The 57,225-nt window shown below is 61.9% G+C and carries 53 protein-coding genes (1 of these 53 only partly in view); 30 read left to right on the top strand and 23 right to left on the bottom strand.

Translation table 11 applies throughout. The annotated features are described in order from the left end of the window. Both hpnD and hpnE read left to right on the top strand, forming a co-directional pair. Positions 1-245, top strand: the end of a protein-coding gene (gene hpnD / locus HJ583_RS16980) for a presqualene diphosphate synthase HpnD (protein WP_170023036.1). 589 nt of this gene lie to the left of the window's left edge; the window shows 245 of its 834 coding nt (coding positions 590-834); the start codon falls outside the window, past its left edge; its stop codon occupies positions 243-245. Between the two features lies 1 nt (position 246). After that, complete coding sequence (gene hpnE / locus HJ583_RS16975) at positions 247-1,548, top strand: hydroxysqualene dehydroxylase HpnE (protein ID WP_170023035.1); 1,302 nt, start codon at positions 247-249, stop codon at positions 1,546-1,548. A 76-nt stretch (positions 1,549-1,624) separates the two neighbouring features. Here the strand turns inward: hpnE and HJ583_RS16970 are convergent, their stop codons facing one another. Continuing rightward, a complete protein-coding gene (locus HJ583_RS16970) occupies positions 1,625-2,131 on the bottom strand; it encodes a phasin family protein (protein WP_101943535.1) in 507 nt (168 codons plus the stop codon). Between the two features lie 165 nt (positions 2,132-2,296). Here HJ583_RS16970 and clpB point away from each other — a divergent pair, with 165 nt between their 5' ends. Then, positions 2,297-4,879, top strand: coding sequence for an ATP-dependent chaperone ClpB (gene clpB, locus HJ583_RS16965; protein ID WP_170023034.1), 2,583 nt, complete (start codon positions 2,297-2,299; stop codon positions 4,877-4,879). A 35-nt stretch (positions 4,880-4,914) separates the two neighbouring features. Here the strand turns inward: clpB and HJ583_RS16960 are convergent, their stop codons facing one another. From HJ583_RS16960 to gspG, 9 genes are read right to left on the bottom strand one after another with little or no spacing between them, the layout of a single operon-like run. Continuing rightward, the gene (locus HJ583_RS16960) at positions 4,915-5,310 is read right to left on the bottom strand and encodes a type II secretion system protein (protein WP_328824936.1); all 396 of its coding nucleotides are present in this window, start codon (positions 5,308-5,310) and stop codon (positions 4,915-4,917) included. Next, positions 5,303-7,429, bottom strand: coding sequence for a secretin N-terminal domain-containing protein (locus HJ583_RS16955; protein ID WP_170023032.1), 2,127 nt, complete (start codon positions 7,427-7,429; stop codon positions 5,303-5,305). Before HJ583_RS16955 ends, HJ583_RS16960 begins: the two co-directional genes overlap by 8 nt. A gap of 4 nt (positions 7,430-7,433) precedes the next feature. Beyond that, positions 7,434-7,970, bottom strand: a complete 537-nt coding sequence (locus HJ583_RS16950) for a hypothetical protein (RefSeq protein WP_170023031.1) — start codon at positions 7,968-7,970, stop codon at positions 7,434-7,436. Further along, positions 7,967-8,542 (bottom strand): type 4a pilus biogenesis protein PilO, encoded by a 576-nt coding sequence (pilO, locus tag HJ583_RS16945; protein ID WP_170023030.1) that lies wholly within the window; start codon positions 8,540-8,542, stop codon positions 7,967-7,969. The genes HJ583_RS16950 and pilO overlap by 4 nt, the downstream gene beginning before the upstream one ends. Continuing rightward, positions 8,539-9,114 carry a hypothetical protein gene (locus HJ583_RS16940; protein ID WP_170023029.1) on the bottom strand — a complete coding sequence of 192 codons (576 nt, stop codon included), beginning with the start codon at positions 9,112-9,114 and terminating at the stop codon, positions 8,539-8,541. Before HJ583_RS16940 ends, pilO begins: the two co-directional genes overlap by 4 nt. Then, positions 9,111-9,881 (bottom strand): hypothetical protein, encoded by a 771-nt coding sequence (locus HJ583_RS16935; RefSeq protein WP_170023028.1) that lies wholly within the window; start codon positions 9,879-9,881, stop codon positions 9,111-9,113. The genes HJ583_RS16940 and HJ583_RS16935 overlap by 4 nt, the downstream gene beginning before the upstream one ends. A gap of 31 nt (positions 9,882-9,912) precedes the next feature. Then, positions 9,913-11,580, bottom strand: coding sequence for a GspE/PulE family protein (locus HJ583_RS16930; protein WP_216821778.1), 1,668 nt, complete (start codon positions 11,578-11,580; stop codon positions 9,913-9,915). Positions 11,581-11,588: 8 nt separating this feature from the next. Further along, positions 11,589-12,773 carry a type II secretion system F family protein gene (locus tag HJ583_RS16925; RefSeq protein WP_101943947.1) on the bottom strand — a complete coding sequence of 395 codons (1,185 nt, stop codon included), beginning with the start codon at positions 12,771-12,773 and terminating at the stop codon, positions 11,589-11,591. A gap of 24 nt (positions 12,774-12,797) precedes the next feature. After that, positions 12,798-13,238, bottom strand: coding sequence for a type II secretion system major pseudopilin GspG (gspG, locus tag HJ583_RS16920; RefSeq protein ID WP_170023027.1), 441 nt, complete (start codon positions 13,236-13,238; stop codon positions 12,798-12,800). A 226-nt stretch (positions 13,239-13,464) separates the two neighbouring features. On the opposite strand from gspG, the gene HJ583_RS16915 reads away from it, so the two are divergent. The 5 genes from HJ583_RS16915 to HJ583_RS16895 all read left to right on the top strand — a co-directional run bounded on the left by HJ583_RS16915 (position 13,465) and on the right by HJ583_RS16895 (position 18,833). Next, a complete protein-coding gene (locus HJ583_RS16915; protein ID WP_170023026.1) occupies positions 13,465-13,965 on the top strand; it encodes a type II secretion system protein in 501 nt (166 codons plus the stop codon). Beyond that, complete coding sequence (locus tag HJ583_RS16910; protein WP_101943950.1) at positions 13,959-14,489, top strand: type II secretion system protein; 531 nt, start codon at positions 13,959-13,961, stop codon at positions 14,487-14,489. Before HJ583_RS16915 ends, HJ583_RS16910 begins: the two co-directional genes overlap by 7 nt. Before the next feature lie 389 nt (positions 14,490-14,878). Continuing rightward, the gene (locus HJ583_RS16905; RefSeq protein ID WP_170023025.1) at positions 14,879-15,580 is read left to right on the top strand and encodes a pectate lyase; all 702 of its coding nucleotides are present in this window, start codon (positions 14,879-14,881) and stop codon (positions 15,578-15,580) included. Between the two features lie 577 nt (positions 15,581-16,157). Continuing rightward, on the top strand, positions 16,158-16,859 hold the full coding sequence (locus HJ583_RS16900; RefSeq protein WP_101943954.1) for a pectate lyase: 702 nt from the start codon (positions 16,158-16,160) through the stop codon (positions 16,857-16,859). 153 nt (positions 16,860-17,012) lie between these two features. Continuing rightward, positions 17,013-18,833: a tetratricopeptide repeat protein gene (locus HJ583_RS16895; RefSeq protein ID WP_170023024.1), complete on the top strand. Its 1,821-nt coding sequence runs from the start codon at positions 17,013-17,015 to the stop codon at positions 18,831-18,833. On the opposite strand, the gene HJ583_RS16890 is transcribed toward HJ583_RS16895, so the two are convergent. From HJ583_RS16890 to HJ583_RS16870, 5 genes are all read right to left on the bottom strand, one after another. Continuing rightward, positions 18,805-19,239 (bottom strand): hydrogenase maturation protease, encoded by a 435-nt coding sequence (locus tag HJ583_RS16890; RefSeq protein ID WP_170023023.1) that lies wholly within the window; start codon positions 19,237-19,239, stop codon positions 18,805-18,807. The genes HJ583_RS16895 and HJ583_RS16890 overlap by 29 nt on opposite strands. A gap of 107 nt (positions 19,240-19,346) precedes the next feature. Further along, entirely contained in the window at positions 19,347-20,654 is a 1,308-nt protein-coding gene (locus tag HJ583_RS16885) for a Ni/Fe hydrogenase subunit alpha (RefSeq protein ID WP_170023022.1), read from the bottom strand. A gap of 2 nt (positions 20,655-20,656) precedes the next feature. Next, complete coding sequence (locus HJ583_RS16880) at positions 20,657-21,451, bottom strand: NADH-quinone oxidoreductase subunit B family protein (protein ID WP_170023021.1); 795 nt, start codon at positions 21,449-21,451, stop codon at positions 20,657-20,659. Between the two features lies 1 nt (position 21,452). Next, positions 21,453-22,289: an FAD/NAD(P)-binding protein gene (locus HJ583_RS16875; protein WP_170023020.1), complete on the bottom strand. Its 837-nt coding sequence runs from the start codon at positions 22,287-22,289 to the stop codon at positions 21,453-21,455. Next, positions 22,286-23,440 carry a 4Fe-4S dicluster domain-containing protein gene (locus HJ583_RS16870; protein ID WP_170023019.1) on the bottom strand — a complete coding sequence of 385 codons (1,155 nt, stop codon included), beginning with the start codon at positions 23,438-23,440 and terminating at the stop codon, positions 22,286-22,288. The genes HJ583_RS16875 and HJ583_RS16870 overlap by 4 nt, the downstream gene beginning before the upstream one ends. A gap of 426 nt (positions 23,441-23,866) precedes the next feature. On the opposite strand from HJ583_RS16870, the gene HJ583_RS16865 reads away from it, so the two are divergent. The 8 genes from HJ583_RS16865 (at position 23,867) to HJ583_RS16830 (ending at position 30,788) form a co-directional block, all read left to right on the top strand. After that, positions 23,867-24,097 (top strand): HypC/HybG/HupF family hydrogenase formation chaperone, encoded by a 231-nt coding sequence (locus tag HJ583_RS16865; protein WP_170023018.1) that lies wholly within the window; start codon positions 23,867-23,869, stop codon positions 24,095-24,097. Further along, positions 24,090-24,449: a hydrogenase maturation nickel metallochaperone HypA/HybF gene (locus tag HJ583_RS16860; protein ID WP_170023017.1), complete on the top strand. Its 360-nt coding sequence runs from the start codon at positions 24,090-24,092 to the stop codon at positions 24,447-24,449. Before HJ583_RS16865 ends, HJ583_RS16860 begins: the two co-directional genes overlap by 8 nt. Further along, positions 24,439-25,197, top strand: coding sequence for a hydrogenase nickel incorporation protein HypB (hypB, locus tag HJ583_RS16855; RefSeq protein ID WP_170023016.1), 759 nt, complete (start codon positions 24,439-24,441; stop codon positions 25,195-25,197). Before HJ583_RS16860 ends, hypB begins: the two co-directional genes overlap by 11 nt. After that, positions 25,194-26,285: a hydrogenase formation protein HypD gene (hypD, locus tag HJ583_RS16850; RefSeq protein WP_170023015.1), complete on the top strand. Its 1,092-nt coding sequence runs from the start codon at positions 25,194-25,196 to the stop codon at positions 26,283-26,285. Before hypB ends, hypD begins: the two co-directional genes overlap by 4 nt. Then, positions 26,282-28,513, top strand: coding sequence for a carbamoyltransferase HypF (hypF, locus tag HJ583_RS16845; protein ID WP_170023014.1), 2,232 nt, complete (start codon positions 26,282-26,284; stop codon positions 28,511-28,513). The genes hypD and hypF overlap by 4 nt, the downstream gene beginning before the upstream one ends. Further along, complete coding sequence (hypE, locus tag HJ583_RS16840) at positions 28,510-29,505, top strand: hydrogenase expression/formation protein HypE (RefSeq protein ID WP_170023013.1); 996 nt, start codon at positions 28,510-28,512, stop codon at positions 29,503-29,505. The genes hypF and hypE overlap by 4 nt, the downstream gene beginning before the upstream one ends. A gap of 129 nt (positions 29,506-29,634) precedes the next feature. Beyond that, positions 29,635-30,348 (top strand): GTP cyclohydrolase I, encoded by a 714-nt coding sequence (gene folE, locus HJ583_RS16835; RefSeq protein WP_170023012.1) that lies wholly within the window; start codon positions 29,635-29,637, stop codon positions 30,346-30,348. An 11-nt stretch (positions 30,349-30,359) separates the two neighbouring features. After that, positions 30,360-30,788: a BLUF domain-containing protein gene (locus HJ583_RS16830; RefSeq protein ID WP_101943986.1), complete on the top strand. Its 429-nt coding sequence runs from the start codon at positions 30,360-30,362 to the stop codon at positions 30,786-30,788. 301 nt (positions 30,789-31,089) lie between these two features. Here the strand turns inward: HJ583_RS16830 and HJ583_RS16825 are convergent, their stop codons facing one another. Genes HJ583_RS16825 through HJ583_RS16815 form a run of 3 tightly spaced genes read right to left on the bottom strand, consistent with a single transcriptional unit; the run spans position 31,090 to position 32,050 of the window. Continuing rightward, positions 31,090-31,365, bottom strand: coding sequence for a hypothetical protein (locus HJ583_RS16825; RefSeq protein WP_101943988.1), 276 nt, complete (start codon positions 31,363-31,365; stop codon positions 31,090-31,092). Further along, a complete protein-coding gene (locus HJ583_RS16820; RefSeq protein ID WP_170023011.1) occupies positions 31,362-31,748 on the bottom strand; it encodes a phage holin family protein in 387 nt (128 codons plus the stop codon). The genes HJ583_RS16825 and HJ583_RS16820 overlap by 4 nt, the downstream gene beginning before the upstream one ends. Further along, positions 31,748-32,050, bottom strand: a complete 303-nt coding sequence (locus HJ583_RS16815) for a DUF883 family protein (RefSeq protein ID WP_101943992.1) — start codon at positions 32,048-32,050, stop codon at positions 31,748-31,750. The genes HJ583_RS16820 and HJ583_RS16815 overlap by 1 nt, the downstream gene beginning before the upstream one ends. A 190-nt stretch (positions 32,051-32,240) precedes the next feature. Here HJ583_RS16815 and trhA point away from each other — a divergent pair, with 190 nt between their 5' ends. Then, positions 32,241-32,900 carry a PAQR family membrane homeostasis protein TrhA gene (gene trhA / locus HJ583_RS16810; RefSeq protein ID WP_170023010.1) on the top strand — a complete coding sequence of 220 codons (660 nt, stop codon included), beginning with the start codon at positions 32,241-32,243 and terminating at the stop codon, positions 32,898-32,900. Here trhA and HJ583_RS19195 read toward each other — a convergent pair whose 3' ends face one another. From HJ583_RS19195 to HJ583_RS16790, 4 genes are read right to left on the bottom strand one after another with little or no spacing between them, the layout of a single operon-like run. Then, positions 32,901-33,950 carry a DUF3108 domain-containing protein gene (locus HJ583_RS19195; RefSeq protein ID WP_170023009.1) on the bottom strand — a complete coding sequence of 350 codons (1,050 nt, stop codon included), beginning with the start codon at positions 33,948-33,950 and terminating at the stop codon, positions 32,901-32,903. 10 nt (positions 33,951-33,960) lie between these two features. Next, positions 33,961-34,602, bottom strand: coding sequence for a phosphoribosylglycinamide formyltransferase (gene purN, locus HJ583_RS16800; protein ID WP_170023008.1), 642 nt, complete (start codon positions 34,600-34,602; stop codon positions 33,961-33,963). Between the two features lie 35 nt (positions 34,603-34,637). Beyond that, a complete protein-coding gene (locus HJ583_RS16795) occupies positions 34,638-35,285 on the bottom strand; it encodes a DedA family protein (RefSeq protein WP_101943999.1) in 648 nt (215 codons plus the stop codon). Positions 35,286-35,339: 54 nt separating this feature from the next. After that, positions 35,340-36,701: an MATE family efflux transporter gene (locus tag HJ583_RS16790; RefSeq protein ID WP_170023007.1), complete on the bottom strand. Its 1,362-nt coding sequence runs from the start codon at positions 36,699-36,701 to the stop codon at positions 35,340-35,342. A gap of 138 nt (positions 36,702-36,839) precedes the next feature. On the opposite strand from HJ583_RS16790, the gene HJ583_RS16785 reads away from it, so the two are divergent. The 7 genes from HJ583_RS16785 to HJ583_RS16755 all read left to right on the top strand — a co-directional run bounded on the left by HJ583_RS16785 (position 36,840) and on the right by HJ583_RS16755 (position 44,231). Beyond that, the gene (locus tag HJ583_RS16785; protein ID WP_170023006.1) at positions 36,840-37,799 is read left to right on the top strand and encodes a bifunctional riboflavin kinase/FAD synthetase; all 960 of its coding nucleotides are present in this window, start codon (positions 36,840-36,842) and stop codon (positions 37,797-37,799) included. After that, positions 37,792-40,584: an isoleucine--tRNA ligase gene (gene ileS / locus HJ583_RS16780; protein WP_170023005.1), complete on the top strand. Its 2,793-nt coding sequence runs from the start codon at positions 37,792-37,794 to the stop codon at positions 40,582-40,584. Before HJ583_RS16785 ends, ileS begins: the two co-directional genes overlap by 8 nt. Beyond that, positions 40,581-41,075 carry a signal peptidase II gene (gene lspA, locus HJ583_RS16775; protein ID WP_170023004.1) on the top strand — a complete coding sequence of 165 codons (495 nt, stop codon included), beginning with the start codon at positions 40,581-40,583 and terminating at the stop codon, positions 41,073-41,075. Before ileS ends, lspA begins: the two co-directional genes overlap by 4 nt. Beyond that, positions 41,072-41,503, top strand: coding sequence for an FKBP-type peptidyl-prolyl cis-trans isomerase (locus HJ583_RS16770; protein WP_170023003.1), 432 nt, complete (start codon positions 41,072-41,074; stop codon positions 41,501-41,503). Before lspA ends, HJ583_RS16770 begins: the two co-directional genes overlap by 4 nt. A gap of 21 nt (positions 41,504-41,524) precedes the next feature. Continuing rightward, positions 41,525-42,457 carry a 4-hydroxy-3-methylbut-2-enyl diphosphate reductase gene (gene ispH / locus HJ583_RS16765; protein ID WP_170023002.1) on the top strand — a complete coding sequence of 311 codons (933 nt, stop codon included), beginning with the start codon at positions 41,525-41,527 and terminating at the stop codon, positions 42,455-42,457. A 146-nt stretch (positions 42,458-42,603) separates the two neighbouring features. Next, entirely contained in the window at positions 42,604-43,218 is a 615-nt protein-coding gene (locus HJ583_RS16760; protein ID WP_235943907.1) for a DUF47 domain-containing protein, read from the top strand. Between the two features lie 5 nt (positions 43,219-43,223). Next, on the top strand, positions 43,224-44,231 hold the full coding sequence (locus tag HJ583_RS16755; protein WP_101944014.1) for an inorganic phosphate transporter: 1,008 nt from the start codon (positions 43,224-43,226) through the stop codon (positions 44,229-44,231). Between the two features lie 65 nt (positions 44,232-44,296). Here HJ583_RS16755 and HJ583_RS16750 read toward each other — a convergent pair whose 3' ends face one another. Next, entirely contained in the window at positions 44,297-46,078 is a 1,782-nt protein-coding gene (locus HJ583_RS16750; protein ID WP_170023000.1) for an ABC transporter ATP-binding protein, read from the bottom strand. 163 nt (positions 46,079-46,241) lie between these two features. Between HJ583_RS16750 and HJ583_RS16745 the strand changes: the two genes are divergently transcribed. The 6 genes from HJ583_RS16745 to HJ583_RS16720 form a co-directional block, all read left to right on the top strand. Next, positions 46,242-47,840, top strand: coding sequence for a phospholipid carrier-dependent glycosyltransferase (locus tag HJ583_RS16745; protein ID WP_170022999.1), 1,599 nt, complete (start codon positions 46,242-46,244; stop codon positions 47,838-47,840). Between the two features lie 186 nt (positions 47,841-48,026). Further along, positions 48,027-48,347 carry a hypothetical protein gene (locus tag HJ583_RS16740; RefSeq protein ID WP_101944019.1) on the top strand — a complete coding sequence of 107 codons (321 nt, stop codon included), beginning with the start codon at positions 48,027-48,029 and terminating at the stop codon, positions 48,345-48,347. A 20-nt stretch (positions 48,348-48,367) separates the two neighbouring features. Next, positions 48,368-50,563, top strand: coding sequence for a type I secretion system permease/ATPase (locus HJ583_RS16735; RefSeq protein WP_170022998.1), 2,196 nt, complete (start codon positions 48,368-48,370; stop codon positions 50,561-50,563). Continuing rightward, a complete protein-coding gene (locus tag HJ583_RS16730) occupies positions 50,563-51,945 on the top strand; it encodes an HlyD family type I secretion periplasmic adaptor subunit (RefSeq protein ID WP_170022997.1) in 1,383 nt (460 codons plus the stop codon). The genes HJ583_RS16735 and HJ583_RS16730 overlap by 1 nt, the downstream gene beginning before the upstream one ends. Positions 51,946-51,951: 6 nt before the next feature. Further along, positions 51,952-52,569: a response regulator transcription factor gene (locus HJ583_RS16725; RefSeq protein ID WP_170022996.1), complete on the top strand. Its 618-nt coding sequence runs from the start codon at positions 51,952-51,954 to the stop codon at positions 52,567-52,569. Between the two features lie 149 nt (positions 52,570-52,718). Next, on the top strand, positions 52,719-57,225 hold a 4,507-nt coding region (locus HJ583_RS16720; protein WP_170022995.1), incomplete at its 3' end, for a retention module-containing protein.

The following is a 57,225-nucleotide window of genomic DNA, read 5'->3' as shown; positions in this document are numbered from 1 at the left end:
GCGAAAACTTCCAGCGCCTGATGAGCTTCCAGATCGAGCGCGCACAGAAATACTATGATCAGGCGCTCACCCAGCTTCCCGCTGAAGATCGCAAGAGCCAGCGCGCCGGCCTGATCATGGCGGCAATCTATCGCGAGACCCTGCGCGAAGTGGAGGCTGACGGCTGCCGCGTGCTGACCCACCGCGTCTCGCTGACCCCGCTGCGTAAACTATGGCTAGCAGTGAAAGCCTGGATCAAGAGCTGAAATGAGCACCCGCGTCGCCATCATCGGTGCCGGCTATGCCGGCCTGGCCGCCGCCGTCGAACTGACCCGGGCTGGCGTAGACGTGACCGTCTTCGAAGCGTCGCGCGTGATGGGTGGCCGCGCCCGCGTAGTGGAGAAGGATGGCTACCGTCTGGACAACGGTCAGCACATTCTGCTCGGCGCCTATACCGAAACCCTGCGCCTCTTGCGCTTTCTGAGAGTGAATCCCAAGCGCCTGCTGAGCCTGCCTTTCGTGCTGCATGTGCCGGGGCGCCTCAACCTGCGTGCGGCCGCACTGCCCGCACCGCTACATCTGGCTGTTGGCCTGCTGCGCAGCCGCGAGCTCTCCTGGACAGACCGTTTTGCAGCCCTGCGCCTGATCCGCTTCCTGAAAAAATGCGACTGGAAGCTTGGTGAGGACTACCCGGTCAGCACATTGCTCAAGCGCACCCGGCAAACGCCCCTGCTGTGCGAGCTGATGTGGAACCAGCTGTGTGTGGCGGCACTCAACACGCCGCCCGAACAGGCTTCCGCGCAGGTATTCGCGAATGTGCTGCGCGACTCAGTCGGCGCCTCTGCCTCAGCCTCCGAAATGCTGATCCCGCGGGTCGACCTCTCGGAACTACTGCCGGTGCAGGCCGGAGTGTACTTGGGCACGAACGGCACTGCGATCCACACCGCGAGCCCGATCAAACAGGTCAGTCTGATTGATGGGCGCTTCTTCCTGGAGGGTGATCCGGGGGAAAGCTCGCACTACAGTCATGTCATCGTCGCCACCGCGCCCTATCACGCCAGCAGTCTGCTCGGTAATTTTGCCGAGCTGACTTACCTGCGTGGTCAGATCGATGCCCTGCCACATGAACCGATCACCACCGTATATCTGGCCTACGATGAGGACGTCAGTCTGCCCGAGGCGATGATCCAGCTTTCCGGTTCAGTCGTGCAGTGGCTCTTTGACAAGCAGCGCAGCACCGGCGAGAAGGGGCTGCTGGCCGGCGTGATCTCGGCCAGCGGGCCGCACACGGCACTCCCACGCGAAGAGCTCGCACTGCAGGCACATCAAGCAGTGGAAGCCCTGTTCCCCCTGCGCAAGCTGCCAGCACCTCGCTGGAGCCAGGTCATCACCGAAAAACGCGCCACCTTTGCCTGCCGCCCGGGCGTTGTACGCCCACTCACCATCACGCCGGTAAAGAACCTCCTGCTCGCGGGCGACTACGTCAATTCCCCCTACCCCGCCACCATCGAAGCCGCGGTGCGCTCCGGCCTCAACGCGGCTCGCCAGATACTGCGCAACCCAGCCTGAAAGCAAGAGTCTGTTCAACAGCAAGGGCCATCGCTACGCGCGCAGTGATGGCCTTCTACCTTCTGTTTTGCGCAGGCTACTTCTTTCCGCCTGGCATCTGGGCAAAGGAGGAGAACGCATCGCTGGAGGCCTTGGCCACCTGCTCCAGCGTCTTGCGGGCGGTATCAAAAGTATGCTGCAGGGCTTCAGCAGCAGCGTGACTATTGAGCGGCATGCCCTTGAGCATCTGCTGCATGGCATCGAACATTTCCTGGCCGCCCTTGTTGAGCTGATCACTCACCAGATGTCCCAGTTCGGCCTGCATATCGGAGGTGATTTCGGCAATGCTGCGGCTACAGGAGAACATCTTGTCCGCCGCATGCTGCGCATAGCGAGCCCGCAACTCCATTGCGTCCTGCGGTGATTTGGCCTGAGCCAGTGCCTTGGCGCTGTTCACGCCGTCATCAAAGATCTCGCGGGCCACATCCACCTGCAATTGCAGGATGCGCTGGGAGTTCTCAATGGAAAGCTGTGCGAGGCGCATGGCAGATTCAAGGTTCTTTTTCTGCATCTGGGCCACTGCGTCTTCCGGTTTCGTTGGCATACAAAACTCCTCTTTTCAGGAAAACACTCACAAAGTTCTGGCCTTGCTGCAACAGGGATTGCCCCAGCAAAGACCCTCTCCTGCTTTACGGCCGCAGGCGGCCGGACTTGAAAGCCCCTCATGGGGGCCCCATGTTTCCATCAGACAGATACAGGAGCCCCAACCATGCGTTTCGACAAGCTCACCACCAAATTCCAGCAGGCCCTCGCAGATGCTCAGAGCATTGCCGTGGGTCACGATGGCCAGTACATCGAACCACAACATCTGCTTGCTGCTCTGCTGGCTCAGGAAGATGGCGGCACCGCCTCCTTGCTGATCCGCGCCGGAATGAATGTACCGGCGCTGAAGACCGCATTGGACCGCGCCATCGACCGCTTGCCACAGGTGCAGGGCGGCAACGGGGAAGTACAGGTTGGCCGCGATCTCGCCAACCTGCTCAACGTGACCGACCGTGAAGCCCAACAACGCGGCGACCAGTTCATTGCCAGCGAGATGTTTCTACTCGCGTTATGCAAGGACAAGGGCGACACCGGGCGCCTCTTCAAGGAACACGGAGCCAGCCAGAAAGCGCTGGAAGCCGCGATTGAGGCCGTGCGCGGCGGCGCCAGCGTGACGGACGCCGAAGCCGAATCTCAACGTGAAGCATTGAAGAAATATTGTCTGGACCTCACCGATCGTGCCCGTCAGGGCAAGCTCGACCCAGTGATCGGGCGCGACGATGAAATCCGCCGCGCGATCCAGATCCTGCAGCGCCGCACCAAGAACAACCCGGTGCTGATCGGCGAGCCGGGCGTGGGCAAGACGGCCATCGTTGAAGGTCTCGCCCAGCGCATCATCAATGGCGAAGTACCGGAAACCCTCAAGGGCAAGCGCGTCCTGTCACTGGACATGGCGGCGCTCCTGGCCGGCGCCAAGTATCGCGGCGAATTCGAAGAACGTCTGAAGGCGGTGCTCAACGACATCGCCAAGGAAGAAGGCCAGCTCATCATCTTCATCGACGAACTGCACACCATGGTCGGCGCAGGCAAGGCCGAAGGCGCGATGGACGCCGGCAACATGCTCAAGCCTGCTCTGGCGCGCGGCGAGCTGCACTGCATCGGAGCGACCACGCTGGACGAGTACCGCAAATACATCGAGAAGGATGCCGCGCTGGAGCGCCGCTTCCAGAAGGTGCTGGTCGACGAACCCTCCGTCGAGTCCACCATCGCGATCCTGCGTGGCCTGCAGGAGAAGTACGAGCTGCACCACGGCGTGGATATCACCGACCCGGCCATCGTCGCTGCCGCCGAGCTGAGCCACCGCTACATCACCGACCGTTTCCTGCCGGACAAGGCCATCGACCTGATCGACGAGGCCGCCGCGCGGATCCGCATGGAAATCGACTCCAAGCCCGAGGTGATGGACAAGCTGGAGCGCCGCATCATCCAACTCAAGATCGAGCGCGAAGCCGTGCGCCGCGAGAAGGACGAAGCCTCGCAGAAACGCATGGGGCTGATCGAAGACGAGATCAGCAAGCTGGAGCGCGAATACACCGATCTGGAAGAGGTCTGGAAGGCCGAGAAAGCCGTGGTGGTGGGCTCACAACACATCAAGGAAGCGATTGAAGCGCTGCGTCAGAAGATGGAGGAAGCCCGTCGCGCGGGTGACTGGCAGAAGATGAGCGAACTTCAGTATGGCGAATTGCCGAAGCTGGAAGCCCAGTTGCACGCAGCGGAAGGCGCAGAAACCAGTCGCCCCGCCAACAAGCTATTGCGCACCCAGGTCGGCGCCGAGGAAATCGCCGAAGTCGTGTCACGTGCTACCGGCATCCCGGTCAGCAAAATGATGCAAGGCGAGCGCGAAAAACTCTTGAAGATGGAAGAGAAGCTGCACGAACGCGTGATTGGGCAGGATGAAGCCGTGCGCCTCGTGAGCGACGCGATCCGCCGCTCGCGCGCGGGGTTGTCTGAAGAAGGCCGGCCCTACGGCTCCTTCCTCTTCCTCGGCCCGACTGGCGTGGGCAAGACTGAACTGTGCAAGACACTGGCCGGCTTCCTGTTTGACTCCGAGGAACACCTGATCCGCATCGACATGAGCGAGTTCATGGAGAAGCATTCAGTCGCCCGCCTGATCGGCGCACCGCCGGGATATGTCGGTTACGAGGAAGGCGGTTATCTCACCGAGCAGGTGCGCCGCAAGCCCTACTCCGTGCTGCTCTTCGATGAAGTCGAAAAGGCCCACCCGGACGTCTTCAACGTGCTGCTGCAGGTACTCGACGACGGGCGCATGACTGATGGTCAGGGTCGCACCGTGGACTTCAAGAACACCGTGATCGTGATGACGTCCAATCTGGGCAGCCAGATGATCCAGCAGATGGCCGGCGAGCCTTACGCCTCGATCAAGGCCGCAGTGATGAGCGAGGTGAAGAGCTTCTTCCGCCCCGAGTTCATCAACCGCATCGACGAGGTGGTGGTGTTCCATGCCCTGGGCGACGCGCACATCAAGTCGATTGCACGCATCCAGCTGGAAAATCTCAAGAAACGTCTGGCCAAGCTGGAAATCGGCTTGACCGTGACAGAGGCTGCGCTAGCTGAAGTCGCCAAGGCTGGCTTCGATCCTGTTTTTGGTGCCCGCCCGCTCAAGCGCGCGATCCAGGAGCACATTGAGAATCCGCTGGCCAAAGAGATCCTCGAAGGGCGATTTGGCGCAAAGGATACAGTGGTCGTGGATGACGGCAATGACGGCATCCGTTTTCACAAGCCAAACTGAGACGACATGAAAAGGCCCGGCAAACCGGGCCTTTTTCAAAGTGTGGAGTATGGGCGGCCGTCCTTGGTATGTCCCTTGGCGCCGCTGTGCAGATCATAGACCTGACCGCGCAACGGAGGCTCCGGCGGCACGATCACCCAGCTGCGATTGCTCTGGGTGATCGGATCCACCGGCAGCGCACGCAGGTAGCGCTTGTCGACAAGCTCGCCGAGTGAGTCCGGATAGCGGCCATTGTCACCATAGAATTTGTCGATCACGTCACGCGTGACCTTCAGGTTTTCCATCAGCACAGCATCCTTGGAGCGATCCAGGCCATCGAAGTAGCGCGGCACCGCAATGGTCAGCAGCAAAGCCAGAATGGCCATCGCCACGATCATCTCGATCAGGGTGAAACCCCGGCTCGCCGGGGCCGCGCGCTGCAGATCAGTCACTTGAACCACCAAACTTACGGGAGCCATCACCGTTGCTCACCGGCTGCACCACGATCTGCTGCACCGGCTGCTGGACCTGGGGAGAAGACTCGATCGAGGAACCACCACCCTCCCCCCCCTCACGACGGCCACGCAAGCTGCTCTGGGTACCTGCATTGAAGCTGCGGGTATCGGCGTCCAGCGTACGGTTCTGACGGATCAGGCGCGGCGTGATCGACAGCACGATTTCGGTCTTGCTGTCATCCGTGGAGTCTGAACGGAACAGGCGGCCAAGGATCGGGATATCGCCCAAGAGCGGCACTTTGCTGACCGACTTCTTGTCGATATCCTGGATCAGGCCGGCAAGGATCTGGTTCTCGCCATCCTTGAGGCGCAGCACCGTCGACGCGTTGCGAGTACCGATGCGGTAAGCAACGATGCCGGCGGTTTTGTTCTCGACCGTGCTGGTGATGCTTGAGACTTCCAGATTCACCTTCATGGAGATTTCGTCGCCCGGGAAAATCTGCGGCTCAACCTCCAGCTTGAGACCCACATCGATATAGGTAATCGCCTGACTGATTACGCCGGTGGAAGTCGTGTTGGAGCTGATATTAGGCACCCGCTCACCGATCAGAATCTTGGCTTTTTCCTTGTTTTTGGCACGAATACGAGGATTAGCCAGCAAATTGAGGCCATTGTCGGTGGCATTGAAATTAAGGGCGAGATCGCTACCCAGGGTCATACCCAAGGAACCCGGGGTCAAGCCCCAGAGATCACGCAGAGTCAGCGGGGTTGTGCTAGTGGTGGTGCCGGAGCTCGTACTGGAGACCGGAGAGGCACTACGCGCCAACGGCGTCAGGCTCATTGAAGTCGGCCAGGACACGCCAAGATTTTCCAGCTTGCCCTTACTGACTTCAAGCACGGTCACTTCCAGCATCACTTCCGGTTCGGACTGATCGTGCATGGCCACCAGCTTCTCTGCCATGGCGATGGCTTCTGGCGTATCACGCACCACGATCATGTTGAGCTTTTCATCCACGACCAGATTGGTGAAGCGCAACACCGTCTTCAGGCTATTAGCGACAAACTTCGCATCCGCGTTGAAGAGCTGGAAGCTTCGCACCGTGAGGGCCTGATAGTCACGCTGCTTGTTGCTGTCGTCCATATAGACCAGCAGGGTGTTCTCGTCGAGATTGCGCCAGGCAAGCCCACTGGTCATCACGATCTTCTCGATGGCAGAGCGAACCGTGGTATTGCGCAGATAGACCGTGGTGCGCAGGTCCGGCGAAACTTCGCGGTCGAAAATTACGTTGAGACCAGAAGCCTTGCCAATCACATCGAAGAGCGAGCGCACGGTTGCATCACGAAATTCCAGCGTAACCCGGCGAGCCATCGGATCTTCCACCACGACCGGAGCGGGAGCGGGGGCAGAAGCCAGCGGTGCTTGAACGGCAGGCGCGGCCGCGGCAAGTGAGGCCGCAGACATGGCATTGCCGCGAACGGCTGCAGTACTACGCTCACGCACGGCCATGGCTGACGAAGCAGACGCCTGACTGGCATTCGCAAACACCTGGGGCAGCTCGCTCGTCGTAGCGGAGCTTTGGGCCGGCGAAGTGGAAAAAACTGACGGCACGGCATTTGCTGCCGGCCCCGGAAGTGCAGTGCTACCTGCTACGGCAGCGACAGATGCAGAAGAAGTACTACTGGCAACACTGGTAGAGGCGAGCACAGCAGGCGCAGCAAGCTTGCGTACAGTAGGAACAACCGACGCATCTTGAGCATGCTGAACACGCTCCAACCCCTCGTTGGCTTTACTGGCCTGGCCAGGAATTGCAGCCAGCTCGCGATAGGCGCTGCGGGCCTCCTCCCAACGCCCCTCATTCAGAGCTGACTCGGCACGGCGAAAGGATTGCAGCGCATAGCGTTCGCGGGCAGCCAGCGTTGCGTTGTGCAGTTCGGCGTTATCGGGGTGATCTGCGCTGGCTCTTTGCAACGTCTGCCAAGCCGGGCCGTACTGACCTGCGGCACTGAGTGCCTGGGCACGCTCCAGGCTCGACTGCACGCCGCTGGTGGCACAGGCCGCCAGCAGGCCGAACGCCAGGATGGCAGCCCCCTTGCGAAAATATCGGGAGGTGTTCATGTGCTCAATCTCTCTTGTCGCCATCGATCGGTATTACCAGCTCTGTCTTGTCCGTTTCACGCAACAGCCTCACTTCATTGCTGCTGACTTTCACGAGTTTGAAACCATCCGCCATCTCACCTTCACGCAAGGCCCAAGCCACACCATTGCGCTCAAGGAACACTTGCCAGCGCCCCGCTTCGAGCATGCGGCCAATCAATATGAAAGGCTGCTCGGGCGGCGGCGGAGGGGGCGTATTTTCAGCTGGCGCTGGCGGGGGCGAAGCACTCCCGGTGCCGCTGAAAAGATCAGTACTGCGCTGGCCTCTCTCAACCAGCCCCATTCGGGCGCCCAGGCGCTTGACCTGCCCGGGGCGAGCTTCTTCGGGCTCCGACACGGCCTCCGCAGCCGGCGCTCCGGGAGAGGCTGCAGCAGACGCAGAAATGCCACGCGAAGGCATGGCCACCTGCTCTTCCGGTGGCGTCTTGTCACCAAACAAGGCAAGCCAGCCCGCAATGGCCAGCAGCGGAAGCATCAGCAGGAGACGCTGGCGCGAACTCATCGTGCGCCCCCCGCAACCGCCACCGGCTGCTGCCAGATGGAAAGCGAAATCTGCGCTTCAATGATGTTGTTGCCAGTCTGCTCGCGCTTGATGTTGAGCTGGTCCACCGATACTGAAGGCATCTGGCCGAGCATTTCACCCAGAAACCGCTTCAGTGACGGATAGGAGCCCTTGACTGGCATCGACACCTGCAGTTGCGAGAAGGCGCCCGCACCGTCAGCCTGCCGCCGCATATCAAGTTGAGCAACGCTCAGACCCGCTTCGATCGCTTTCTGGTGAATCACGCGTAGCTGGGTCGGCGTCGCATCCTGCATCGCCAGCGTGTCGCGGAACAACTGCAGCGGGGGCACCTGTTGCTGCACGCTCAAACCACTGGGAGTCTGGCGGGCACGCTCCAGCTCTGCCTGTGCGGCCTGCAGACCGAGATACTGTGCCGGAAGCCAGACCAGCCCGGTCAGCAAGGCTGCCAACAGCGCAACCGCGGCCAGCGGCAAACGCCAGCCAAAACGCCACAATGCAAGTTCAGCCTGCAGGCGCAGGTGCGCGGCGGAATCCAGATTGACGCGCTTCATTCCTGCCCCCTTGCCGGCGCCTTGCTCAAAGCGCGCGGCACCGCGTCGGCCTGCGGCATTTCAAGCGTAAAACGCCAGCCCTGGCCATCACCACCACTTGCTTCCTGACGAGTCAGCGCAAGATTCTGGAATCCGGGTTCATTGCGCATGTCCTCAAGATAATCCAGCGCTTCAGGCAGGCTTGCAGCCTGCACAATGATGCGGAAGGTGGAGCGAACCGGCCCCAGCTCGGCCGACATCAGGGCCACGTTCGGGCGCGCGCGGTGTTCGAGCGCTTCGAGAATATCGATCAAGGGGTAATCCATGATGCGGATCACGCCATTGATCGAATCCAGCATGTCTGGTGCGATCTGCTCCTGATGTCGGGCAGCCGAGCGCAAGGCATCCCGTTCCATGGCCAACTCGGCCGCCTGCTGACGCAGTGCGCCGGCTTCGCGGGAGAAGCTGCTGCCGGCCACTAGGCCAAACAAAGCCAGCGCGCCCCCCACCAGCACGGCCAGCGACCACTTCCGCGCAGAGCTGCGGTGCCCGCCAGTGCGAGAAGACGCAAATTCAATCTGCAGGGATTTCATCCGCGCACTCCCTGCAAAGCCAGCGTGCCGGCCTCAGAACGTACCGTGCGGCCAGCCTCCTCGTTCTGTTGCAGCATTAACAAACGCATGCCAGCCAGCTTGCTATCGGGCTCCAGTGGCGGCTCGATACCCAGCACGCAGAGTACGGGCGGCGCCTCACCGCCAAGGCGCAGGATTTCAGCCTCCAGCAAATCTTCCAGACGTTCGACATCGATCACCTTGCTCAGCGGATGGCGGCGCACATGCACCACCTCACCCTGGGCAACCCGCGCCAGCAAAACGCCATGACGACCATACACAGCCACCCAGCATTCATCCGGAATCTGGCGCGCAAAAGCCCCCAGCAAACGCACGGCAGAGGGCTGGATGGAACGCACGCGCCAGCCCTTGAGACCTGCGGCCTGCAGGGCATTGACGAGCTTTTCAGGCAAGGCGCAGACCAGGATCGCCCCGGTTGCGCGCCAGTCTGCCAGCATGCACCAGCCCTGCGTGCTGACACCAAACAAGGCCTCGAAACGCGTCGCGGCGAGCGCCTGAAGTTCTTCGAGGCGACTGACGCCTTCCGGCACGATGAAAATCCAGTAGCGCGCCCACTCATCCGCCACCGTCACCTGTAGATCCGCCCCGCTGCCCTGCCCGATCTGGGCAGCCAGAGCGGCGATCGACGGCCCCCAATCTGCGCTGACAGCATGTGCTACGCCCGGCACATAGGCGTCCAGCGGCAGCGATGTGAGCGGGCGCCGGGAGGCAAGGTCGACTACTGTCATTTCCTTGCAGCCCAAGCCCAGTCCGTAATGTTTACGCCGCGAGTGTGACACGACGTACCTCCTCAAGCGTGGTTTCGCCGGTCGCCACCAGGCTCAGCGCATCTTCATACAGGCTGCGCGTACCGTTGCGGCGTGCGGCTTCAATGATCTGACGCACTGAGCGGCGCTCGACGATCAGTTCAGCAATTTCGGGATTCATCGTCAGCACCTCGGCCACCGCCTTGCGACCACGATAGCCGGAACCACGACAATCCCCGCAGCCACGCCCCTTCATGAACACGTAATCCTTTACCGCCTCCGCACTGAGGCTGGCATCGGCCAGTTCGGCATCCGTCGGCCGATAGGGAACAGCACAATGCTTGCAGTTCAGGCGCACCAGGCGCTGGGCAATCACACCGTTCAGGGCCGAGACAAAGGAATACAGATCGACGCCGATGTGATGGAACCGCCCGAATACGTCATAAACGTTGTTGGCGTGCACCGTGGAGAGCACAAGGTGACCCGTAAGCGCAGACTGCACCGCAATCTCCGCAGTTTCCTTGTCACGGATTTCACCGACCATGATTTTGTCCGGATCGTGACGCAGAATTGATCGCAGGCCGCGCGCGAAGGTCAGGCCCTTCTTGTCGTTAACCGGGATCTGCAGGATACCCGGCAACTGGTATTCGACCGGATCCTCGATGGTGATGATCTTGTCGCGGCCGTGATTGATCTCAGAGAGGGCGGCATACAGCGTGGTGGTCTTGCCCGAGCCGGTCGGGCCGGTCACCAGCACCATGCCATACGGCTCCTGTACCAGACGGCGCAAGGTTGCCAGTGTATCCGGGTCAAAACCGGCCGCATCCAGAGTCAGCCCGCCATGCGCCTCGACCATGGCCTGCTTGTCGAGAATCCGGATCACCGCATCCTCGCCGTGAATGCTGGGCATGATCGACACCCGCAGATCAATCTCACGGCCCATCGCCTCAACACGGAAGCTGCCATCCTGCGGCACGCGGCGCTCAGCTATATCAAGCTCCGATAAAACCTTGATCCGTGAGATCACCTGCTCGGCTAGCGCCACGCCGGGCATGGTGGCCACCAGATCCAGCACCCCATCGATGCGGTATTTGGAAACCATGCCGTTCGGCGTGCTCTCCAGGTGAATGTCCGACACCCCCTGGCGCAGCGCATCGTAGAGCGTGGAGTTAACCAGTTTTACTGCCGGGCTGGCCGCATCACTCACCGAAGCGAAGGTCAGACTCTCCAGTGTCTTGCCATCCACCGCCACGCCAGAATCCGTGGTGATCATGCTGTCGATGGCCCGGATCGACTCTTCCTGGCGCGAAAGATAGGCCTGGATGTCAGAGGGCAGTGCGAGGCGATAACGTAGCGCCCGGCCGGTACTGCTCTCCAGCCAGACCTGAAGATCCTCATCGAACGGATCAGACAGCACGGCCAGCACAGCCGTCGACTTGGCCGGATCACGCATCAGCACGCAGCCACGCTGCTGGGCCCGCCCTAGTGGCAGCAGATCAAAGGCCGGCTGCAGATCAAGCATGTGCGCCGTTTCGATGACCGGAAAATGGAAGTGGGCCGCAACGGCACGCAACACTTCGCGGGCGTCGAGTCCACTCATGGCCTCCAGCTCGGCAATCACCGGGCGCCCGGATTTCTGCGCAGAACTGCGCGCGAGTTTCAGGGTTTCAAGTTCGATCATGCTGTCATTCATTGCAGCGAGCCCGCCAGATCGAAGATCGGCATGTACAGCAGCACGATGATCACACCGATCACGCCGCCGATCATGGCCATCAATGCGGGCTCGAAGACCTTGGAAAAACGCTCGATCCAGCGGGCGCTCTCACCCTCGTAAAAATTTGCCGAGCGCATGAGCATCGCGCCGAGCTGACCGGAGCGCTCCCCCACACGCAGCATGCGCAAGGCGATCGGCGTCGACAGATCATGCTGCTCGAAAGCCTGCGACAGGCTCTCGCCACTCGAAATCTGGGCGCAAGCGCCTTTGAGCTTGAAACGGGTTTCGGCAGACACGGAAGTCTCCACCATCTCCATCGCCATCACGATCGGAATCCCGCCATCGAGCAGCATCCCCAGCGTGAGGTAGAGCCGCGACAACTCCAGAATCCGGGCCCGTTCACCGATGCCCGGAATCTTCTTGGCCAGTTGCGCCCAGCGGCCTTCACGCGAATTGCGCCGCACCATCCACACCAAGCCGCTCACCACCCCCAGCATGACGATGCCGACCAGCAGCGTGTGCTGCCCAAGGAGTTCCCCCCAGGACAGCAGCAAGCGCGACATCAAGGGCATCTCGCGACCACTGTCCTTGTACACGGCTGCGAACTTGGGCACCACGTAAGTCATCAGGAAGAGTCCAACCAGACCGCCCACCGAGAACAGCACCGCCGGGTAGATGGTGGCACTGATGATCTTGCTGCGCACCATGTCCAGACGCGTCTGGTAATCGATGTAGCGGCGCAAGGCCTGGGCCAGATCGCTGGTCCGCTCGGCAGCGCGCACGATGCCGATGAAAAGCGGCGGAAAGAACTCCGGCTGGGCAGCCACCGCATCGGAGAGCTTGGAGCCTTCGCGGATGCGGGCATTCAAGGCCTCCATCACGCTACGCGAAACCGGGGTAGTCTCCTTCTCGATCAGCCCCTCCAGCGCTTCCACCAGGCTCAAGCCGGCTTCGAGCAGGGACAGCAACTCCTGGCTGAACATCACCAGCGAGAAGTTGCCACGCGCACCACCGCTGCGGGCATGACCACGGCTGCGCACGGTCACGATGCGCAGATTCTTAGCCTCTACGCTCTTGCGGGCGGCGAGCGCATCCACCGCCTCGACCAGCAAGGTCTGCAGGCGGTTATCCGGCGAGAGGGCACGTACCTCGAACTGCACTTGGAGCCGACGCGAAAGCGCGGATCAGTTCAGGATATCGGCAGCGACGTCCGTGCCGCCGGGCTGACCATCGCTACCATAGGAAATGATGTCGAAGTCGCGACCGCGAGTGCCCGGAATCTTGTAGATATAAGTCTTGCCCCAAGGATCCAGCGGAATCGCCTTGGCCAGATACGGACCATTCCAGGTCCGCACATCCACCGGCTTGGTGAGCAGGGCATTGAGCCCTTCAGCCGTGGTCGGGTAACGACCGGCATCCAGACGGAAGGTATCCAGAGCCTTGCCGAAAGCTTCAATCTGGGCCTTGGCCACGTTCTGTTCAGACTTCCCCAGCTGCGAGAAATACTTCGGCCCCACGTAGGCGGCCAGCAAGCCAATGATGGCCATTACGACCAGCAATTCCAGCAGGGTAAAACCAAGGGTGCGCATAGTGTGCGCGGCGCGCTTTGCGTGCTTCTGCTTCATGTTCTGCATCCTGTCGATGTTCTGTATTGTCTGCGGCCTGTACCGGCGGCTGTCTCCACCGGCGCTAGACTGCCACAAAGCGGCGCGACTTCCAATCGGCAGCGCACAAGGAATACACCCCTTTGCCTGCCGCCCGTCGACTATTTGGCAACAAGGGGTTCGCCCGAGTGATACGGCTGCATGTAAAGGTGTAACCTCTTTGTCGAAAGTAATAGATTTGCCAGCCATGCAGACCTCTGCCCGATCATCCCATCCGACTCATCGTCTTGGCTTCAGCCTGATCGAAATGCTGATCTCGCTGGCCATTCTCGGCATGCTGGCCAGCATCGCGGTGCCGCTTGCCCAGGTGGCACTTCAGCGCAGCAAGGAGCAGGAGCTGCGCCTGGCTTTGCGCGAGATCCGCACTGCACTTGACGCCTACAAACTCGCCGCGGACCAGGGCATCATCCAGCGCGCCATCGACAGCAGCGGATACCCCAAGAGCCTGGATGATCTCGTCATTGGAGCGCCGGACCAGCGCAATGCGAGAGGCCAGAAGATTTTCTTCCTGCGCCGCATCCCGCGCGACCCTTTCAGCGCCGACCCCAGCCTGCCCAACGGCGCAACCTGGGGTCTGAGAGCCTATACCAGCGAGGCTAGTGATCCGCAGGAAGGCGTCGACGTATTCGACGTCTACAGCAAGGCGGAGGGCATGGGTCTGAATGGTGTGCTCTACCGCCAATGGTAAAGCGCCGCCCCCAGACCTCGGCCCGGCTTGCCGGCTTCACCTATATCGGCCTGCTGCTGGTGATCGCCGTCATCGGGCTGGCTGCGGGCAGTGCCATCCAGCTCGGAGCCATTTCCCAGCGCCGCCAGGTGGAAGACGAATTGATGTTCGTCGGCCTGCAATACAAGCGTGCCATCCGCAGTTACTTCGAAGCGGCCCCTCCAGGAGCCACAGCAGCAGCGCCTGCGCGCCTGGAAGACCTTCTGCGCGACCCACGCTTCCCACAAGTCAAACGCCATATCCGCCGCCTTTATGCAGACCCTCTCACTGGCAAGAATGACTGGGTTTTGATCCGCACTCTCGATGGCCAGGGCATCCTTGGCGTACACAGTCGCTCCCCGGAAACCCCCATCCGGGTGGATAACTTCCCGGACGAATTCTTCCATTTCAAGGGCAAGAAACGCTATGCGGACTGGGTGTTCGTCTATGGCGTGGTGTGCACCGATGCCGGCTGCGAGCTTGCGCCCTCCCAACGAGCAGAGTAAAAACCGCCAGCATTCATGCCGGGTGAGACTCAAGCCCTGAAACAACCGCCGTTCGTCGGAATGGTCGCGGTCTCACCCTGCCCTCCACAGCGCCCAGCCATTACAAAATTCTTCCATTGAACAATCTTGAGCGCCCCGAAAAGCGGCACTTTGAAGACATCTGCATAGCCACTGCAATCCGCAATTGACAAACAACTGGCGTGCGGTCAAACAACTCCATTCCTTGACGCCAGCCCATTCGCATACCAGATTTCGTCTGCCCGCAATTCTCTATTCGCCTTCTGTGGCAAAGAAGTGACGGGTAACACAAGGAAGCTGCAGGCGGCAGTCGGGCACATCACCCGACTCACCGAAGGCAGCCCAAACTCAAAAGATCTGGAGACATTCACATGTATAGCAAGCTTCTGTTGGGCCTCGTGCTCACCATCTCGGCGCTGACAGCGTCGGCCACTACAACCATTTCAGGCACCAAGGACTATGGTGGCGCAACGGTTGGCACCTCCTGCGACGGTCAGTCTGAAAGCCAGCAACCGGTCTTCGTGCTGAAGGATGGCGCAGTGCTGAAAAACGTAGTCCTCAAGGCCGGGGCTGCGGCTGACGGCGTGCACTGCCTCGGCTCCTGCACCATCCAGGGCGTGAAATGGGCCGATGTCTGCGAAGACGCAGCCACCATGAAAGGCGGTTCCGGCAAAACCATGAATGTGGTCGGTGGCTCGGCTTACAAGGCGTCGGACAAGGTTTTCCAGCACAACGGCATCGGCTCCACCATCAAGATCAGCGGCTTTGCTGCCGACACCATCGGCAAGCTCTATCGCTCCTGCGGCAACTGCTCTTCTAACGGAGGCCCGCGCAAGGTCAGCATCAGCAGCACCAAGCTGGCCAACGTGTCGGCTTCGGTGGTGGGCGTGAACAGCAACTTCGGTGACGTGGCTACCATTCGCACGCTGCAGATCAAGGGCTACAAATCCGGCAGCCCGAAGGTATGCGTCGAATACAAGGGCGTTCAGAAGGGCTCCGAGCCGACCAGCCTGGGCGAAAAGTGGAACACCACTGCCTGTAACGTCAGCAAAACCGACGTAACCTCTTACTGATCCATCTTGAATGCAGGCGTCTCATCCGCGCCTCGCACTCAGCAGGCCCGCCCTCGGCGGGCCTTTTCTTTTTTTGCCGTCAGATGCGTACGCGACACCTCACCCGTTTTTAATCTAGGGACTTTCCCTTACTCAAGGCAACATTCAATTAATTCCAAAGGCATTGTTTGCTGCACCACAACATAAACACCTGCCGCAACAGGATGTAGCACGCTCCCTAGCCGCCACGGATTGGTGAATGGCCGGATCAAATGCCCCTTGTTGGCCCCATGCCGAGGTTTTCTGTGGTTTAGCACCGTGCACATTCAAACGCCGCGCAGCGTGTCTGCATGTAGTTTCAAAACCGAAAAATGTTTCCGGTATCAAAACAAGTTCAGCGCAAACTTAACTTATCTTGCTGAGCAGCATGTTACCGAGATCAATTCAGGCCGTGCCTGATGCCTTAAGCATCCTTGACAGGGCTTTTGGCCTGAACCAGAGTGCCCTTCAGCTATTGACCAGATGCGCCCCGGATCTTGCAGCAGAAGGCGCCAGGCAATAGTCCTAATAATGAAGTTCATGCCTGGAGACAAACAACATGTACAGCAAACTCATCCTCGGTCTTGTGCTCGCCGTATCAACCTTGAGCGCATCAGCCACGACCACCATTTCCGGAACAGTCGATTACTCCGGAGCCACCGTCGGCACCTCTTGCGATGGTCAGTCCGAAAGCCAGCAACCGGTATTCGTTCTGGCGGCCGGCGCCACCATCAAGAACGTGGTCCTGAAGGCTGGCGCAGCCGCCGACGGCATTCATTGCCTGGGTAGCTGCAAGCTTGAAAACGTGAAGTGGGCCGACGTCTGTGAAGACGCAGCCACCATGAAAGGCGGCGCCGGCACCACCATGTATGTGAAAGGTGGTTCGGCCTACAACGCCAGCGACAAGGTATTCCAGCACAACGGTCTGGGCTCAACAGTGCAGATCTACGGTGGCTTCTACGGAGAGAACATCGGCAAGCTGTATCGCTCCTGTGGCAACTGCTCCACCAATGGCTCGGCTCGCTATGTCGTGATTGATAGCGTCAAGCTCAACACCGTGAATGCTGCCGTCGTAGGGATCAATACCAACTACGGCGACAAGGCAACGATCACCAACCTGCAGATCAAAGGCTACAAGTCCGGTAGCCCCAAGGTTTGCTACACCTACAAAGGCACCACCAGTGGAGAGCCGACCGCTATTGGCGAAAAGTGGAACACCAGCAACTGCGTGGTTTCCAGCAGCAACGTGACGTCTTACTGAGCTTTATCGCAGCAAGCAGGCCCCCGCCCGCGGGCGGGGGCCTGCCGTTCTTCCGGGGCGTCTCTCACCACGGTGGCGAAGGCCTAGAATTTTCGATTCCAGCCCATCCCTGAGGCCACAGGCATGAAGCCGATCAAATCCAGGAAGCCCGCCGTGGCAGCCCCCCACCCCTCTAAACAAGATGCGCTCGCAGCTCCCTGGTTTGCCCAGGCATTGCAGCGTCATCGTGCCGGTGATCTGAACGCAGCCGAGCCACTCTATCAACAGGCCCTAAAACTGGCCCCCAAGCATTTCGATGCACTCCACATGCTGGGGGTCTTGCACGCACAGCGCGGGGAACCAGCCCTGGCTGCACCACTGATCACCCAAGCCCTGCAACAGCAAGCACATGATGTAGCGGCACTCAACAATCTGGCCGGCGTGCTCAATCTGCTGCACCGTTTCGAGGAAGCCCTCGACTGTTTCGATCGCCTGCTGACACTCCAGCCTGACAATGCCGACGCCCATACCAGCCGCGCCGATGCGCTGCGTGGTCTCGAGCGCCACGCCGAATCCCTCGCCGCGGCTCATCAGGCCTTGAAACTCAAACCGGACCTTCTGCGCGCCCGGATAGCGCAGGCCAATGCTCTGCGCCGCCTGAACAGGTTTGACGAGGCACTGACCAGCCTCGATCGCGTGCTCGAGCAGCGCGCAGAATATCCGGAGGCGCTGAACGACCGGGCCAACGTGCTCTTCGATCTGCGCCGTTTTGATGACGCCCTGCATGCACTCGATGCTGCGCTGGCCTTGAGACCAAGGTATGCAGAAGCCCTGTTCAACCGGGCCAACTGCCTGCGTGCCAGCGGCCGTTGCGAGGAAGCCCTCGCCGCCTACGATGCGCTCCTCCTGCTGCAACCTGAACATGCCGAAGCACTCAACAATCGCGGTGCGGCTTGCGAAACCCTGGGGCGCTTTGAGGAAGCCATCGCCAGCTATCAACGCGCCCGCCAGGTTGAACCGCAGCATGTGATGGCCCACCTCAACGAAGGCCTGTGCCATCTGTTACAAGGAGATCTTGAAAGGGGCTGGCCGCTCTATCAATGGCGCTGGCAGGCACCAGAGGCGCGCCTCAATGACCGCCCCCTGCCCGCTCCGCGCTGGGATGGGCAGACCTCACTTGCCGGACGAAGCATCCTGCTCCTGAGCGAGCAAGGCCTGGGAGATTGCCTGCAGTTCTGCCGCTATGCCCGCCAGCTTGAGGCGCTCGGCGCACGCGTCGTACTGGAAACCTGGCCACCACTGGCGAGCCTTCTGGCGCGGGCAGAAGGGGTAGCAGAAATTGTGCTGCGTGACGAGGCAAGACCCACGGCCGATTATTGCGTACCTCTGCTGGACCTGCCTGGTCTGCTCGGCAGCACACTTGAAAACCTGCCTCCACCCGCACCTCTCACCGCAGACCTTAGCCGGCGCCAGTACTGGCGGGACATGCTCGGCAAAATAGCCGCTTCCCAGCATCCCCGGATCGGTCTGGTTTTCTCCGGCAACCCGCGCCACAGCAACGATCACAAGCGCAGCATTGCACTGGCCAAGCTGCAAACCTTGCTGGAGCATCCCGCCAACTGGCTATGTCTACAGCCAGAGATTCGCGAGTCTGACCTTCAGGCCTTTGCCATCAGTGGCCTCAGCGATCTGCGCACAGAGCTGACAGATTTCGAGGAGACCGCGGCATTGATCAGCGAGCTGGATCTGGTCATTACGGTGGACAGCTCGGTTGCCCATCTCGCGGCAAGCCTTGGCTGTCCAACCTGGCTGATGCTGCCGGCCAAGCCGGACTGGCGCTGGCTGCTGGAGCGTGCGGACAGCCCCTGGTATCCGGCCATGCGATTGTTCCGTCAGACTGTCCCAGACGACTGGAGTAGTGTGCTTGAAGAGATCAGCGCCGTCCTGCCAAGCTTCATCGCAGAACTCAGGCCGCCCGCTGCAGCAGCAAGCTGACCCGTTCGCAAAGCCTCGTCACCCACGCCTCCTGCAGCTCAGCCTCTGGGCGTGCGACATCAAGAGCCAATACCGTCAGGCGCTCGGCCGGCATGCCCAGCACGCAGGCCAGGCGCACGGCATCGACCAGACCGAGGCCGTGAGAAGAGAGGCGCAGTTCGACCTGTGGCAGATCGGCCATGCTGAGTTGATGCAGCGTGCCGGCGGGGCCGTCGCCGAGCAGCGCGTCGATCACGATGGCGCGCGGGGCTTCGAGCAGCAGCGGGGTGAGCTCGGCGGGCAGGCTGCAGGCGACGAGCTTTACCGGCCCGGGCAGGTCTTCATGACGCAAGGCCTCGATCACGGCCCAGCCGAGGCGGTCCGCGCCGTGCGGAGAGCCGATGCCGGCGATGAGGGTTTCAGTCATTCGAATTCTTTGCGCGCGTGTTCAGCGCCGTGGGCACGAGACCCACAAAACAACTCGCGGCCGGAGGCCGCTCCTGCTCTCGACTCCCGACTCCCCATTCCCGATCATCACTCGCGATTGACCTTGAGCTTGAGGAAGTGGGTGGAGCACGAGAGGCAGGGGTCGTAGTTGCGGATCACTTTTTCGCACAGTTCGCGCAGCGCTTCGTCCGTGTGATCGAGGCCGAAGTGTTCGACCGCCGAATGCAGGTTCTGCTCCAGCCGCGCCTGGTTCTGCGAGGTGGGCGGGATCATGCTGGCGGTTTTGACGCGACCGTCGCGGTCGATCTCGAAGCGGTGGTAGATCATGCCGCGCGGGGCTTCGGTGCAGTGATGGCCGATGCCGGGGCGCGGCGTGTAGTCCTGCCAGGGGCGGGTCGGCAGCTTGTAGTGCTGGAGGATGTCCAGCGTTTCGACGATGGCGAGGTGGCATTCCAGCGCGCGCGCGGCGACGTTCATGAACATGTTGCGCGAGGGGAAGGAGAGACCCAGATCGTGGGCGAGGTTTTGCACCTCCTGCGGCAGGCGGTCGAAATTCAGATTCACGCGGGCCAGCGGGCCGAGGAAGTAGCTGCCGCCATCCATCATCGAATAGTGAGCGGTGGAGTGTTCCACCTGATGCTCGCGGAAGTGCGTCGGGTAGCGATCGAAGGGGATGTCCAGCCCCTTGTCCGACACCAGCTGGCCTTCGTTGATGCCGTATTCCTGCGGATGGCGGATCGCGACGCTGACAAAGTCCTGCTCATCCACCGGGCGCGGCAGGCTCACCGCCCAGGCGGCGAATTCGCGCACGGCATCGCGCGCGGCGAGCAGCTTGTCGACCAGATCGGCCACTTCGTGCTTGGGCGGGGCACGGTGGAAGCCCCCTACGCGCAGGCCGATGGGGTGCACCGAGCGGCCGCCGAGCAGGCGCAGCATGTCATTGCCCAGCCCCTGCAGCAGCATGCCGCGCTTGACCTCTTCGGGGTAGCGCGTGGCCATCTGCAAGGCATCGGCATAGCCGAGGAAATCCGGCGCGGCAAACAGGTTGATGTGCAGCGCGTGGCTCTGCAGCCATTCGCCGTAGTAGATCACCCGGCGCATGGCATGCACCCACGGGTCTTCAAGCACGCCGAAGATATGCTCCATCGCGCGGATGGAGGTCATCTGGTAGGCAATCGGGCAGACGCCGCAGACGCGCGCGGCGATGTGCGGCACTTCGGTGTAGTCCTGCCCCTCAAGGAATTTCTCGAACAGGCGCGGCGGCTCGAAGATGCGCAACTGCAGCTGCTCGATGCGGCCATCGCGCGCGGTGAATTCGAGCGAGCCTTCGCCTTCCACGCGTGTCAGCAGCGGGACCTGGATGTCGATGTCGCGCTTCGGATTGAGTGTGCTCATGCTCATTCCTCCATCCAGGGTTCGCTGCAGAACAGTTTCGCGGCATCGCTGAAGGCCGGCGCGGCATTGTTGATCGAGGCAAACTTGCGCAGCACCTGCTCCTGCGACAGACCCAGCCCCATCAGACGTCGGCCGAAGCTGCCCACGTTGATGTTCTCGGCCGGGCCGTAGCAGGTGTAGCACGGCGCGCCGAAGCTCGGGCACAGCGCGCCGCAGCCGGTGCGCGTCACCGGCCCCATGCAGGCCGCGCCCTGGGTGACGAGGATGCAGTTGTTGCCGCGCCGCTTGCACTCCTGGCAGACCTTCTCGCGCAGATTCGGCGGCGTGACGCCGAACAGGAAGGCACGCACCGCGGCCAGCATCTGGCGCACGCTGACCGGGCAGCCCCACAGCTCGAAATCCACCTTCACATAGTTGGCGATGGCGCCGGAGGATGAGAGCGAGTGGATGAACTCGGGCTTGGCATACACCGAGCGCATCCACTCGGCCGTGTCGGCATTGTTGCGCAGGGCCTGGATGCCGCCCGAGGTCGCGCAGGCGCCCATGGTGATGAGGAAGCGGCTGTGCTCGCGGATCTTTTTGAGGCGCTCCACATCATGCGGCGTGGTGATCGAGCCTTCGACGAAGGCGATGTCCATGTCTTCATCTTCGGACAGCACATGGCCCACCTCGGCCATGTGGGCGATATCCACCAGCTTGGTCAGCTCGATCAGCTCGGCCCCCATGTTCACGAAGGCCAGCTGGCAACCGGAGCAGGAGGCGAACTTGTGGATCGCAACACGCGGTTTGGCGCTCATCTCAGTACCCCTTCACGCGCATGAGTTCGGCGACCTGCGGCCAGGTGAAGATCGGCCCGTCCTTGCAGACGAAGTGCTGGCCGAGCTGACAATGGCCACAATGCCCCACGGCGCACTGCATGTTGCGCTCCAGCGAAACATGGATGCTCTCGCCCGGCACGCCGAGATCGACCAGGGTGCGCGAGGTGTCGGCCATCATCTGGTCCGGTCCGCACATCATCACCACGCAGTTCTGCTTGTCATACTGAGCTTCATCGAGCAGCACGCTGACGCGGCCGAGATGCCAGTGCGGCCAGCGCGTCTTGTCACGCGAGGCCGTGAGCAGCACTTGCGTATCGGGCAGGCTGCGCCATTCGTCGTACTGCGGCTCCCACAGGCCCTCGTTGCGATGGCGCACGGACTGCATGATCACCAGCCGGCCATAGTCCGCCCGGTTGGCCACCACGTGCTTGATGGACGAGGTAACCGGTGCGCAGCCGAGGCCGGCGGTGACGAAGACGATGTCCTTGCCGCGCGCCACATCCAGCGGCCAGGCGCTGCCGAAGGGGCCACGCACGCCGATGTGGTCACCAACCTTCAGCTCCATCATCGCGCGGGTCACGCGGCCAACAGCGCGGATCGTGTGCAGCAGCTCTTCGCCTTCATTGGACATGACCGAGATCGCCACTTCGCCCACGCCGTACAGGTAGAGCATATTGAACTGGCCGTGCTTGAAGCCGTACTGGCGTGCCACTTCGCGATCGGTGAAGCGCAGCCGCCAGGTGAAGATGTCGGGCGTTTCCTGGATGCGGTCGACGATCTCGGCTTCCCAGGGGAGATAAGGATTCGCGGGTTTCACTCTGCAGCCTCCGATCCATCCACATGCGGCAGTTCCACCTCGGGAGCCGCAGCAAGCCCGAGCAGCACATTGGCCTCCAGCACGAAATCAATGCTAGCCGGACACCAGGTGGTGCAGCGCCCGCAGCCGGTGCAGCCGATGCGGCCGTACTGAGGCACCCAGTTGAAGAGCTTGTGCGTCATCCACTGGCGGTAGCGCTCGCGGGAGCCATGGCGCACCACTTCGCCGACGATGTAACTGTGATCCTCGTTGAAACAGGAGTCCGCATCGCGCCAGTGCTCGGTGCTCTTGCCGTCGAGCGCCGGCACTTCGAATTCGCGGTGGCAGAAACAGGTCGGGCAGACCGCCGTGCAGTTACCACAGGACAGGCAACGCTCGGCGATGCGCGTCCAGCGGGCATCTTCCAGCAGCGCGTCCAGTTGCTGGAGGCGTTGCTGCGATGGCAGGGCGCGCTGCTGCTGCCGCGCGCAGGCTTCGCTCTGCGCGCTCGCCTCGGCCTGCTGCGCCGCGCTGGCTGGCTGCAACGGCAGATCGGCCGCAATCATGGCGCCGCGCTCGCTACCCACGCGCAGCAAATAGCCCTCTTCCAGTTCGTCGAGCAGCAGGTCATAACCCTCGCGCGCCGCCGGGCCATCGCCGGTGGAGGCGCAGAAACAGGTGTCGGCCGCATGGGTGCAATTGACGGCTACCAGCAGCAGACGCTCGCGCCGCGCCTTGTAATAAGGATCCACATAGGCGCCTTGCAGGAAGTGGGCGTCCTGCAGTTCAAGTGCTGCCAGATCGCAGGCCCGCACGCCGAGGATGGCGGTCTTGGCGGCCTCGCGCTCGACAGCTTCGAAATGCACCCGGCCATCCTTGCGCACCGCGCGCCAGAGCTTTTCGCGCGGCGCATAGAGATAGGGCTTGATGGCGGAGGCCGTGTTGGCCCAGGCAAAGCAGCGTGCTGAACCGGTTTTCACCAGCCGGTAATGGCCGGGGGCCTGGCTGTCGCGAACGCCCTGCGGCAGGTCCTCCACGCCATCGATCTCGCGATACACAAGGCCGCCCTGACCGGTCTCCTCGCGCGGGCCGATCAGCCGGTAGCCTGCCTCCCGGATCGCACTGAACAACGTAGGCAGATCGGCACGGTGCAGGTAACGCATGTCACTCATGGTCATGCTCCCGAAAGCGCTTGCATTCCTCTTTATCGGCAGCCCCGGCAGATGCGGCAAGCCCTATCGGGAAGGCCTCTGATTTGATCGTAAATGCCTGTTCATAATTGCTTCGCCGGATATGCCCATCCGGACTGAAGGGCTTTAGGGTCTGTTGACATACATTCGGCGAATCGCGTTGAAACGTATGGCTTGTGGGACAAGGCGCGCAACACAGTGTGGAGTGGGCCTCCACACAAGGAGCGCAACGCAGTGCCACGAGCCATACGCTTCAACCCCCAGGGTTCGGGCGCTTTGAACGCGGCTCTGCGTTGCAGCTTCTAGTCAGGGGGCCACCCTGACTTCGGCGCTGCGCCTTGTTCCGCGCCCAAAGCGCCGCGAGCGCGACCGACGAATGTATGTCAACAGACCCTCAGGGAGACAGGGATGTGCCTCGGCGTACCCATGAAGATCGTCAGTCTCCACGGCGAGCGTGCCTTCGCCGAAGCGCTGGGCGTGCGTCGTGAAATTGCCCTGAGCCTGCTGCCCCAGCCCTGGCCACACCCAGGCGACTATGTGATGGTGCATGTCGGCTATGCCATCGAGCGCGTGGATGCCACCCTGGCTGAGGAATCACACACTTTGTGGCAGGCCATGGAGGCGGGTCGCGATGCATGAACTTGCGCTGTGCCGCGCCCTGATTACCAGCGCCGAGCGCGAGCTGGCCAATCACCCCGGTCGCCAATTGCGCGCACTGCAGGTCAGCGTCGGCGCCCTCTCGGGTTGCGAGCCGGATCTGCTGACCCACCTCTTTCCTCATGCCAGCCCCGATACGTCGGCGGCTGGCGCCAAGCTCGAAATCACCTTTCAGCCTGCACGCGTGCGCTGTACGCGCTGTGGCCAGGAGGCCGAAGTCGCGCCCAATGCCCTGTGCTGTCCGGCCTGTGGCAGCCCGGCGGTACAACTGATAGCCGGGGATGGCGTGTTATTGACCGGTCTGATCCTGCGCGAGGATGCACATGTGCAATGAATGCGGCTGCGGCCTGCCTTACTCACCTGCGGCACGCAAACAGCGCTTGCCAGCGGAGGCTCCCTCGCATGAAACCGTGATCGCGGTGCGCGAATCATTGTTTGGTGCCAACGAAGCGATTGCAGCGCAGAACCGGGCAGATTTCCGCCGCCATGGCGTACTGGTGCTCAATCTGATGTCCAGCCCCGGCAGCGGCAAGACGGCTTTGCTCGAAGCCCTGATCCCGCGCCTGCCACTGCGCTGTGCAGTACTGGTCGGCGATCTGGAAACCGACAACGATGCCCGCCGCATCGCCCGCACCGGCGCCCCGACCTTCCAGATCACAACCGGGCAGGCCTGTCATCTGGATGCAGCGATGATCCGAGCAGCACTGCCGCAGCTCGATCTGAACACCATCGATATCCTCTTCATCGAAAACGTCGGCAATCTGGTCTGCCCGGCAAGCTTCGATCTGGGGGAAGCGAAACGCATCGCCCTGCTCTCGGTCTGTGAGGGTGACGACAAGCCCGCCAAATACCCGGGTCTGTTCCACAAGGCCGATCTGATGCTGATCACCAAGGCCGATCTGTTGCCGCATCTGCCCCAGTTCGACCCCACGCGCAGTGAAGCCTGCCTGCGTCAGCTCGCCAGTTCAGCCCCCTGCCTAACCCTATCAAGCCTGCAGCCCGACAGTCTCGTGCCGCTGCAGGACTGGATCCTCCGCGAACACACTGCGGGCCGTCTGGCGCATGTTTGGAAACCGGCATGAACGCCCGCGACACGCTGGCCCGCATCCAGGCCCTGCCCGCCCCGCTCCGCCCGATCCGGGTGCTCAATGTGTGTGGCGGGCATGAGCGCAGCATTACCGAACTGGGCCTGCGCAGCCTGCTGCCGGACTGGGTGCAACTGATCCCGGGGCCCGGCTGCCCGGTCTGCGTCTGCCCCGAGGAAGCCATTCATCAGGCGATCCAGATGGCCTTGCTGCACCCGCTCACCCTCGTCGCCTTTGGTGACATGCTGCGCGTGCCGGTCAATCTGAATAAGGGTGAAGCCAACTCCCTCGCTGCCGCTCGCGCACAGGGCGCGGACATCCGCCCGATCGCCTCGCCGCTCGAGGTCATCGCCCTCGCGCGCAGCCTCGCACCGCGCCCGCTGGTTTTCTTCGTCGCCGGCTTCGAGACCACCCTGGCCCCGGTCGCTGCGATGCTGGCCGAGGCAGATCTGCCTGCCAACCTGTTCCTGCAGCTGGCCGGTCGCCGCACCTGGCCGGCCGTGGAATTTCTGTTGCAAGCGGGTAGCAGCTTTGAAGCGATGATCGCGCCGGGCCATGTCGCCGCCATCATGGGGGCGAACGAATGGCGCTTCGTCGCCGAGAAATACGCTCTGCCAGTGGCCGTTGCCGGCTTTGCGGCCGACACCCTGCTCACCGGACTGCACGCGGTTCTGCGTCACGCGCTGCGACATGAGGCCGCGCTGGACAACGCCTATCCTGCCGTCGTAAAAGCCGACGGCAACCCGCAGGCGCAAGCCCTGCTCGCCAAAGCCTTCGACATAGTCGATGCCCCCTGGCGCGGCATCGGCAGCATCCCGGCTTCGGGCTACCGTCTGACATCCCTGCACGCCGCGCGTGACGCCTCGCTGCAGTTCCCGGTCGCCATCAGCGGCCACAAACGTAGCGGCCAGATGCCCGCCGGTTGTGATTGTGCCGCCGTGCTGCTGGCTCACAAACGTCCCAGCGAATGCCGGCTGTATGGCCGCGCCTGCACACCGGAGTCACCGATCGGCCCCTGCATGGTCTCCGACGAAGGGGCCTGCCACATCTGGTGGCGGGCCGGCGAACGCGTTGCCACCGCATGAGCTTGCAGCGACTCCATCTGACCCTCGGCGGCATCGTGCAAGGTGTCGGCTTTCGCCCCTTCGTGCACCGCCTCGCACATGAATTGAGCCTGGGTGGCTGGGTGCAGAACCGCTCCGGCCAAGTGCAGATCGAAACCGAGGGCCTGGCTGACACTCTCGATAGCTTCAGTCAGCGCCTGATCAAGGAAGCGCCGCCACTGGCCAAGCCGCAGATTCTGCACAGCATCCGGCAAGCCATCGCTCAGAGTCGCCGTGATTTCGTCATTCTCGCCAGCCACACGGAAGATGCTCCCGACATTCATCTGCCAGCGGACACTCACCTGTGTGCCGACTGCCGCCGCGAGTTGTTTGATCCGGCCAACCGCCGCTTCCGCTACCCCTTCATCAACTGCACCCAGTGCGGCCCGCGCTACACCTTGATCGCCGAACTCCCCTACGACCGCGAGCGCACCAGCATGACTAATTTTCCGCTGTGCCCGGCCTGCCGCGCGGAGTATGAGAACCCGGCCGAGCGGCGCTTTCATGCCGAGCCGCTGGCCTGCCCGGCCTGCGGCCCGCAACTGCGCTGGCGCGATGAAACCGGCGAAGCAGCCTTGCAAGTCGCACTCAGCGCCCTGCGCGAGGAGCAGATCATTGCGGTGCGCGGCGTTGGTGGCTATCACCTGATGTGCGATGCGCGCAATGCAGCCACCGTCGCCCGCCTGCGCACACGCAAGCAACGTCCGGCTCGCCCCTTTGCGCTGCTCTTTGACGAGTGCGGGGAAGATGGCAACGCCATGCTGCACAAATACCTCGCCCCCAGCCCTAGTGAACTTGCCCTGCTGCACAGCCCGCAGCGCCCCATCGTGCTGATTGAAGCTCGCGCCCACAATGGGCTGGCGGAAGACATCGCACCGGGCATGCGGCGCATCGGTGCGATGCTGCCCCACTCGCCCCTGCAAGCCTTGCTGGCGGCGGACTTCGGCGCGCCACTGATCGCCACCTCCGGCAATCTCTCAGGCGAGCCGATCTGCCTCGATCCGGCCGAAGCCGAAGCCCGCTTAGGCCGGATTGCCGACGGCTTCCTGCATCACGACCGCCCGATCCTGCGCCCGGCAGAAGACAGCGTGTGGCTATGCGCGGCTACGCCGATGCCGATCCGCCTCGGGCGGGGCGAAGCGCCTCAGGAATGGCAGCTGCCGGGACGACTGGCACGGCCTACGCTGGCACTGGGCGGCGAGCAGAAGGTCTGCATTGCGCTGGGCTGGGAAGACCGCGCCGTGATCTCACCCCATATCGGCGACCTTGACCATCCCGAAAGCATGGCCTGGCTGACGCGCGTGGTCGCGGACTTCAGCCGCTTATACAAAGTGCAAGCAGAACGCATCGCGCTTGATGCCCATCCGCACTACCGTGGCCGCCAGCATGCTTTGGCCAGTGCTTTGCCACTGCACGAGACCTGGCATCACCACGCTCACGCCAGCGCCCTCGCCGCCGAATATCCACAGATCAAACACTGGCTGACATTCACTTGGGATGGAGTAGGCCTCGGGCCTGACGGCCAGCTATGGGGTGGCGAAGCCTTGCTTGGCGCACCGGGACACTGGCTACGCATAGCCAGCCTGCGCCCCTTCCGTTTGCCCGGCGGCGAGGCCGCCAGCCGCGAGTGCTGGCGCAGCGCGGCTGGCCTGTTATGGGAGGCAGGCCTGACCTGCCCGCCCTGGCATCCACAACTCGAACTTCTGCAACGCGCCTGGCAAGGCGGCGTGAACAGCCCGCCCACGTCTGCCATCGGCCGCTTCTTCGACGCCGCCGCCGCCATCCTCGGCGTATGTACCCAGGCCAGTTTCGAGGGTGAAGCGCCGATGCGTCTGCAGGCGCTGGCGGAATCCGTCAGCGAAGGGCCGCACTGGCCGATCCACTGGCAAGCCGAAGCAGGCCTCTGGCTGCTCGACTGGCAGCCCTGGCTTGCCGGCCTGAGCGATCTGCAGATCCCCGTTGCCGCGAGGGCCTGGGCACTGCACGACGCCCTGGCTCGCGCGGCCGCTGAACTCATCTTTCTACTTGCCTTGCCCGGCGAAACCGCCATCGGCGGCTGCGGCGGCGTGTTCCAGAACAGCCTGCTGGCCGAGCGCCTGCAGCATCATCTCGGCGCGCGCCCTCTCCTCCTGCCGCAGCGCCAGCCGCCCAACGATGCCGGCCTGGCCCTCGGCCAGCTCATGGAAATCCTTGCGAAAGATTGCGCATGAAAGCCACCCATATCCAGCTCGCCCACGGCAACGGCGGCCGTCTGATGCGCGAGCTGCTCGAAACCCTGGTGTTCCCGGCGCTAGGCTGCCGTGAAGCCTTCACCGACGCCAGCCCGCTGGCGTCGGACAAGCGCATTCCACTCATGGCCAGCGACAGCTTCACCGTGCAGCCGCTGGAGTTCCCCGGCGGCAACATCGGCAGCCTTGCGGTGCACGGCACGCTCAATGATCTGGCGGTCTCCGGTGCCGAGCCGGCGGCACTGACCCTCAACCTGATCATCGAAGAAGGCTTCGCCCTCGATACGCTACGCCGCCTGCTCGAATCCGCCGGTGCAGCAGCGCGCGCAGCGGGTGTGCCGATCATCGGTGGCGACACCAAGGTGGTGCCGCGCGGCCAGGGCAGCGGTCTGGTGATCGCCAGTACCGGGCTGGGTTGGCGCGACGCCGGTTGCGCGCTGGATATCCGCAGCGTACAGCCGGGCGATGCGGTGCTGGTCAGCGGCCCGTTGGGCGATCACGGCGCCAGCGTGCTGATGGCACGCGAAGCTTTTGGTCTCTCCAGCGGATTGCAATCCGATGCCAGTTGCGTACTGGAGTTGGCGCACGCAGTGCGCGACTTGCCGGGCCTGCGCTTCATGCGCGACCCCACGCGCGGCGGTCTCGCCAGTGTGCTGCACGAGATCCTGCAGGCCAGCGGCTGCGGCTGCGAGCTGAACGAGGCCGTCATTCCCCTGCGCCCGGAGGTCAGCGGCGTTTGCCAACTGCTCGGCTTCAACCCGCTGCAACTGGCCTGCGAAGGGCGCATCGTGGCCATCGTTGCAGTGGAGTCAGCCAATGAAGTACTGGCGCGCTGGCAGGCCCTGCCTGAAGGCCAGTCGGCCACCCGTATTGGTCATCTCACCGTGGATAGACGCGTTATCCTGCGCACCCCGCTCGGCGGACAACGCTATCTGGACGAACTCGCCGAAGACCCACTGCCGCGCATCTGCTGAACCACCCTCAGCGCGCAAGAATCTTGAACCTTATATCGCAGCATGAATCACATGGCGCTGCCACCTCGTGGTTTCCGCCATCACGGTGATGCGCTAAGCTGACGAAGTCCTGAAACAGGAAACAACAACATGTCTGACACGCCCCCCGACTCCACCACTCATCGCTACGTTCCGGTTTCGGAGAAGATCCGCAGCCGCATCCAGCAGGCGCAGCAGCGCTTTCATGCCAATGACAATATTTCGGCGTTCATCGAGCCCGGCGAGCTGGACGCGCTGCTCGACGAGGTCGAAGAAAAAATGAAGACCGTGCTCGAAAGCCTGGTGATCGACACCCGTAGCGACCACAACACCCAGGACACCGCACGCCGCGTGGCCAAAATGTACCTGACCGAGGTGTTTCGAGGCCGCTACGTCCCGGCGCCGCCGGTCACCGAATTTCCTAATGCCGAGCACCTCAACGAACTGATGATCGTCGGCCCGATAACCGTACGCAGCGCCTGCTCGCACCACTTCTGCCCGATCATGGGCCGACTGTGGATCGGCATCATGCCCAACGAGCACTCGAACCTGATCGGCCTGTCGAAATACGCCCGGCTCGCCGAGTGGATCATGAGCCGCCCGCAGATCCAGGAAGAAGCCATCACCCAGGTCGCCAACCTGCTGATGGACAAGGTCAGCCCGGACGGCCTCTCCGTGGTGATGGAAGCCGACCACTTCTGCATGCACTGGCGCGGCGTGAAGGACAGTGACACAAAAATGATTAACAGCGTGATGCGCGGCGTCTTTCTCAAGGATGCCTCGCTGCGCCGCGAATTCCTCTCACTCATCAACCTCAAGAACTGACGGAGCCTGCCATGCTCGTTCGATTGCTTTACGCCAGCCGTGCAGCCCAGCCGCTCTCTCCCGAAATGATCGAGGGCATCCTCGCTCAATCACGCGCCCACAACCCCGAGCAAGGCATTACCGGCATTCTTTGCTACAGCGGTGACATCTTCATGCAGGTGCTCGAAGGCGGGCGTGATGCCGTCTGTGAGCTCTACAACCTGATCGTGCGCGACGAACGCCATCGCAACGTACGCCTGCTTTCCTTCGAGGAGATCCGTGAACGTCGCTTTGCCAGCTGGACCATGGGCCAAGTCAATCTCGCCAAGATCAATCCCTCCTTCATGCTCAAGTATGCTGAAAAGGCAGAGCTGGACCCGTTCTGCGTCAGTGGTGCAGCCTCCATGGCCTTGCTCGATGACCTGATCGCCACCGCCTCGGTACTTGGACGCGCCAGCTGACATCACGGCTGAAATGCCCCTAAACCCGATCAGGAAAATTCTTCCTTGAAATATGGGCAGGCAGGCATTACAAAGAGATTGCAGGCACACCCTGCGCAACAAAAGGGAACCCTTATCGCAACAGTAACAGCGTTGAGCATCAGGTAGACCTAACCGGGACAAACCCGGCGACGGTGGTGGATCCACCGAAACGAAACGCCGCGCAATGCGGCGTTTCTCTTTTGTGTTTGAACCTCAGGAGCAAGCCTTCGGGGTCAGGAATCCGAACCTTAGCAGCGGCTAGACAACAAACGAGGAGCGCTCAAACTACAGGCCCCTGCTTTTCGCTGCGGTCGACAACTGTTTTGGCGATGCGTACCACACCCAGCGCCAGATTCAACCAGCGTCCCCAACGCGCGGGCAAAATTGATCCGAGCAAGGCCCCTGCCCCATCAAGCCAGGCCGTTCGCGTGAGTTCCTCGCGCAGGGAACGAGCGGTGGCATCGCCCAAGCGATGACGCATCGCAGCCCGATACTGGGCCGACTGCAGCAATAGCATTTCCTTGCGTAGCTTGCGCATGCTTTGTCGCTGGTTCATTGCGCAGTCTCCCGGGCACCGTTAAGCGCCAATCGGTCACGCTCGAACTCCTGCCGAGTCGCCTCGAAGGGCTCTGGAGCGTCAGCCAAGCGTCGCCGCAAATACCAAGCCAAGCCCAAGGCCAATAGCAGAAACAGAACTGCCAGCGTTGCACACACTTCAAGCAGCACGCCGTACCGGGCTGCCAACACGAGCCCCGCTACAACCGCACTCAGCAGACAAAACAAGGTGCAGATTGCAGCCCCTAGCAGCAGCGCCAGGTGGCCGAGCAGACGCTCGCTCTCCTCCTGCAGCTCGATCCCGAACAGGGCAACGCGATTGCCCAGCAGGCCGGCGAGATTGTCGGCCTGCTGGCGCAGGCGCTCGAGGAAGCGCGGCAACATCAGCGGCGGGCGATCAACATACCGACCACTACGCCGACTGCGGCTCCGATACCAATGGCCTTCCAGGGATTGTCATGCACATAGGCATCAGTGGCCTGAGCGGCAGCCTTGGCTTTGTCCAGGGCGATCTGTTCAGCCACCCCCAAGCGTTCCTTGGCATCACGCAGGCCGGCAATGATGCGCGCCTGCAGGGCCTCAGCTTCCTTGCCTGTGGCGTGGGCGGCATCAGCGATCAGCTTTTCGGTCTTATGCAGGATTTCCTGGGATTCATCGAGCAGGGTGGAACTGGTGTTTTCGGACATGTTGCTCTCCTGAGTGGGTGATGACGTATTTAGAGGGACTGCCGGGCTCGTCATTCGTTCCGCAGCATTCACACAATTAATCCTAGCCACTTGCGCAGCCGGCGCGAGGAAAATTGCCCGTCCAAACTATCATTTCCGGGTTAAAGTTGGTCACGCATACGCTTTAGTACGGCAGCAGAGAGAACCCTTGATGGAACATATGAGACCCCAGAGCCGGGGCGAAGAATTTGCCAACTGGGCCAGCCACAGTCTTGGCCTGCTGGCAGCATTGAGCGCCTTCCCGATACTCGTGATCCTCACCGCCCGGCACGGCAGCGCCATGAATATTGCAGCGGCCAGCATCTATGCCAGCACCCTGGTGTTGATGTTTGCCAGCTCCACGCTCTACCACATGGTTCGGCCGGGACGCATCAAGCAGATCCTGCGCAAGCTGGATCATGCGTCCATCTACCTGCTGATCGCAGGCACCTACACTCCTTTCACCTTCAGCGTGCTGGCCGGCCCCTGGGGATGGACCCTGTTCAGCGTGATCTGGGCGCTGGCGGCCCTGGGGCTGTATCTGAAACTCAGCGAACGGATGACCAAGGAGTGGATCTCCATGGGCCTTTACCTGCTGATGGGCTGGCTGGTGATCGTTGCGGCGGTGCCGCTATTCCAGAATCTATCCGCGGCCGGCACGGTGTGGCTGATTGCGGGCGGGCTGGCCTATACCGGCGGGGTGGTGTTCTACGCACTCGATGGCAAGCTGCGCTACGGCCATTTCGTTTGGCACCTCTTCGTGCTGGCAGGCACCATCTGCCACTTCTTTGCCGTGCTGTATGGCTGCACACCCGAAGCAGCCGTCGCCTAATCAGAAATCGCTGGGTGTCTCAGGGGCCTTGAGCTGGACCTGCCCCTCTATCTCGACCTCAACCGCCTTGAGATCAAGCACATAGCCGTCAGCCGAGCGGATGCGGATCCGCACTGGCGCACTGCGCCAGCCCGGCGCGAGCCAGACATTGACCTGAGTGCCGTTGTTCGCCCGGGACTCGTAATGCCGGGTTTCGACCTTGCCGGAGGGCAGGGATAGTTGCTCCACCCCGCGGGCAATCAAGACCGAATCCTCGACCCAGAAGTCTCCTACTACGAACAGGGCGGCTTTCTCAAGCGACTCATCTAGCGTCATCAGAAATTGCGGCAATGCCGACATCGCCACCGCAAGGCCCTTGATCGTACGCTCGCGGGTATCTCCGCCACGCTGCATGGTCACTTTGCCGCCCACCTGATCGATCAGTCCGGTGGACTGTTTCTTCATGCGCCGGTCACTGGTGGTTTCACTGATCAACTGGCCTGCGGCGAGGCGACCGGTGGAACGATAGTCGAACATCCCGTCTGAGGCGCCCATCCCTGCGGTCAGACGGCTCTGGAAACGCGCCCCATCATGCTCCCAGCTGGCTTCGCCGATGGCATTAAGGGAAACCAAACCACCGACTGTGCCGTGATAAAACACACGTCCCTGACGCGGCAAGGGCTTGGCGACAAGGTGTGGGGATGGAGCTGGCGAGGATGCCTCCGGAGCAGCTTCGGCCATAGGTGCCGAGCCCGTCGCCTCTGCAAGCGTTTCGATGCCGAGCTCTGACACTACCGATTCGGCCGCGACCGGCAAAGAAGCTTCAGGGACCGGCTCCGGTTTGGCTGCAGGGGCTGGTTTTGGCTGCGACCGCCGGGTAGTGGAAGGGGCGGCAACAGGCACGACAGCTGCGGACGCAGGGCTGGCTGCAGCCAGAGTGGCTTCAATACGCCGGGCGTCGCCCTCGGGAACATCCGCATCCGGCAGTTCCCAGCCAGGGCTGAGCAAGCTGCCCAGATGCACAGCCAGCGAACAGGCACAAGCGACGATCAAGGGCGTCTGTCGTCGCACGGTCGTAACCTCAGTCGTCCACCGGTGGCACGCACCATCCCAGCGGACCGGGCTGCGCATCGCGCACCCTGACGCGACCATTTTCGAGACTCAAACGCCCTTCCACGAACCAGCGTACGGCCTGCGGATAAATCTGGTGCTCCTGAGCCAGCACACGCGCGGCAAGGCTGTCTTCATTGTCCTCGGGCAATACAGGCACCACGGCCTGAATCACGATCGGGCCATCATCGAGCTCAGGGGTCACGAAATGCACCGTCGTACCCGCCACCTTCACTCCGGCTTCGATCGCTCGACGATGGGTATGCAGACCGGTAAAACTGGGCAGCAGTGAGGGGTGGATGTTCAGCATACGGCCTTCGAAGCGGCGCACGAAGGCATCCGTGAGGATCCGCATGTAACCAGCCAGCACCACCAGGTCCGGCTCGAAGCGCTCGATCTCGGCCGCCAACGCGGCATCGAAGGCCTCGCGGCTGGCATGGGCCTTGTGATCGAGGGCAAGGGTTTCAATGCCGAAGCTGCGAGCGATCTCCAGGCCCTTGGCATCGGGTCGGTTGGAGATCACAGCCGCAATCCGGGCACCAGGAATGCCTGCGCGCGCAATGGCTTCCATGTTGCTGCCGCGGCCGGAAAGAAGGATGACGATATTTTTCATGCAGAAACTCGGGAATATCCGGAATTACCTTGGACTTAAGCCCCGGCTGCCGCTTTGCGGCTCTTGAGCCAGGCAACAAAAACCGGCATCAGGGAAACGGCAATAATGCCCAGCACGAAGAGCGTCAGGTTGTTCTTGATGAAAGGGATATTGGCCAGGAAGTAGCCTGCCCAGGTCAAGGAGAAGATCCAGATCGCGCCGCCAATGATATCCAGTGGCAGGAAGCGCTTGTAGCTCATCTCCGCCACGCCCGCCACGAAGGGCGCAAAGGTACGCACCAGCGGCATGAAGCGCGCCACGATGATGGTTTTGCCGCCATGAGTCTCGAAATAGGAGTGGGTCTTGTCGAACACAGCACGGTTGAAGAAACGCGACTGCTCCCACTTGAACACTTTGTGACCAAGGCTGCGGCCAATCCAGTAATTGACGTTATCGCCCAGCACGGCCGCCACAAACAAGGCACCGGAGAGCAGATTGATATCCATGCCACCGGCTGCAGCCACCCCGCCAGCCACGAAGAGCAGGGAGTCCCCCGGCAGGAAAGGGGTCACCACCAGTCCGGTCTCGCAGAAGATGATCAGGAACAGGATCACATAGATATAGCTGCCGTATTCCGCCACCAGTTGGGGCAGAAATTTGTCCAGATGCAGGACGATATCGAGAAATTGGGTGATCAGTTCCATGCCGGGGCTGCTGGATGAATGGGGAGGCCGCCATCATACCGGAAGCCCTGCCCTTCACGCCTGCATGTGGGCCAGGATCCGTCGCCGCGTACGCCGCGCATGCGCCACCCAGCCTCCGAGACGCCAGCGTGTCGCCATGATGATGCCGCGGCAACATTCGTCAGCCGCATAACCAATCCACACGCCGACCAAACCCAGTCCGTAATGGACGCCCAGCAGCCAGCCCAGGCCGACGCCAAACAGGAAAACCGAGACCATGCTGACCTTCACCGGAAAGCGCGCATCGCCTGCCGCACGCAGCCCACTGGTCATTACGATATTGAAGGCCCGCCCGGGCTCCAGCACCAGTTCGATCAGCACGATCATGCCGACCAAGGCGAGGATTTCGGGATTTGCAGTAGCGCGCGCTACCGCTAGTGGCGTCAGCCACCAACTAGCCAGAGTACACAGCAGCATCACCGCCATGCCCCAGGCCATAGCCTGCCACAGTACGCGATTGGCCCGATGCAGGCGCCCTGCGCCAACGTGATGCCCCACCACGATCTCGGTGCCGAAGCCGATTGAACCCGTCAGCAAGGTAACCAGGCGTACCGCATTCCACACGTAGGCGTGCGTCGCCAACGCGGCTTCGCCCATGCTCGCCACGATGGCCACGCTGATGATGAAACTCGCCCGGAAAGCCACTTTCTCTCCAGCCCCCGGCAAGCCGATATGCAGAATGCTCGCCAGCGGCACGCGCTCAAGACTCAGCCAGTCCGGCAAGCGCAGGTGAATCTCCAACCGGCTACGCCACACCCGCCAGGCCAGCGCAATGCCGAACAGGCGTGAAACAGCCATCGCCAGCGCCAGACCATCCAGGCCAAGACCAGGCCAGCGCCCCACTCCTAGCATCAATGGCACCGAAAGCAGCACCTGCAACAGATTCATGCCCAGCACGATCTTCATCGACTCACGGGTGTAGGTGTTGGCACGCAGCACCGCGATCATGCACATCGACACGGCATCGAACAGCAATGCCAGCCCCAGCCAGCGGGTATAGGTCTCCCCCGCAGGACGCAGCTCGGGCGGCAGGTTCATGGCTGCCAGAATCCAGCCAGCGCAGCTAAACAGGAGCAGCAGGGTCGCCAGACCAACCCAGCCGGAAGCGGCCAGCCCGCTTCGTGCAACCCGATGCGCGCCGACTTCGTCGCCCGCACCATGATGCTGGGTCACGACCACACTCGTGCCGATACTGACGACCTGAAACACGATCTGCAGGGCACCGAGAATCTGGTTGACCAACCCATAAGCGGCGACCATCCCGGTTGAAATCCGGCTCGCCAACCAAAGGCCGAACAGGCTCATCAGTACCATCAGCAGGTTTTCGATGAAGATCGGCCAGGTAATCGCAAACAGATGGAGTTTCTTTTCAGACATGGGCGGAATTCTAGTCCCGGTCAGAAAAGTTGTCTGACAAATTCTTCATTCAACGCACGAACTACGGCAGAAGCCAGACGGCGCGCAGACTTTCCACGCCCCCGCAAGCTATAATCAGCCCTTTTTCCAGCAGCTTTCATGCGCATCTTCAGGGGTATCCGGGCACACATCAGTGAGCCATGCGTGCTGACCATCGGCAATTTCGATGGTGTGCACCTCGGCCACAAGGCGCTGCTCGCCCGTGTCCGCGCCAAAGCCGCCGAACTGGGCCTGCCGGCCACCGTGCTGTGTTTCGAGCCACATCCGCGCGAGTATTTCGCGCCTGACACCGCTCCGCCGCGCCTGTGCAGCATGTGGCGCAAACTGGCGCTGCTGCAGGCCGCCGGTGTCGACCAGATCTGTGTGCAGCCCTTCAATGCCGACTTTGCCGATCTGGATGCGGATACCTTCATCCGTCAGGTGCTGGTGGAGGGCATGCAGGTGCGCCACCTGATGATCGGTGACGACTTCCGCTTCGGTCGTGGCCGCAATGGCGATTTCGAAGCCTTGCAGGAAGCCGGCGCACGCTACGGTTTCAGTGTCGAGGCGATGGGAACAGAAGAGGTCGCCGGTGAGCGAGTCTCCAGCTCTGCCGTACGCGAAGCGCTGCAGGCGGGCCAGATTGAACATGCCACGCGTCTGCTCGGCGAACCCTTCGTGGTTGAAGGCTGGGTACAGCATGGCGACAAGATCGGCCGCACCATCGGCTTTCCGACTGCCAACATCCGGATGCGCCAGCAGACCCTGCCACTCTCGGGCATTTTCGCGGTGACCGTAGATGGCGGCCCGCTGAAACATGCGGTAGGCGCCGCCAGCATCGGTTACCGCCCGACGATTGCCGAAGGCCTCGCGCTGCGTGTGGAGGTCTTCATTCTCGATTACTCCGGCGATCTCTATGGAGAACGTCTATCAGTGCGCTTCTGGCACAAACTGCGCGACGAGAAGAAATATGACTCGCTGGACGCCCTCAAGGCGGCGATCGGCAAGGATTGTGATGATGTGCGGGCATGGTTTGCCACGCACCCCGAGTATTTGAGCTTGCGAGAACAACATGGCTGACTACAAACCGACCCTGAACATGCCGGACACCCCCTTCCCGATGCGCGGCGATCTGCCCAAGCGCGAACCGGGCTGGGTGCAGCAGTGGCAGCAGAAGAATCTCTACGCAAAAATCCGCAAGGCTTCGGCGGGGCGCCCGCGCTTCGTACTGCATGATGGCCCGCCCTACGCTAACGGCAACATCCACATCGGCCACGCGCTGAACAAGATCCTCAAGGACATCATCATCCGCTCCAAAACCCTGGCAGGTTTTGACGCCCCTTATGTGCCGGGCTGGGATTGCCACGGTCTGCCGATCGAACACAAGATCGAAGTCACCCACGGCAAGAAGTTGCTCGCCGACAAGGTGCGCGAGCTGTGTCGCAGCTACGCCAACGAACAGGTTGAAGGTCAGAAGAAAGATTTCATCCGCCTGGGCGTGCTCGGCGAATGGGACAACCCCTACAAGACCATGGACTTCGGCAACGAGGCCGGAGAAATCCGCGCGCTCGGCACCATGGTCAAGAATGGCTGGGTGTTCAAGGGCCTCAAGCCGGTGAACTGGTGTTTCGATTGCGGCTCGGCGCTTGCCGAAGCTGAAGTCGAGTACGAGGACAAGAAGTCCGACGCCATTGACGTGGCCTTCACCTGCGCGGTACCGGATCAGCTCGCCGTGGCCTTCCGCATGGATGCGCTGCCCAAGCCGGCCGCCATCGTGATCTGGACTACCACGCCCTGGACCATTCCCGCCAATCAGGCGCTGAACATCCACCCGGAACACCGTTATGCGCTGGTCGATGTGGGTGACCGCCTGCTGGTGCTGGCCGAAGAGCTGGTGACGGAATGCCTCAAGCGCTACAAGTTGCACGGAGAGATCCTTGGTCTGGCCGAGGGTTCGCGCCTTGCCGGCATCACCTTCCAGCACCCCTTCTACGACCGCGTCTCGCCGGTGTATCTCGCCGATTACGTCGGCGTGGATGCCGGCACCGGCATCGTGCACTGCGCGCCCGCTTACGGCGCAGACGACTTCAACATATGGCGTGCGAACGGCCGTGGCTTTGACGAGATCCTTAACCCGGTGCAGGGCAATGGCGTGTACGTACCTAGCCTGGAATTCTTTGGCGGCCAGTTCATCTGGAAGGCCAACCCGAACATCGTCGCCAAGCTGGAAGAAGTCGGCGCCTTGCTCAAGCACGAAGTCATCACGCACAGCTACATGCACTGCTGGCGCCACAAGACGCCGGTGATCTACCGCGCCACCGCACAGTGGTTCGTCGGCATGGATCACAAGCCTGACAGCACGACCAGCCTGCGCGAACGCGCCCTGCAAGCGGTTGAAGACACCGCCTTCTTCCCCGCCTGGGGCAAGCCGCGCCTGCATGCCATGATCGCCGGCCGGCCAGACTGGTGCATCTCGCGCCAGCGCAACTGGGGCGTGCCGATCCCCTTCTTCCTGCACAAGGAAACGGGCGAATTGCATCCGCGCACCGTGGAGCTGATGGAAGAGGTCGCCCAGCGTGTCGAGAAAGAAGGCATCGAAGCCTGGTTCAAGCTCGATGCGGCCGAACTGCTCGGCGCCGACGCCGCACACTACGACAAGATCAGCGATACGCTGGACGTGTGGTTCGACTCGGGCACCACCCACGCTCACGTCATGCGCGGCTCGCACCCGGATCAGCACGGCTACCCGGCCGACCTGTATCTGGAAGGCTCAGACCAGCATCGCGGCTGGTTCCACAGCTCGCTCCTGACCGGTTGCACCATCGACGGCCGCGCACCCTACAAGGCCCTGCTGACCCACGGCTTCGTGGTCGATGCGCAAGGCCGCAAGATGAGCAAGTCGCTCGGCAACACCGTGGTGCCGCAGGAAGTCACCGACAAGCTCGGTGCCGAAATCCTGCGCCTGTGGGCCGCCAGCACCGACTACTCGGGCGAAGTCTCAATCGGCAAGGAAATCCTCGACCGCGTGATCGAGGTCTATCGCCGCGTGCGCAACACCTTGAGATTCCTGCTTGCCAACACCGCCGACTTCGATTTCGCAACAGACGCGCTACCGGTCGAACAATGCTTTGAAATTGACCGCTACGCCCTGAGCCTGACCCGGCAACTGGCCGCAGGCGCAGAGGCTGACTACGCGAAGTATGAGTTCCACCGCATCGTGCAGGCCCTGCAGCTGTTCTGCTCGGATGATCTGGGCAGCTTCTACCTCGATATCCTCAAGGACCGCCTCTACACCAGCGCCACCAAGTCCATCGCCCGTCGCTCGGCACAGACCGCGCTGTGGCACATCACCCAGACCCTGGTGAAGCTCATGGCACCGATCCTCTCTTTCACCGCCGAGGAAGCCTGGGCCGTGATGAGTGCGGATGCCGACGACAGCGTGATGCTCCACGCCTTCCACCAACTGCCCGAGCTGACGACCGATGAGGTCCTGGTCGCGCGCTGGGCAACGATCCGCACCGTGCGCGCTGAAGTCATGAAGGAAATCGAAGCCGTGCGTACGGACGGTCAGGTTGGCTCGTCCCTGCAAGCCGAAGTCACCGTGCACGCCAGTGGCGCCAAATTCGCGGCGCTCGCTGCACTGGGCGATGATCTGCGCTTTGTGCTCATCACCTCAGCGGTCAGTGTGGTCGAAGTAAGGGCGGAAACTGACGAGAAGATCGTCGTTACACCTTCCGGCCACCAGAAGTGCGGCCGCTGCTGGCATTACCGTGCCGATGTGGGTCGCAATCCGGAGCATCCTGAGCTGTGCGGCCGGTGCGACGACAACCTGCACGGAGCCGGCGAAGCACGGAGCCTTGCATGAAGCGTTTCACACTCTGGCTGATGCTGGCACTGGCCGTGATCGGGCTGGACCAGTGGAGCAAGCTCGCGGTACTAGCGCACTTTGCCGAGTACGAATCGCTGCCGGTCACGGGCTTTTTCAATCTGGTGCTGGTCTATAACCCAGGCGCGGCCTTCAGCTTTCTCGCCGGGCATGATGGCTGGCAACGCTGGTTTTTCGTCACGCTGGCGGCTGTGATCTGTTCCTGGCTGCTGCGCCTGATCTGGCTGCATCGTACCGAGATCCTGCAGCCGGCAGCCTTCGCCCTCGTCGTGGGAGGCGCCATTGGCAATGTGATCGACCGCCTGGCCCATGGAAAAGTGGTCGATTTCCTCGACTTTTACCTGGGCAGCTATCATTGGCCGGCCTTCAACCTCGCCGATTCGGCCATCTGCCTCGGCGTGGCCCTGATGATTCTGGCCCAGCTGCGTGAGAGCCGCCGCGAAAACCAACAGAAAGCCAAGCCCCAATGAGCACTATCCAGCCCGACAGCCTCGTCACCCTGAACGTTCGCATTGCCCACGCAGAGTCCGGCACAGTGATGTTTTCATCCTTCGAAGCCACCCCAATGACGCTGAAACTCGGCACGGGCGAGTTGATGCCCTCCATCGAGTCGCGCCTGCTCGGTCTGGGCGCCGGACATCGGGAAACCTTCCGTCTGGAGTCCGGCGAGGCCTTCGGCCCTTACCGTCAGGAACTCGTCGAGAAGGTCGCACGCGAACACGTGCCGGCCAGCATGGAGCTGGCTGAAGACACCGTGTTTGCCTTCACCGCACCGGACGGCAGTCAGTACCCCGGTCTGGTACGCAAGCTCACCGACGAATACGCCCTAGTCGACTTCAACCACCCCCTTGCCGGCCACGCCGTGAGCGTGGAAGTGGAAGTCATCGGCGCGATCTGAGTTTCATCCGAAAGCCAGCATATGAGCAATTCCGAAATTCTCCTCGCCAACCCACGCGGTTTCTGTGCCGGTGTCGAGCGTGCCATCTCCATCGTCGAACGTGCCATCGCTGTGCACGGCGCACCGATCTATGTGCGTCATGAAGTCGTGCACAACAAATTCGTGGTCGAAGACCTGCGCGCAAAGGGCGCCATCTTCATCGAAGACCTGAACGAAGTACCCGCAGGCGCGACCCTGATCTTCTCGGCCCACGGCGTACCCCAAGAAGTGCGCCGCCAGGCTGAAGCCCGCGACTTACGAGTGTTTGACGCCACCTGCCCGTTGGTCACCAAGGTACACGTGGAAGTAGCCAAGATGCGTGAAGCCGGGCGTGAAATCGTCATGATCGGCCACAAGGGCCACCCGGAAGTGGAAGGCACCATGGGCCAGGCGGAGTCCGGTATGTATCTGGTCGAATCCGTGGAGGAAGTGGCAGCCCTTCAGGTGCGCGACGAGAATTTGCTCGCCTACGTGACCCAGACCACCCTCTCGGTCGACGACGCCCAAGTTATCGTTGATGCGCTCAAGGCGCGCTTCCCGGCCATCGTCGGGCCGAAAAAAGACGATATCTGCTACGCCACCCAGAACCGCCAGGATGCCGTGAAATTCATGACTCCGTTAGTCGATCTGGTGATCGTGGTCGGTTCGAAGAACAGCTCGAACTCCAATCGCCTGCGCGAAGTGGCCGCCCTGCGCAATGTGCCGGCCTATCTGGTAGACAACGCCGCCGGGCTCGATCCGGCCTGGCTCGCCGGCAAGCGCCGAATCGGGGTAACCGCAGGCGCGTCAGCACCGGAAATCCTGGTCAATGAAGTGATCGCTCGTCTCAAGGAACTGGGAGCCAGCAGCGTGCGGCCACTCGATGGTGCGATCGAAAACATCACCTTCCCGATCCCGAAGGAATTGCAAGCCTGAGGCCCGCTTTGCCGTGATGCGGCAATGTGTGACAGATCAGACAAGTCCTTCATTTAATTGTAACAAGGCAAGACCTTGGCCCTTTCGGGCTGATATCATCGCGCCTTCTTTTCAAACACGACTGCGCTCCCATGTTCGGACGATTCATGCCCCGCGAGGGCCGTTTTTTCGATTTTTTCAATGCACATGCCGAGCAGGTCGTGCTGGCAGCCCAGCAACTGGTTGCCCTGATGTCGGCCAGCCCTGAAGACATGCCCGGCATCGTGTCGGCAATCGACGAAATCGAGACGCAGGCAGACAAGATCACCCACGACACGGTGGCACTGCTCCACACCACCTTCATCACGCCCTTTGACCGTGACGCAATCCACGCGCTGGTCAATGACCTCGATGACATCGTCGACGCCATCCAGGACGTGGCCGAAGGCATCAGCCTGTACAACATCCGCCGCATGACACCGGACGCGGTACAGATGGCCGAGCTGACCCTCTCCTGTTGCGAACGGGTACGCCAGATCATCAAGCTGATCGGTGACATGGAACACGCCAGTGACATCCTGCGCACCTGTCGTGAGATCGAGCAGCTCGAATCCGACTGTGATCGCGTGATGCGCTCCGCCTTGGGCCGCGTGTTCCGTGATGAACGTGATCCGCTGCAAGTGATCAAGATGAAGGCCATTTATGAAGGCTTGGAAAAGATCACCGATCACTGCGAAGACGTGAGCAAGGTTGTCGAAGGTCTGGTGCTGGAAAACGCCTGATCGCTATGGAAACCGTGCAAATCAGCCTGTACGTGGTAATCGCGCTGGTCGCGCTCGCCCTGATTTTCGACTTTCTGAACGGCTTTCACGACGCAGCCAACGCAATCGCCACGATTGTCTCCACCGGCACGCTCAAGCCGACCCAGGCGGTCGCCATGGCAGCCTTCTTCAACTTTGTCGCCATCTTCGTCTTCCACCTCAAGGTGGCCGCTACGGTTGGCAAGGGCATCGTTGACCCGAGCGTGGTGGATCACTACGTGGTGTTCGGCGCTCTGATGGGGGCTGTGAGCTGGAACGTCATCACCTGGTATTTCGGCATTCCGTCGAGTTCCTCACATGCCCTGATCGGTGGCATCGTTGGAGCAACGATGGCCAAGGCGGGCAGCGCTCCGCTGATCTGGACCGGTATCGGCAAGACCGTGGCCTTCATCGTGATCTCCCCGATGCTCGGCATGTTGCTGGGCTCGATCATGATGCTGATCGTGTCACACAGCTTTTTCCATAGCACACCCACCAAGGTTGACCGCTGGTTCCGCCGTTTCCAGATCGTCTCGGCCAGTGCCTATAGCCTCGGCCACGGCGGCAATGACGCCCAGAAAACCATCGGCATCATCTGGCTGCTGCTGATTACCACAGGGTATCTGGGACAGGATTCGGAGCTGCCGATCTGGGTCATCATTTCCTGCTACTCGGCCATTGGCTTCGGCACGCTTTTTGGCGGCTGGCGCATCGTCAAGACCATGGGGCAAGGCATCACCAAGCTCAAGCCTTACAGCGGCTTCTGCGCCGACAGCGGCGGTGCGATCACGCTCTATCTCGCAACCTGGCTTGGAATCCCGGTATCCACCACCCACACCATCACGGGCGCCATCGTCGGCGTAGGCTCCTCGCGCCGCTTCTCAGCCGTGCGCTGGGGCCTGGCAGGCAGCATCGTGTGGGCCTGGGTGCTGACCATTCCTTGCAGTGCGCTGATAGCAGCGATCTCCTGGTGGATCGGCCGACAGATCCTCTAAGTGTTCAAAGGATTGAAAAAAGGCGTGTCCGCGGACACGCCTTTTTTGTATCTACCGCAGATACCTCAGGCGGCCTGGATCGCCACCATACGCCCGAAGTGCGTGGCCGGGTCGGCTGCCAGTTCGGCAAAACGGCCCTGCTCGACGATCTGCCCCTGCTCGAAAACCACCACTTGGTCCGCCTCCCGCAGAGTGCTGATGCGGTGCGCAACGATGATCAGGGTGCGCCCCGGCGCAAACTCGTTCATCAGGCGCTGAGTCACTTGCTGCTCGGTTGCGGAATCGAGTGCAGAGGTCGCTTCGTCCATCAACAGGATCGGCGCGTCACGACAGATCGCCCGTGCAATGCCGACCCGCTGACGCTCGCCACCGGAGAGTGCATGCCCCTTCTCGCCCACCGAGGTATCGAGCCCCTCGGGCAAGCGCGCGATGAGTTCGTCGAGGCAGGCGATCCGACAAGCCCGCGCGAGTAGCTCAGCGGATACTTCGCGCATCATGGTGAGATTTTCTTTCAACGAGAAATTGAACAGCTCGGTTTCCTGCAGTACCACCGCGACCTTGCTGGTCAGCGCTTCGTGGCGGATCTCGGCTACTGGCGTAGTGCCAATGCTCAAGCTGCCGTGCTCCAGGTGATACAGACCCAGCATCAGCTTGATCAAGGTCGACTTGCCCGAGCCGGAGTGTCCGGCAATGCCCAGCACGCTGCCGCGCGGAATATCCAAGGTCATGGGCCCCACTGCCGGCTTGTCCCCATAACGAAAACTGGCGTTTTTCAAACGGATCGCATCCCACTCGGTGGGAAAACGCGCCTTACCCTGGGCCAACGTATTGCACCCCCAGAAGATTGACATCATTCGCCCAAGATTGGATTTGCGCTCGATCATCAGCTGAATCTTGTCGGTGAACTCGATTGAGGCTTCGCGCAAACGGTCGAAATAGGCCGCGTAGGTCAGGAAGAAGCCGGCCAGCAGCGCCCCCTGCATCACCATCCAGCCGATCACCAGCAGGAACGCACCCCAGGCAATACTGTTGTGGATCTGAAAACACATCCACTTCGTGTTCGACAAGCGCAGCCGCTCGTAGGAAAGCTGGCGCGCCAGCTCTTCACGACGGGCCACATTGCTGGTCATGTTATCCGCCGCGCCAAGTGCCTTCACGGCAAGGATGTTGGACGCACTCTCCACAAAGCTGCCACTGGCGTTCTCCATCGATTTATTGATGCGATCCGACAACTTCGCGATGCGATAGTCGAAATAGAACTCCACGCTGAGCAGAATCCCCAGGTAGTAGGCAAAGAACAAGATGAACGCAGGGTGCAACAGCATGCAGGCAATCAGCGAACCCACGAAGGCAGCCACTGCCGAGCTGAGGCTGTTGACCATGTCACCGGTCCATTCGCGCACCGATTCGGAACCCGTCAGGATTCGCTGGGCCTTGTTGCCGGTGCTCTCCTGCTGGTGCCAGGCCAGCGAATAATCGAGCAGGCGCTCAAACCCCCACACCTTGGCGCGATAGCGCGCATTCAAGCTGATTCGCCCGAGCATACGTTTCGATGACAGGCGTACCAGCGCAACCACCGCGTGGCTGCCCGCCAACACGCCAACCAGCCACCACAGCTGACTCACTGCTGGGCGCGCATCCGGCGCCGCCGCGCCATATGCAATCAGGAAGTTAGCGATCATGCCGATCAACAGCGGCGGCACCAGCGTGTAGAACATCACTGCCAGCAAGACCAGCAGGAACAACAGATAGAACCAGCGCTCTTCGGCAAGAAAGAACCACAGCGCTCGCGGCAGATCACGAAAACGGAAGACCAGTTCGTCGGACTTTGGATCAGGCTGCAGCATCAGGCATTCACTCCGCTCTGGGGCGCAAGATGCGCCGCTCATACATTGTACGCGGCCGATCGCACTGCATCATTGACACTACCCGCAGGCGCCCAGCACACTCCTGCCCGCATCACGCTTCAGCATGGCGCAGCAAGACGCCGCTCAGGGACAGGACGACAAGATGGCAAAGCCGAAAAACCAGAATCCAAGCGCAGCTCCGGCTGCCTCCGCCACAGCCGCCGTTAACGGCAACGGCGCTTCGCAAAAGGTCTTCGATGCCATCGAGCGCATCCCGGGCTGGCTGCGCACCACGCTATGCTTCCTCATCGTGCTGGCGATCGGCTGGTGCATGTACTTCGTTGGCCATGCCGAGCCCAAGTATGCTTTCTGGGACGAGAACTATCACCTCACCTCAGCCCAGCGCTATATCGACGGCGTGGCCTACCTCGAAACCCATCCGCCGCTCGGAAAATTGCTGATCGCCGTTGGCGAAAAACTCTCCGGTGCCAATCCCGGCATCGACAAGAGCGCGCTTTCACGCACCACCTACATTGACGGCGACAAGCTGCCGGAGGGCTTCTCCTTCGCCGGCATGCGCCTGATGCCCGCACTCTTCGGCGCCCTGGCCGCCTTGCTGTTTTTCGGCTTGATGCTGGAGCTCACCGGCAACCGCCTCGTCGCCCTGCTCTTCAGCTCGCTCTATCTGTTTGAGAATGCCTTCATCGTGCATTTCCGCGCAGTCCATCTGGATAGCTTCCAGATGTTCTTCAGCCTAGGCGCACTCTGGCTGTTCATGCGCATGTGGAAACAGGAAGAACGCATTCCGCTCTGGCAATATGCCGCCAGCGCCGCCCTGTGCGGGCTGGCGATCATGGTCAAGATCAACGCCGCCCTGCTGTTGGCGCTCTTCCCAGTTTTGTATTTCAAGGATGCCGGCACCCGTGAAGCGGGCTGGGATGTCGCAGCACAGTTGCGCCACTTCGCCCTCAAGAGCGCCACAGCCATCGCCAGCATCGCTGTGGTGGCGCTGTGCGTGTTCACAGTGCATGCGTTGGTCGGCACCGAAGCGCCGCGCCCGCAGGATCCACTCGGCGAAAAAGACCTTCCGCACATGTCCAGCACCTACAAGGACTACCTTAACCTCAAGCAGCCACTCACCCCCTCAACGCTGCTGGCCATCACTGGCGATTACTTCAGCTTCATGCGGGTGGACAACCAGGGCGTACCCAAGCTGGATGTCTGCAAACCGGGCGAGAACGGCTCTCACCCTCTGAACTGGCCCTTGCACAACAAGACCATCAATTACCGCTGGGATTCGGCCGACGGCTTCACCCGCTATGTACAGCTCGCTGGCAATCAGGTGAGCTGGTACCTAGGACTTGCCGCGGTACTGCTCTCGATCCTGACCATTGCCAACCGCCGCCTCTTCGGCGTGGAATCTGGTGCTGGCCGCAGCTATGCGCTGATCGAAGTATTCACCGGTCTGTATCTGGTCTTCATGCTGCTCCATCTGTATCTGGGCGCACAGCGCGTGATGTATCTCTATCACTACTTCCTGGGCCTCTTGATCAGTTACATCCTGATCGTGCTGAACTGGCAGAACCTGTGCGAGCTGAATCAGATCAAGGCGCGCACCCGCCTCCTGATCGTGGCCGGCATGAGCGTGCTGATCATTGCCAGCAGCCTGTTCTTCCTGCCACTCAACAACCACAAGCCACTCAACAAGGAGCAATGCGAGCGCCGCAACGTGTTCTCGCATATTGTTGACTGCCAGGGCTGAACGCCTGCGCAGCATTCAGGAAGCCCGCCCGGCTGCCGTTATTGATGGCAGCGGGCGGGCTTCGTGCCACTCCGGCCGTGAAATCAGTCACGAACACCTGCGCAGACACAGTTCGTGACAAGGCGCTGCCACGCCCTTCGGCGGCACCACTGATAAAGTAGGCACCCTGTTCGAAAGCCAACAGCCATGCCTTACATCCGTCGTTCTGCAACAGGGGAAATCGTCGCCCTGTTGCATGAAGCCAGCCCCGACGCCCAAGAGTTCCAGTCTGCCACCACGCCTGAAGTCTGTGCTTTTCTCGGCCTGCCGATGATCAACAACTTCGCCGGTCTGGATGCTGACTTTATCCGGGTAATGGAGGATCTGATCGACGTGATGCTGGATAAGGGCCTGCTACGCCTCACCGACCTTCCTGCGGAAGCCCAGCGCAAGCTGCTAGCCCGCAAGGACATGCGGCGTAGAATGCAGGGCGCCCTTGATCTGCTGGGTGGCAACGACGTGATCTGACCCCGGACCCTGCGCACCCGATGAGCGACTCAAACCCAAGCGCCACCCCGGCCACGCCTCCCGCTGGCTCCGAAGCCAGTTGGCTACTGGGCGCCCACAAAGCCCACCTCGATCCGCTGCTGGAATGCCTAGTGCAGCTCACCCGCATCCACGGCAAGCCGTGGAGCGCCGAAGCCCTCGCTGCCGGCCTACCCAAAGCAGATCACCTTCTGCCGCCGTCCCAATTTGCCCGCGCCGCTGCGCGCGCGAGCCTCAACGCCCGTCTGTTGCGCAAGGATCCAGCCGATATCGACGCGCGCCTGCTGCCCGCCGTACTGCTGCTGCACGGCAAGCGCGCCTGCCTGCTGCTTGATCACACGCCAGACGGGAAATTCCGCATTTCGCTGCCGGAAGCGCCGGAGAGCAGCATCGTGATCAGCGCGGTGGAGCTTGAAGATGCCTACGCTGGCATTGCCATCATCGTGCGGCCACGCTTCCGTTTTGACGAACGCGCGCCTGAAGTGCACAAGCTGCGTGGCCAGCACTGGTTCTGGAGCGCCATGCTCGGCAACTGGCGCCTCTACCGTGATGTGCTGGCCGCTGCGCTGCTGGTCAATGTGTTCGCACTGGCCATCCCGATGTACTCAATGAACGTGTACGACCGGGTGGTGCCGAATCACGCCATTGAAACGCTGTGGGTGCTGTCCATCGGCGCCCTGTTGATCCTGTTCTTCGACTTTGCCTTGCGCAGCATCCGTGCCTTCATCATCGACACGGCCAGCAAGCGGGTCGATGTCACCCTCTCGGCACGCATCATGGAGCGTGTGCTGGGCGTGAAGCTCGCCGCGCGCCCGATCTCGGTCGGCTCCTTTGCTTCCAACCTGAGAGCCTTCGAAGGCGTGCGTGATTTCATTGCTTCGGCGACCGTCACTGCGCTGGTGGATCTCCCCTTCGTACTAATCTTCCTGTTGGCGATGCTGTGGATCTCGCCCTGGCTGATTTTGCCGGCCGTATTCGGCATGCTGGCGGTCGTTGCGGTGGCGCTGTTCTCCCAAGGCAAGATGCATGAACTGACGGAAACCACCTATCGAGCTTCGGCCCAGCGCAACGCCGGCCTGATTGAAAGCTTGGTCGGCCTGGAAACCATCAAGACTCTTGGCGCAGAAAGCGAGATGCAGCGCCGCTGGGAGCGTGCCACCCTGTTCATCGCACAGGTCGGCGCGCGCACCCGTCTGCTCTCGTCCACCACGATGAATTTCGCGCAGACCACCCAGCAAGCGGTCAACATCATCACCATCATCCTCGGGGTGTACCTGCTCACCGACAATCAGGTCTCCATGGGCGGCATCATCGCCGCAGGCATGCTCTCGGGCCGCGCCCTAGCACCACTGGGACAAGTCGCAGGCCTGATGATGCAGTTCCAGAACGCGCGAACCGGCCTCAATTCGGTGGATTCACAGATGCAACTGCCCGTCGAGCGGCCAGAGGAAGCCAGCTTCCTGCACCGCGCCAGCTTCCGCGGCGATATCGAATTCAAGGAGGTTGGATTTGCCTATCCCGGCAACGAGCAGAAGGTTCTGCGCAAGATTTCCTTCAAACTCAAGGCCGGCGAAAAGGTCGGCATCATCGGCCGCATCGGCTCCGGCAAGACCACGCTCGAACGCCTCATCCTCGGGCTTTACGAACCCACCGAGGGCGCAGTCCTGATCGATGGCGTGGATGCCCGCCAGATCGATCCGGCAGAACTGCGCCGCGCCATTGGCTTCGTGCCGCAGGACGTGACCCTGTTCTTCGGCAGCCTCAAGCAGAACATCATGATGGGCTCACCCCTGGCCAGCGATGCGGCAGTGCTCGCTGCTGCCGAGCTGGCGGGGGTCACCGAATTCGCCAATGCCCATCCGCAAGGGTTCGATATGCCGATTGGCGAGCGTGGTGAGTCTCTCTCCGGAGGTCAGCGTCAGGCGGTAGCCATTGCCCGTGCGGTGATCAACGATCCGCCCATGTTGCTGCTCGACGAACCCACCAGCAGCATGGATCACCAGAGCGAAGAGCAACTCAAGCAGCGCCTGCGCGGCTATGCCGCTGGCAAGACAGTGATTCTGGTCACCCATCGCACGTCCCTGCTGGATCTGGTCGACCGCTTGATCGTGATCGACTCCGGCACCATCGTGGCCGATGGCCCCAAGGCTCAGGTCGTTGAAGCCCTGCAGCACGGACGCATCGGGAGGGCCGCGTGATGCAAACACTGCAGCGCCTGTATGCCCGTCTCTCGGCCCTGTACGACCGGGCCATCGACTACGCCGAGCGCAACGAAATCCACGACGACGACGATTTCGGTGCCGATGCCCACTGGGCGCTGGCCGAGCAATCGCCGCGCGGTGCGCGAATTGCGGTGCTGGCCTCGGCACTGGCCCTGCTGCTACTTGTGGTGTGGGCGGCCCTGGCCGAGCTGGACGAAGTTACCAAGGGCGAAGGAAAGGTCATTCCCTCGCGCCAGGTACAGGTCATTCAAAGCCTGGATGGCGGCTTGGTCTCCGAGATTCTGGTGCGTGAAGGCCAGCTCGTGAAGAAAGGCCAGTTACTGCTGAAGATCGATCCGACCCGCTTTGTTTCCAATCTCAAGGAAAACCGTTCCGAGTACCTGTCACTGCTGGCCAAGGCCGAACGCCTGCAAGCCATCGCCGAGACCCGTCCCTTCGTGCCCCCGCCCGAAGTCGTCACAGAGGCGCCCGAAATCGTCGCGCAAGAGCAGGCTTTGTTCGAGGCCGTGCGCAGCGAACTGCTCAACAGCATTGGCATCGCCCAGCAGCAACTCACCCAACGCGGTCAGGAGCTTAAGGAAATCCGTGCACGTCGCGAATCGGCCGAGCAAGGTTATGAGCTGACCCGCCAGGAACTTGAGAAAACACGCCCGCTGGCGCGTACAGGGGCTGTTTCCGATGTTGAACTGCTGCGTCTGGAGCGTGATGTATCGCGCTATCGTGGCGAACGCGATATGGCCAATGCCCAGATCCCTCGCATCGAGTCCGCCATTGCCGAAGCTCAGCGCAAGATCCAGGAAGTGAATCTGGGCATCCGCAACAAGGCCCGCACCGAATTGTCCGAAGTCAGCTCACGCCTGGGCCGCCTCTCGGAAGGCAGCGTCGCGCTGGAAGACCGGGTCAAGCAATCCGAAATCCGCTCACCCGTGAATGGCACGGTCAAGCAGTTGCTGGTCAATACCGTCGGCGGTGTCGTTCAGCCCGGCCGCGACATCATCGGCATCGTGCCGAGCGACGATGCCCTGCTGCTCGAAGCCAAGGTACTGCCACGCGACATCGCCTTCCTGCGTCCGGGGCAGAAAGCGCTGGTCAAGTTCACGGCCTACGATTTTGCTATCTACGGCGGCCTCGAAGCCAAGCTCGAACACATCGGCGCAGACTCGATTACCGACGACAAGGGCAACTCCTATTACATCGTACGGGTGCGAACCGACAAGAGCGTGATCGGCGCCGAAAACCTGCCGATCATCCCCGGCATGATTGCCGAGGTCGATATCCTCACCGGCAAGAAAACCATCCTTGCCTACCTGATGAAACCCGTCCTGCGTGCTCAGGCCAATGCCCTGCGCGAACGCTGAGTCCACATGCCGCATCACGAATTTTCGATCCTCACCGACGACGAAACCGTCTTTGCCCGTTTCCGCCTGCTAGCCGATCAATGGGTCATCCACCGCCTCAGTGGCGCCGCCAGTATTCCCCGGCAAACTGCGGGCAGCCTGATCGTCATCGACAGCAATGCCCACGCCCTGCCCGCCCCCGGGCATCCGGACTGGCAAAGCTGGAGCCAGCAGCACAAGCTGATCGTAGCCAGCAGCCTGCCGAGCGACGACGAAGGCCTCGCCTTCCTCGAAGCAGGTGTCAGCGGCTATTGCCAGGCCTATGCCCCCCCTGCCACGCTGAGCCAGGTGCTTGAGGTTGTTGCCAGCGGTGAGCAATGGGTTGGCAGAAGCCTGCTGACCCGGCTGCTGCGCGGGCTGAACCGTCAGCGCGCCGTACAGGGAGAGGACTGGAGCAGTCGACTCTCCGAGCGCGAACGCGAAGTGGCGCGCCTCGCCGCCTCAGGTGAATCCAATCTTTTCATCGCCGGAGCGCTGAACATCACCGAGCGTACGGTGAAGGCTCACCTGAGCGCCTGTTTCAACAAGCTGGATGTCACCGACCGACTCCAGCTTGCCCTCAAGGTTCACGGCCTCCGCCCCTGAGAAAAACCCCTTCTGAAGAGGTTTTGCGGCATTTTTCGTGGCGTGTGACACATCGCGACGAAAAACTGTACCCAGGTACAATACGAGCACGCTGCACTGCGTCGTAAATTCCGGCTCATTCCTACTAAAAGCCGGAAAAGAGACCCCGCATGGCAGCCTCCAAGTCCACCACTCCCGCCCTCAGCGCCAATGTTGTCCGCATCGACGGCAAGGCCTATCTGCGTACCCCCGAAGGTCTGATTGCCCTTAAAGCCGGGGACCGCATCGAGCAGGGACAGGAAATCGTGGTGGACGCCAAGGGTCAGTTGCAGATCCGCCTGCCCAATGGCGAGCTGCTTGACCTTGGCGGTGGCCGCAGCGTACGTGCCGATGAAGACATGCTCGGCCAGAACACCGAGCGCAGCGAGGCCGCGGTCAAGACACCCTCGGCAACAGACGCCGAAGCGGTTCTAGCCGCACTGAACGCCGGTGAGGATCCTTTTGCTACGTTGGATCCTGCTGCTGCGGGCCTGGGTGCAGGTGGTGCAGAGGGTGGTCACGGCTTCGTGCGCCTTTTGCGCATCACAGAAGAACTCTCACCGCTCGAATTCCAGAGTGGAACGTCCTTTGTCGCCGAAGCGATCAACATCCCTAACGGCAACGATGACACCCCGCAAGCCGCCACCCCGGCAGGCATCCAGCCGCCCTCCCCCAGCATCAGCCTGAATTCGAACATCACGCCGGACGACATCATCAACGCCACTGAAGCGGGCCAATCGATTGCAATCACCGGCAGCGTGGGCGGGGACGCCAAGGTGGGTGACACCGTCACCCTCACCGTCAATGGTAAGGATTTTGTGGGGACGGTCGCCGCGGACAAGTCCTTCAGCATCAATGTGCCGGGGGCTGATCTGGTCGCGGATAACGACAGTACGATCGACGCGCGCGTAATCACCACTGACGCCGCTGGCAACACCAGCAGCGCCACGAGTCGCGAAAGTTATTCGGTCGACACCAACCCTCCCAGCGTTGTCGTCAACGTCACCGACAGCGCACTGAACAGCGGAGACAAGGTCTCTACCGTTACCTTCACTTTCAGCGAAGCACCCGGTGGCTTTAGCGCTGCGGATATCACCGCAGTAGGCGGCACAATCAGTGGGCTGACTGCCACGTCCGATCCGAGAATCTTTACGGCGACCTTCACCGCCACTGACGGCTTCTCCGGCACTGGCAGCGTGACCGTAGCCAATGCCAGCTATACCGACTCTGCGGGCAACCCCGGCACAAGCGGCAGCGATACAGTCGCAATCGATACTGTTGCGCCAGGCGTCAGCGTCAATATCGTCGACACCGCGCTGAACAACGGCGACAAGATTTCCACTGTCACTTTTACCTTCAGTGAAGCGCCTAGCGGCTTTAGCGCCGCAGATATCACAGCGGTAGGCGGCACAATCAGTGGTCTCACTGCCACCGCAGACCCGAAGGTCTTTACAGCGACCTTCACCGCAACCGACGGCTTCTCCGGCACTGGCAGCGTAACCGTGGCCAATGCCAGCTACACCGATGCTGCAGGAAACTCTGGTACAGCTGGCAGCGATACAGTCGCAATCAATACTGTTGCACCAGGCGTCACCGTCGATATCGTCGACACCGCCCTCAACGTCGCCGACAAGGTCTCCACCGTCACCTTCAGCTTCTCCGAAGCCCCGGTGGGCTTCACGGCAGCTGACATCACGGCTGTCGGCGGCACGATCTCGGGGCTCACCGCCACCGCCGATCCGAAGGTCTTTAGCGCGACCTTCACCGCGAATGACGCCTTCACCGGCACCGCTTCCGTGTCGGTTGCCGCTGGCTCCTACACCAATGCCGCCGGCAATGCCGGCACGGCCGGTTCGGACTCCGTGCCGGTCGATACCGCCCCGCCCGTGCCGACCATCACCCTCGACGCGTCGATCACGCCGGACGACATCATCAACGCCACCGAGGCCGGTCAATCCATTGCGATCACCGGCACCGTCGGTGGCGACGCCAAGGTGGGTGACACCGTCACCCTCACCGTCAATGGCAAGGACTTCAGTGGCACCGTCGTCAGCACCGCAGGGGTGCTCGGCTTCAGCATCGCGGTGCCGGGTGCTGATCTGGTCGCTGACAGCAATGCCACCATTCAGGCCTCCGTCAGCACGACCGATGCCGCCGGTAACAGCGCATCGGCTACCGACACCGAGGCTTACTCCGTCAACACTGGAGCCCCCACGGTCACCGTCGATATCGTCGATGCGGCCCTCAATGTCGCCGACAAGGTCTCCACCGTCACCTTCAGCTTCTCCGAAGCCCCGGTGGGCTTCACCGCCGCCGACATCAGCGCCGTGGGCGGTACCGTCACTGGCCTGACCCAGGTGGATGCCACCCACTGGACCGCCACCTTCACCGCGAATGATGCCTTCACCGGCACCGCTTCGGTGTCGGTTGCTGCAGGCTCCTACACCAATGCCGCCGGCAATGCCGGCACGGCAGGCACGGACTCCGTGCCGGTCGATACCGCCCCGCCCGTGCCGACCATCACCCTCGACGCGTCGATCACGCCGGACGACATCATCAACGCCACCGAGGCCGGTCAATCCATTGCGATCACCGGCACCGTCGGTGGCGACGCCAAGGCCGGTGACACCGTCACCCTCACCGTCAATGGCAAGGACTTCAGTGGCACCGTCGTCAGCACCGCAGGGGTGCTCGGCTTCAGCATCGCGGTGCCGGGTGCTGATCTGGTCGCTGACAGCAATGCCACCATCGACGCACGGGTGACCACGACCGATGCCGCTGGCAACTCCGCGTCCGCCACCGACACCGAGGGCTACTCCGTCAACACCGGAGCCCCCACGGTCACCGTCGATATCGTCGATGCGGCACTCAATGTCGCCGACAAGGTCTCCACCGTCACCTTCAGCTTCTCCGAAGCCCCGGTGGGCTTCACCGCCGCCGACATCAGCGCCGTGGGCGGTACCGTCACTGGCCTGACCCAGGTGGATGCCACCCACTGGACCGCCACCTTCACCGCGAATGATGCCTTCACCGGCACCGCTTCGGTGTCGGTCGCTGCAGGCAGCTACACCAATGCCGCCGGCAACGCCGGCACGGCCGGCACAGACTCCGTGCCGGTCGATACCGCCCCGCCCGTGCCGACCATCACGCTCGACGCGTCGATCACGCCGGACGACATCATCAACGCCACCGAGGCCGGTCAATCCATTGCCATCACCGGCACCGTCGGCGGTGACGCCAAGGCCGGTGACACCGTCACCCTCACCGTCAATGGCAAGGACTTCAGTGGCACCGTCGTCAGCACCGCCGGTGTGCTCGGCTTCAGCATCGCTGTGCCGGGCGCCGATCTGGTCGCTGACAGCGACGCCACCATCGATGCACGTGTGACCACGACCGATGCCGCCGGCAACAGCGCGTCCGCCACCGACACCGAGGCTTACTCCGTCAACACCGGCGCACCGACAGTGACCGTCGATATCGTCGATGCGGCCCTCAACGTCGCCGACAAGGTCTCCACCGTCACCTTCAGCTTCTCCGAAGCCCCGGTGGGCTTCACCGCCGCCGACATCAGCGCCGTGGGCGGTACCGTCACTGGCCTGACCCAGGTGGATGCCACCCACTGGACCGCCACCTTCACCGCGAATGATGCCTTCACCGGCACCGCTTCGGTGTCGGTCGCTGCAGGCAGCTACACCAATGCCGCCGGCAACGCCGGCACGGCCGGCACAGACTCCGTGCCGGTCGATACCGCAGCACCCGTGCCGACCATCACGCTCGACGCGTCGATCACGCCGGACGACATCATCAACGCCACCGAGGCCGGTCAATCCATTGCGATCACCGGCACCGTCGGTGGCGACGCCAAGGTGGGTGACACCGTCATCCTCACCGTCAATGGCAAGGACTTCAGTGGCACCGTCGTCAGCACCGCCGGGGTGCTCGGCTTCAGCATCGCTGTGCCGGGCGCCGATCTGGTCGCTGACAGCGACGCCACCATCGATGCACGTGTGACCACGACCGATGCCGCCGGCAACAGCGCGTCCGCCACCGACACCGAGGGCTATTCGGTCAACACCGGCGCACCGACAGTGACCGTCGATATCGTCGATGCGGCACTCAACGTCGCCGACAAGGTCTCCACCGTCACCTTCAGCTTCTCCGAAGCCCCGGTGGGTTTCACCGCGGCGGACATCAGCGCTGTGGGCGGTACCGTCTCCGGCCTGACCCAGGTGGATGCCACCCACTGGACCGCCACCTTCACCGCGAATGACGCCTTCACCGGCACCGCTTCGGTCTCGGTTGCCGCAGGCTCCTACACCAATGCCGCCGGCAATGCCGGCACGGCCGGCACGGACTCCGTGCCGGTCGATACCGCACCGCCCGTGCCGACCATCACGCTCGATGCGGCCATCACGCCGGACGACATCATCAACGCCACCGAAGCCGGTCAATCCATTGCGATCACCGGTGTGGTCGGGGGGGATGCCAAGGTGGGTGACACCGTCACCCTCACCGTCAACGGCAAGGACTTCAGCGGCAGCGTCGTCAGCACCGCCGGTGTGCTCGGCTTCAGCATCGCTGTGCCGGGCGCGGATCTCGTGGCCGACAGCGACGCCACCATTCAGGCCTCCGTCACCA

Source organism: Uliginosibacterium aquaticum, assembly GCF_012972705.2.
In the GTDB taxonomy this organism is placed as follows: domain Bacteria; phylum Pseudomonadota; class Gammaproteobacteria; order Burkholderiales; family Rhodocyclaceae; genus Uliginosibacterium; species Uliginosibacterium aquaticum.
The sequence above is the reverse complement of the archived record's forward strand: the minus strand, read 5'-3'. Positions and strand labels throughout refer to the sequence as shown.

Excerpts from the sequence above, each read along its gene's own strand:
- ispH (WP_170023002.1), top strand. The coding sequence starts at position 41,525 with ATGAGCAATTCCGAAATTCTCCTCGCCAACCCACGCGGTTTCTGTGCC.
- HJ583_RS16795 (WP_101943999.1), bottom strand. The coding sequence starts at position 35,285 with ATGGAACTGATCACCCAATTTCTCGATATCGTCCTGCATCTGGACAAA.
- gspG (WP_170023027.1), bottom strand. The coding sequence starts at position 13,238 with ATGAAGCAGAAGCACGCAAAGCGCGCCGCGCACACTATGCGCACCCTT.
- HJ583_RS16815 (WP_101943992.1), bottom strand. The coding sequence starts at position 32,050 with ATGTCCGAAAACACCAGTTCCACCCTGCTCGATGAATCCCAGGAAATC.
- hypD (WP_170023015.1), top strand. The coding sequence starts at position 25,194 with ATGAACGCCCGCGACACGCTGGCCCGCATCCAGGCCCTGCCCGCCCCG.
- pilO (WP_170023030.1), bottom strand. The coding sequence starts at position 8,542 with ATGAAGCGCGTCAATCTGGATTCCGCCGCGCACCTGCGCCTGCAGGCT.
- HJ583_RS16915 (WP_170023026.1), top strand. The coding sequence starts at position 13,465 with ATGCAGACCTCTGCCCGATCATCCCATCCGACTCATCGTCTTGGCTTC.
- HJ583_RS16955 (WP_170023032.1), bottom strand. The coding sequence starts at position 7,429 with ATGAACACCTCCCGATATTTTCGCAAGGGGGCTGCCATCCTGGCGTTC.
- HJ583_RS16745 (WP_170022999.1), top strand. The coding sequence starts at position 46,242 with ATGGCAAAGCCGAAAAACCAGAATCCAAGCGCAGCTCCGGCTGCCTCC.
- ileS (WP_170023005.1), top strand. The coding sequence starts at position 37,792 with ATGGCTGACTACAAACCGACCCTGAACATGCCGGACACCCCCTTCCCG.
- HJ583_RS16935 (WP_170023028.1), bottom strand. The coding sequence starts at position 9,881 with ATGACAGTAGTCGACCTTGCCTCCCGGCGCCCGCTCACATCGCTGCCG.
- hpnE (WP_170023035.1), top strand. The coding sequence starts at position 247 with ATGAGCACCCGCGTCGCCATCATCGGTGCCGGCTATGCCGGCCTGGCC.
- HJ583_RS16735 (WP_170022998.1), top strand. The coding sequence starts at position 48,368 with ATGAGCGACTCAAACCCAAGCGCCACCCCGGCCACGCCTCCCGCTGGC.
- HJ583_RS16890 (WP_170023023.1), bottom strand. The coding sequence starts at position 19,239 with ATGACTGAAACCCTCATCGCCGGCATCGGCTCTCCGCACGGCGCGGAC.
- hypF (WP_170023014.1), top strand. The coding sequence starts at position 26,282 with ATGAGCTTGCAGCGACTCCATCTGACCCTCGGCGGCATCGTGCAAGGT.
- HJ583_RS16930 (WP_216821778.1), bottom strand. The coding sequence starts at position 11,580 with ATGATCGAACTTGAAACCCTGAAACTCGCGCGCAGTTCTGCGCAGAAA.
- HJ583_RS16730 (WP_170022997.1), top strand. The coding sequence starts at position 50,563 with ATGCAAACACTGCAGCGCCTGTATGCCCGTCTCTCGGCCCTGTACGAC.
- HJ583_RS16750 (WP_170023000.1), bottom strand. The coding sequence starts at position 46,078 with ATGCTGCAGCCTGATCCAAAGTCCGACGAACTGGTCTTCCGTTTTCGT.
- HJ583_RS16770 (WP_170023003.1), top strand. The coding sequence starts at position 41,072 with ATGAGCACTATCCAGCCCGACAGCCTCGTCACCCTGAACGTTCGCATT.
- HJ583_RS16755 (WP_101944014.1), top strand. The coding sequence starts at position 43,224 with ATGGAAACCGTGCAAATCAGCCTGTACGTGGTAATCGCGCTGGTCGCG.
- purN (WP_170023008.1), bottom strand. The coding sequence starts at position 34,602 with ATGAAAAATATCGTCATCCTTCTTTCCGGCCGCGGCAGCAACATGGAA.
- hypB (WP_170023016.1), top strand. The coding sequence starts at position 24,439 with ATGTGCAATGAATGCGGCTGCGGCCTGCCTTACTCACCTGCGGCACGC.
- HJ583_RS16785 (WP_170023006.1), top strand. The coding sequence starts at position 36,840 with ATGCGCATCTTCAGGGGTATCCGGGCACACATCAGTGAGCCATGCGTG.
- HJ583_RS16740 (WP_101944019.1), top strand. The coding sequence starts at position 48,027 with ATGCCTTACATCCGTCGTTCTGCAACAGGGGAAATCGTCGCCCTGTTG.
- HJ583_RS16725 (WP_170022996.1), top strand. The coding sequence starts at position 51,952 with ATGCCGCATCACGAATTTTCGATCCTCACCGACGACGAAACCGTCTTT.
- HJ583_RS16830 (WP_101943986.1), top strand. The coding sequence starts at position 30,360 with ATGCTCGTTCGATTGCTTTACGCCAGCCGTGCAGCCCAGCCGCTCTCT.
- hypE (WP_170023013.1), top strand. The coding sequence starts at position 28,510 with ATGAAAGCCACCCATATCCAGCTCGCCCACGGCAACGGCGGCCGTCTG.
- HJ583_RS16880 (WP_170023021.1), bottom strand. The coding sequence starts at position 21,451 with ATGAGCGCCAAACCGCGTGTTGCGATCCACAAGTTCGCCTCCTGCTCC.
- HJ583_RS16825 (WP_101943988.1), bottom strand. The coding sequence starts at position 31,365 with ATGAACCAGCGACAAAGCATGCGCAAGCTACGCAAGGAAATGCTATTG.
- trhA (WP_170023010.1), top strand. The coding sequence starts at position 32,241 with ATGGAACATATGAGACCCCAGAGCCGGGGCGAAGAATTTGCCAACTGG.
- HJ583_RS16860 (WP_170023017.1), top strand. The coding sequence starts at position 24,090 with ATGCATGAACTTGCGCTGTGCCGCGCCCTGATTACCAGCGCCGAGCGC.
- HJ583_RS16970 (WP_101943535.1), bottom strand. The coding sequence starts at position 2,131 with ATGCCAACGAAACCGGAAGACGCAGTGGCCCAGATGCAGAAAAAGAAC.
- HJ583_RS16950 (WP_170023031.1), bottom strand. The coding sequence starts at position 7,970 with ATGAGTTCGCGCCAGCGTCTCCTGCTGATGCTTCCGCTGCTGGCCATT.
- HJ583_RS16790 (WP_170023007.1), bottom strand. The coding sequence starts at position 36,701 with ATGTCTGAAAAGAAACTCCATCTGTTTGCGATTACCTGGCCGATCTTC.
- HJ583_RS16900 (WP_101943954.1), top strand. The coding sequence starts at position 16,158 with ATGTACAGCAAACTCATCCTCGGTCTTGTGCTCGCCGTATCAACCTTG.
- HJ583_RS16760 (WP_235943907.1), top strand. The coding sequence starts at position 42,604 with ATGCCCCGCGAGGGCCGTTTTTTCGATTTTTTCAATGCACATGCCGAG.
- folE (WP_170023012.1), top strand. The coding sequence starts at position 29,635 with ATGTCTGACACGCCCCCCGACTCCACCACTCATCGCTACGTTCCGGTT.
- HJ583_RS16905 (WP_170023025.1), top strand. The coding sequence starts at position 14,879 with ATGTATAGCAAGCTTCTGTTGGGCCTCGTGCTCACCATCTCGGCGCTG.
- HJ583_RS16865 (WP_170023018.1), top strand. The coding sequence starts at position 23,867 with ATGTGCCTCGGCGTACCCATGAAGATCGTCAGTCTCCACGGCGAGCGT.
- lspA (WP_170023004.1), top strand. The coding sequence starts at position 40,581 with ATGAAGCGTTTCACACTCTGGCTGATGCTGGCACTGGCCGTGATCGGG.
- HJ583_RS16885 (WP_170023022.1), bottom strand. The coding sequence starts at position 20,654 with ATGAGCACACTCAATCCGAAGCGCGACATCGACATCCAGGTCCCGCTG.
- HJ583_RS16870 (WP_170023019.1), bottom strand. The coding sequence starts at position 23,440 with ATGAGTGACATGCGTTACCTGCACCGTGCCGATCTGCCTACGTTGTTC.
- HJ583_RS16910 (WP_101943950.1), top strand. The coding sequence starts at position 13,959 with ATGGTAAAGCGCCGCCCCCAGACCTCGGCCCGGCTTGCCGGCTTCACC.
- HJ583_RS16940 (WP_170023029.1), bottom strand. The coding sequence starts at position 9,114 with ATGAAATCCCTGCAGATTGAATTTGCGTCTTCTCGCACTGGCGGGCAC.
- HJ583_RS16820 (WP_170023011.1), bottom strand. The coding sequence starts at position 31,748 with ATGTTGCCGCGCTTCCTCGAGCGCCTGCGCCAGCAGGCCGACAATCTC.
- clpB (WP_170023034.1), top strand. The coding sequence starts at position 2,297 with ATGCGTTTCGACAAGCTCACCACCAAATTCCAGCAGGCCCTCGCAGAT.